Raw genomic sequence first — 57671 nt, 5'->3', positions numbered from 1 at the left:
GTGTATCGGCAAATGGCAACCAAAGTGCGAACCGAGGACGAAACGCCGTTGGATATCAATTTGGTTCGCTTTATTGATGATTTGTTTGGTCGAACGATCTACGATACGTTTTGGATTGCAACGCTGTGGATTTTTCTTCAGTTTTATCTGATTGAAAAAGTCCACCCGAACTCCGAACGCTACTGGAAGAAAATCATTATTGAGCATCAGCGACTTCAGAAGACGTACGATCGCCTGGAAAAAATCGATCGCCTTCTCAAGCAAATTCCCGGCATGAAGCGGTTTGCCTGGAACCTGGCAGTTGTCGCCATTAAGTAAGTGCTATTCAGTTTGCCGTCAAGTAAGTGCTATGGCTCCCAGATACTCCCTGGTTGTGCCGATTTACAACGAGGAAGAAAACATTGCTGAGCTGTATCGCCGCTTGAGCGGTATGGTGCAATCCCTGGACGGGGAAGCCGAGTTTATTTTAATTAATGACGGCAGCCGCGATGGATCGCTCTATTTGCTGCGAGAACTGCACCAGCAAGATTCGCGAGTGTGCTATCTCAGCCTTGCCCGCAATTTTGGGCATCAGATTGCTGTCACTGCCGGACTCAATTTTGCGCGAGGAGAGGCGATCGTGGTGATGGATGCCGATTTGCAAGACCCGCCTGAACTAATCCCGCAGATGGTCGATCGCTGGCAGCAGGGCTATCAGGTTGTATATGCACAGCGTACCCAAAGACGGCGTGAAAACTGGCTGAAGCGGCTGCTGGCATTTGGTTTCTACCGTGTGCTGCGCCACCTTGCCGATGTTGAAATTCCGACGGATACAGGCGATTTTTGCCTGATGGATCGTCAGGTCGTTGCTCTACTGAATGCTATGCCCGAACGCAATCGCTATATTCGCGGCTTACGCGCCTGGACAGGATTTCGCCAAACGGCAATTTTATTTGAGCGCGACCCACGCTACGCCGGAAAGGAAAAATACACCTTTGGCAAATCGCTGGCACTGGCAATCAACGGCTTGGTGTCTTTCTCCAGGGTGCCATTGCGGATTGCCACCTATTTGGGATTAGCGGCGGCGGCAGTGTCCCTGCTGATGGCAGTGCTAGTGCTGTACTGGCGACTATTTGCGCCAAACTCACCCCTGACAGGATTTGCTGCCATTACCGTGGTCATATTTTTCCTGGGAGCGGTTCAGCTTATTTGTATCGGTATTCTGGGCGAATATATCGGGCGAATCTATGAAGAAGTAAAAGGCAGACCGCTTTATACGCTGGCAGAAATTGGAGGATTTCAGCAGAAATAACAAGGCTTGATCGAGTAAGTCAAACGACCTAAACCTTTGCTTCGGTTAGCGACTTCAGATATTCGGTGTTAACGCCCGATTCGCGCACCAGAGCAATTTTTCCAGTCCGCGCAATTTCGCGAATGCCAAAACGACTCAGCGTTTGCTGAATTGCCACAATCTTGCCCGGATCGCCTACCACTTCCAGAGTCAGCGCGTCTTCACCCACATCCACAACCCGTGCCCGGAAGATCTGCGATAGCTCAATGATTTCCGATCGATTTGAGCTGGTTGCATTTACCTTTAGCAGCATGAGTTCTCGCTCTACGCAGGGATCTTCAGTAATATCCTGCACCTTGATCACATTAATTAAGCGATAAAGCTGCTTTGTCACCTGCTCAATAATATTGTCATCGCCCGGAACGACCATCGTGATCCGAGAAATTCCATCTTGCCCGGCAGGACCAACTGCCAGACTTTCGATATTGAAACCGCGACGGGCAAACAGTCCGGCAATTCGGGTTAACACGCCCGCTTCATCTTCAACCAGTACGGATAAGGTGTGCTTCATAACGTTGAAATTTTGTTGAAAGTTTGGCTTGCAGAGATCGTTTCTGGAGGGAAAACCGTTTGACAGTTGTAGGGCGGCATTCTAAAACAATCTCTGATCATAGCCTGATCCCACAACTTTTTCCCGACAAGATTGGGTATCCGTAAAACTGACGGAAAGTATGTTGTTTCTGCAACTGTAACAGCCTGCGTGGGTAGTCTCTGGGAAGGGGAAATCTAGTTGTGAGCGAGACACGATTATGCAGGTTAATGCAGGTGCAGAATTTCCAGTTAATAACACTACCGACGGGTATCAAAGCACCTATCCCAGTGAAGGGGTGTTTGACAACACCAGCACCGAGCTCGCTCGCTCAACGCGATCGATCGCCATGGCGGCAGACGGCACGTTTGTTGTGGTTTGGTCGAGTACAGGTCAGGATGATGCGACGAGTTTCCTCGAAACAGGGGTGTATGGTCGTCGCTACAACGCAGACGGTACCCCAATAGGAAATGAATTTCTAGTCAATACGATTACCAAAGGGGATCAGACTGCGCCTTCGGTTGCGATTGATGCGTTAGGCGGCTTTATTGTCACTTGGTCTAGCAACGCAGGCAGCTTTCAGGATGACAATTCGGGCTTTGGTGTGTATGCTCAACGCTATACCAGCAACGGTGAAAAGAGCGGTTCTCAGTTTCGCGTCAACTCAGAACCCTTTAATCAGCAGCTCAGCTCGGTTGTTGCCAGCGATCGGGATGACGATGCTAGCGATGCCAACGACGGCGGATTCGTCATCACCTGGACAAGTGTCGGACAGGACGGCGACGGCTTGGGAGTCTTTGCCCGACGTTATAACAGAGATGGGGTGGCGCAGGGTAGTGACATTGCGGTTACATCCGTTAACCCAGCCAATTTACAAACTACAGGCAGTCAGCTCAACTCTACGGTCGCCATGGCAGACGACGGCAGCTTTGTCGTGGTTTGGGAGAGCAGTCAGAGAAATAACAGCGACACGAGCAACACGACAGGCTACAACATTTTTGCTCAGCGGTTTAACGCACAGGGCATCGCGCAGGGCGATCGGATTCAAGTTAACTCCTTGGCTGCGGGAGACCAGCGCAAACCGTCAGTTGCAATGGCAGCAGACGGCTCATTTGTGGTGGGATGGTCGAGCCTGGATCCCCAATCGTTTAGCGGTTTGGATGTGTATTACCGTCGGTTTGACCGAAATGGAACAGCGTTAACCGCTACAGAGCAGCAGGCAAATACAAACCTGTTGGGCAGCCAGCAGGACGTTATGGTGGCGATGGCGGCAGACGGGAAGTTTATCCTTTCCTGGTCATCCGCTTCAGGGGATCAGGGAGCGGGTATCTATGCCCGTCGCTTTGATGCTAACGGTAACCCGCTCATCAGTAGCCCGGTCAATTCTACAAGCAGTGAGTTTCGCCTTGATGCAGGCGCACCGGCTGGAAGCTATAGCTCGATCGCTGCGTCAAACAACAATTTTGCAGCCGTTTGGACACGCAATGATGGCAGTGAGGACGGCGTATTTGGACGTGCTTATTCGATCATAACCCCCACAGACAACACCCCCCCGACCAATATCACCCTGACTCCTGCTCCGCCTCAGGTTGCAGAAAATAGCATTGGCGCCGTCATCGGCACACTCTCAGCAACCGACCCAGAAGGAAACAGCATTTCCTACACCGTCAGTGGGGACGATCGCTTTGAAGTCTTTGGCACTCAACTCAGGCTCAAAGCAGGGCAATCGCTGAATTTTGAGAATGATAACGATAAAGAGATCGTCCTGACCGTCACGGCGAGAGATGACGGCAACCCCAACCTGGAGGCGACACAAGAGTTCACGATCCGAACGACTGATGTTAACGAAGCCCCGACGAACATCACGCTTAGCAACGACAAGCTAAACGAAAATACTCCGGGCGGAACGGTCGTGGGGACGCTCAGCGCGACTGATCCAGACACAAATCAGAATCAGACGATTCGTTTTTCGATCGCCGAGAACGAATTCTATGCACTCAGCGGCAACCAAATTGTTGTCAAAAACGGAGCAAACCTCAACTTTGAAAACCCGCTGAGCCGATCATTCAAAATTAGCGTTACCGCTACCGATAACGGCACACCAGAGCAGTCTACAACGCAGGAACTCACAATCACGCTCAATGATGTCAACGAAGTTCCAGTTGACCTTCAGCTTGAGGGGAGCCGGACGGTTGCAGAGAATGCCCCAGGAGCGGTTATTGGCACAGTAAAAGTAACTGATCCCGATGGCACGACGCCAGTTTTAACCGTCTCGGACGATCGGTTTGAGATTGACCCTTCCACCAAAAACCTGAAGCTCAAAGCCGGTCGCAGTCTGGACTATGAGGCACTGGGAACCCAAAAGGAAATTACCTTCGACATTATTGCCACCGATAGCCAGGATCCAAGCCTGGAGTCGCGGCAAGCAGTGACGATTACGGTTACAAACGTTAACGAAGCTCCAATCAACCTCAGCCTCAGTAATAACAAAGTTGTAGAGAATAAGCCGGGGGAGATCGTCGGTCAATTGTCTGCGAATGATCCAGAAGGTGATCCGCAGAATTTCTCGCTCGTGGGTGACAGCCCGTTTGAAATCGACCCTCTGACAAATAACCTGAAGCTTAAACCGGGGGTTAAACTCGATCGCGAAGCGACTCCAACAATCAGTGTCATAGTTCGTGCCAGCGATCAAAACAATGGCAGTTTGTATTCTGATCAAACGCTGACGATCGACGTTCTGAATGAAAACGAGCCGCCAACCGACATTCAGCTAGAGAACGCACAGCCGATTGACGAAGAGGTGAAGGGCGCAGTCGTCGGCACGGTGAAGGCAACCGATCCCGATAATCCAACTCTGACGCTTAGCGTGAACGATCCCCGGTTTCAAATCGTCCAAGTTGGTGCCGATTGGCAGTTAAAGCTGAGTGACAATGCAAGCCTTAACTATGAGGAATTGGTCGGCGGTAAACTCAGCCTGACGATTACGGCAACAGACAGCGATGGTAAAACCCTCAATCGCGTCTTTGAAATCAACGTTAATAACGTCAACGAAGCTCCATCGCTGAGTATTACCGAACAACGCAGCGTCGGAAACAAGAAAGCAGGTGAAACCGTTGGTACTGTTATATCGATCGATCCAGAAGGCACAATCCCAAGTTTTGGGGTTAGTGACGCTCGGTTTGAAGTAGTCCAGATCGATGGCGTGTGGAAGTTAAAGCTCAAGAACACTGAAAGCCTCGACTATCAAATTGAGCAACAAGTCACGGTAGAGGTAATTGCCACTGATCAAAGTCCCGAAAAGCTAGAAACTCGCAGGTTGGTAACAGTTCGGGTCGCGGAACCCGGTGCACCAACGAACATTACCCTGACCCCTACAAACCCACACCAGGTCAACGAGGCAACGCCTAATGCGGTTGTGGGAACGGTCACGGTTGACGATGAAGATAGCCAAACTCACACGTTTACCCTGGACGACGATCGATTTGTCATCGTTGAGGTTGAGGGGAAATATCAGCTTCAGCTTGCAGAAGGAAAACTGCTCGATTTTGAAACTGCAACAGGACCAATCCCACTCAAAATTACAGCAACAGATTCTACGAATCGTTCGGTTACGAGCGAGTTCAGCATTTTCATTCAGAATATCAACGAAGCTCCAACCGACATCACGATCACGCCCGATAGTTTATCGGTTGACGAGCAGCAGTTTGGTGCAGAGATTGGCACGATCGCCGTTATTGATCCTGATGAGGGGGATACCTTTTCTTACAAATTCAGCAGCGACGACTTCAGCAGCGACGATCGCTTTGAGGTCAGAAACGGCAAGCTGAAGCTGAAAGACACTGCCCAGCTCGATATCAACGACAGACAGACGATTAATCTCACAATCACTGCGACCGACCCCGGTCAGCTGGAAATTACCAAGACGTTTCAAATTACCGTCGATCCGGTTAACTTTGCGCCTACTGATATCACGCTTGCAACAAACACAATCAATGAAGATGAAGACGGGGCGATCGTTGGCAAAATCTCGGTCGTTGATCCCGATCGTGGTGATCTTCATACGTTTGAATTCCCTAACGATGCCCGCTTTATGGTGGATGGCGAGGGTAATCTCCGCCTCAAGCCCAATGTAAAGGTTGACTTTGAAACCCAGCAGACCGTCACCCTCGATATCACTGCAAAGGACAATGCCAATCCGCAGGGATCGTTCACCAAGCAAATCACGATTAATGTTAACAATCTCAATGATGCGCCCGTTCTAAAAGACTTTACTCCGGCTGCGTCGATCGCTGAAAACAATGAGGGAATCGCGATCGGCACACTAACGGTAAGCGACCCAGAAAACAACCCCTTCACCCTGGAGCTGAGCGACAATCGCTTTCAGATTGACCCTGTCGCCGGAGACGTTTGGCAGATCAGGCTAAAGCCGGGTGAAAAATTCGATTTTGAAACTCTGACGAATGGTGCGGTTTCCCTCGTAGTTACGGCAAGAGACAACGGAACGCCAGAGCGCACCACAACGCTGGATGTCGCTTTTCAAGTCACTGATGTTAACGAAGCCCCTACTAATCTGGGATTGTCGAATCTTACGATTAGCGAGCAGGTCGCTGGCGCGGAAGTGGGTCTGGTGCAAGTCACCGATCCCGATAAGAATGAGCAGTTCCGCTATGAAGTAAGCGACGATCGCTTTTTCGTCGAGAATAGCGGCAAACTCAAGCTGAAGGATGGGGTCAGCCTTGATGCCGATACAACTGAAGAGATTACGCTAACGGTTACTGCCATCGATCGCGGTGATGAACGCATTTCCCGTCAGTTCATCATTCAGGTCGAGCGGCTCAACCTAGCCCCTACTGAGATCGAGCTTGATAACACAACGATCGATGAAGAAACCCTGGGTGCAATCGTTGGCAAACTGAAAGTCACCGATCCCGATCGCTTTGATACGCACACGTTTACCATCAGTGATGCTCGCTTTGTGGTAGACGCAGAGGGCAACCTGAAGTTAACGCCGGATGCGTCGATCGATTATGAAACCGAGAAAAAGCTAACGCTGCAAATCACGGCAACCGACAACGGCAACCCGGCACAGTCGTTTACCAAGTCGTTTGAGATCGAGGTCAACAACCTCAACGACGCGCCAGTTTTAAGCTTTACCCCGGCTCAGGCGATCGCCGAAAACGTTTCAGGAGTCACGATCGGTACGATTAATCTTTCAGATGCCGATCTACAAGATACGGTCACGCTCACGGTTACGGTTAACGGTGTTTTAGACGATCGCTTTGTGGTCGAGGGCGATCAGCTCAAGCTCAAGCCCGGAGTCAGTTTTGACTATGAAACCCTAACAGACGGCAAACTGACGGTCGCACTCATCGCAACTGACAACGGTAATCCATCCAAAAAAACCGAGCTGCCAATCACGATCGACGTTGCGAATGTCAACGAAGCTCCCACTGTCGTTACCCTCGGTTCAGCCCAGATTGACGAAGGCATTCCTGACAATAGTCTTGTTGGTTCACTAGACACGCTCGATCCCGACCTCAACGAAGCGTTCACCTATCAACTCGTAGACGGCTTTGGCGATCATGCTGCTTTCGTGATCGAAAATAATCAGCTTCGCATCCGGAAATCGCCCGACTTTGAAACTAAGTCCAGCTATCAGATTCAAATCATCAGCACCGATCGCGACGGCTTAAGCAGTGCGCCCCAAACCTTCACGATCACGGTGCGAGACCTGAACGAGCCACCAACTAATATCACGCTACAAGGCAATATCGTTGCAGAAAACGCAGCAGGCGCGACGATTGGTGATGTCGCAGTCACCGACCCTGATAGTGATCAGTTCACCTATGAAGTGAGCGACGATCGCTTTGAGGTAAAGGATGGCAAACTCAAACTGAAGCAGGGACAAAGCCTCAACTATGAGGAACTCACAGACGGCAAACTAGACCTGAGCATTACGGCGATCGATAACGGTCAACCTGTCGGCAAACTCACCAAACCTTTCACGATTACCGTTACCAACGTCAACGAAGCTCCCAGCGCAATCAATCTAGAGAACAAAAGCGTTGCCGAAAACAGTGCAGGGGCGATCGTTGGTAAGTTGACCGCGACTGATCCTGATAAAGACGATACGCTAACCCTCAAACTCAGCGGCGACGATCGATTTGAGATTGACAACCAGGGCAATCTGAAGCTGAAAAACGGACTCAGCCTCAATTCTGAAGATTCCGCTCCCATCCAAGTCACGGTCACAGCAACCGACAGTAAAGGACTGACCCGATCGGAAACCTTCACGCTCGAGGTAGCCAACGTCAATGAAGCCCCGACTGGAATTCAGCTATCTCCCAGTACGATGGAAGAAAACCGTGCGGGTGCAACGATCGGTAGATTGACCGCAACTGACGTAGATAGCACAGCATTTACCTTTACGGTTAGCGATTCCGTCCGGTTTGAGGTGGATAGCCAGGGCAATCTCAAGCTGAAGGCAGGACAAAGCCTCAACTATGAAGAACTAACAGACGGCAAACTTAGCCTGAATATTACGGCAACCGACAACGGGAATCCGGCGGAAAGCTTCACACAGCAGATTACGCTGAACGTTACCAATATCAACGAAGCCCCCACCGAAATTCGCCTGCTGAACGATCGAGTTGAAGAAAACAGGGCAGGAGCGATCGTCGGGCAGTTTCAGGTCGTTGATCCAGACAAAAACGATCAGTTCAGCTATCAGGTCAACGACGATCGATTTGAAATCGATAACCAAGGCAACCTGAAGCTAAAAAACGGTATCGGCCTCGACCGCGAAGCCACCCCCACGATCGCGCTCAATATCACAGCAACCGATCTCGGTGGACTGAAGAAGACGCAGCAGCTCATTATTACCGTCACCGATCAGAACGAGGTGCCCACCAGTCTGACCCTTGAAGGAACGACCGTCGATGAAAACGCCTCGCCCAATACGCCGATCGGCACTTTTAAAGCAGTCGATGCGGAAGGCGGCAGTTTTCGTTACAGCCTCGTTCCGAATGTGGCAGACAACAATGCCTTTACCATTGCGGGCGATCGGCTGCTGGTCAAAAATCCGCTAGACTACGAGACTCAGAAAACCTACTCGATTCAGGTTGCCGTTACTGATAGCGAAGGGCTGAGCCTGATCCGCACGTTCCAGATTGAAGTTAACAACGTCAACGAAGCTCCGATCATTACACCTGATACGGGTACGCTTGCTTATCAGGAAGATGCGGGCGCAGTGGTAATCGATTCAACCCTGAGCCTGACCGATGTCGATAGCCAAACCCTGTCCAGTGCGTCGGTAAAAATCGTTAACTACGTGCCGCAGCAGGATCAGCTAAGTTTCACCAATCAAAACGGCATTAGCGGACAGTTCGACGCGGCAACCGGAACGCTCACGCTGCAAGGAACCGCTGCGGTCAGTACATATCAAAATGCCCTGCGATCGATTGCTTACACTAACACGAGCAACGCCCCCAACACCACCAATCGCATCGTTCAGTTCACTGCCAGGGATGGTGCGCTCACCAGCCAGATTGCTACCCGCACCATCCAGATTGCGCCGCGTAACGATGCGCCAATCGTCACCCCTTCGGTTTCATCCGTCGTTTTTTCGGTGGACGACCGGGCGATCAATCTCGATGCCGCAATTGGGATTGCCGATATTGATAGCTCCACGCTCAATGGAGCCACAATCGCGCTGGAAGGCTATATGCCGGGCGAAGACAACCTGCTGTTTAACGACCAAAATGGCATTATTGGCAGCTTCAATGCGGCGATCGGCGTTCTGACTCTGGCGGGCACGGCTGCACTGGACACCTATCAGCAGGTGCTGCGATCGATTATTTATCTCAACAGCAGCCAACAGCCCACGGCTCAGGGTCGATCGGCGCTGATTACGGTGAGCGATGGCACAAGCAGCAACCCGGCAAGAATTAACTTGCAGTTTCAGCAAAGCGTTGCGCCTCCAGTGGTTGATTTGAACGGCGGAGGAGCCGGAAACGACTTTAGCAACACGTTTGTCATTTTGGGTCAGCCTGTTGCCGTTGCTTCTAATGAAACGCAACTCACGGATTCTGATAGTACCGTGTTGACCAGAGCCGAAATCAGAATCTCGAATTTGTTTGATCCCAACAGCGAGATGTTGTCTGTGGATGTTGCCGGAACCGGGCTGAGTGCCAGCTACGATCGCCCTAGGGGAACGCTTAACCTGAGCGGTTCTGCGCCTTTAAGCAGCTATGTTAAAGCGATTCAGCGCATTCGCTATCACAACTCCAGCCCTGCCCCGGATATGACCACGCGGGTGATTCTGTTTCGGGTCAGCGATGGCACTCGCCTGAGTAACGCCGCTCAAACCACAATCCAGATGACGAGCATCCGGCTCAACGACGGTACGGTCATCGGCGATCCGGCACTGGTCACCACTCCTGCGACCGATCGCATCAATGCCCAGGACGGTAACGACACGGTAATTTCCACGCTGGCAAACCTTCAGCAAAACGACCTGATCGACGGCGGCACAGGCATCGACACGCTGACCCTGACCGATGGCACAGGCAACGCCCGCATTGAAATCGCCAATTCCACCAATCAGGTGAGCGGCGTTCTTGTCAACAACACAATAATCACCAACTTCGAGCAGTTTAACTGGAGCGGCTTCAATGGCAGTGTTACCCTGATCGGCAGCAACGCAAACGACGGCGTCATTACTGGATCGGGCGCAGATAGCTTGTCTGGAGGTAACGGCAACGATCGCCTGATTGCTAACGGAGGCAACGATCGCCTAGACGGCGGCGCAGGGGAGGACTACCTGGAAGGCGGCACAGGTGATGATGTTTACGTGATCGATAGTTCGGGCGATCAGGCGATCGAACTCGAGAACGGCGGCTTTGATACCGTCTCTGCCGCAATTAGCTACACGCTTCCTAAGGACATTGAAGATCTGATTTTGACCGGAGGCGCGCTAACGGGAACAGGCAACGCTCTCGATAACGGTCTGGTTGGCAACAGGCTGAACAACTTCCTGAGTGCCGGGCTGGGAGACGATCTCCTGCTGGGCAACGACGGCAACGATACGCTGGTTGGCGAAAGCGGCGAAGATGAACTTACAGGTGGACTGGGGAACGATCGACTCCTTGGCGGTGACAATAACGATCGCTTAGACGGAGGTGTAGGACGCGATCGGCTAACGGGCGGCAAAGGAAAAGATAGGTTCATCCTTACCAGCTCTCAGAAGTCAAACCGCGATGTGATCACGGACTTCAACAGCAAAGACGACACTATTTTGATCAGTCGCCGCAGTTTTGGACGACAGGTGCGTCGAGGTCGAGTGCGTATTAGCCAGTTCGTTTTGGGTAGCCAGGCACAGGATGGGAACGATCGCTTTATCTACAACAAAAATTCCCTGTTCTTCGATGTTGACGGCAGCGGCGAGGCAAATCAAGTGCTGATTGCAAAACTAGGCGGTCGTCCCGTTATTCAGCGATCGAATTTGCGGGTGATTTAGTAGGTTACTTACTTTGCTTTTGTCTTGAGATGAATAGGGGGCGATGCAGGGTCTCAAGTTGTGTCTTCATATTTCGATTCAGCAACGCCCTACGAATTCTTTGTAAAATCTCCGCCATCGGCTCTGTCTATCCCTCCTGAACAGGTTCCTGAACGCTTCTCTGTTTACTGGGCTGGACTGCCTGCTGCAATAGATAAATCACAACTTCATTCAAAGTCAGGACTATTCTCAGCCGCAAGACTTTGAATACGGTCATACAGTTCTTCCGGCAAGTTTTCAGTCTGAATTGAAGCTATTCACTATGCTCCCATGCCCGAATAGCGGCGCAAACCTTTCTGCCACAGCCAGCGATTTAACGCCCAGAAGAGCGCGATCCAGCCCAGCATGATCAGTAACCCCTGCACTACATTTTCCGGCAGACCGATCAATAGACTGGCAGGAAAATTAATCATGTAGGGAAACGGTGTCCACAGCACAATTTGGCGGACGATCGGCGGAAACACTTCCAGCGGCGCGATAATGCCTGACAGAAACAGGTAGAACAGAAAAAAGAAAGACTCCAACGAATTTGCTCGCTCAATCCAGAAAGCCAGCATTGCGAAGGCGTATTGGGTAACAAACCGTAGGATGAACGCCAGAGTAACGGCGAGCAGGAACAGCAGAACTTGCGACAGGCTGGGAATCCAAACGGCTTGCGGATACAGCACAAAAAAGAGAATTACCAGCAGAATTGCAAACGGCAACCGGGCAAATCGCTCGGCAAAGTGAGACATAAAATGATGCCAGCCTGGATCGAGCGGTTGCAGCAGTCGAAATGAGAGCTTTCCTTCCACGACTTCGCGTTCAAACTCCCAAATTACCCAAACGACGGTAAATTGCCGCACCAGAAAAACGGCGAGAAAGTAACGAATAAAGTCGATCGATGAAAGTCCAAACTGCCCACTCTGCGATGCCTGAATCCACACGCCCATCAGGATGAGCGGTAGGCTGCCCGACAGCATCCACAGAATCAGCTCTGCTCGGTACTCCACCATATAAGCGTAGTAAACGGTGAGCAGGGTTTGGGCAATGCGACCTGTCCGCTTGAGCCTCTGATTCATCTTGTGCCTCCAGGCTGACGGTCTTCGATAAATTCACCGTCGGAGACTTTGCCCTGCGGGAGTTGATTGGGCGACACTGCCTGGTCATTCCCGTTTGAGGTTGCATCCACCCGGGTTCCTAACTGAAACACCTGACCGATCACTTCCTCGATCGGCGGGTCTGTCACCTTCAAATCTACGACTTCAAAGTCTGCTAAGAGCTGGGCGATCGTATGCGTCAGCTTTTCCTGCGGCACAATAAACTGCGCGAGTTGTCCATCTACCTGCTTCAGTTCTCCGTAGGGACGTAGTTCGGCAGACGATCGAGGATAACTGAGTTCGATCGACACTTCCCGACAGGGCGCAAACCGTTCGAGCAAGCCTTCTAAACTGCCATCGTAAATCAGGTTTCCGGCATGAATCATCAGCACCCGCTGACACAAAGCCGTAATGTCTGCCATGTAATGGCTTGTTAGCAACACTGTCGCCTGATAACGTTCGTTGTATTCGCGCAAAAACTCGCGCACATTGACCTGAGCATTGACGTCGAGTCCGAGCGTCGGCTCATCAAGAAACAGCACTTTCGGATGGTGCAGCAGCGCAGCTAGCAGTTCCGCCTTCATTCGTTCGCCGAGAGAAAGCTTTCGCACAGGCTGATTCAGCTTGCCTTCCAGGGACAGCATCTCGGTCAATTCGCCAACGCGCTGCCGATAATCGCGATCGTCTATTCCATACACTGCCGCATTAATTCGGAGGGAGTCCAGCGCGGGCAAATCCCAGATCAACTGCTGCTTTTGCCCCATCACCAGCGTAATTTGCTGAAGAAACGCCCGCTGCCGCCGAAAGGGAATATGCCCTGCCACCGTGACTTGTCCTGAGGACGGGTGAATCAGTCCGGTGAGCATTTTAAGCGTGGTTGTTTTGCCTGCCCCGTTTGGTCCCAGAAACCCTACGACCTCACCGGGTTCGATCGCAAAGGAAACCGATTGAACCGCTGTAACCGAGCGATAGGTGCGCTGAAAGAAATGCTTGATGGTTCCCGCAAAACCGGGATCTTTAATCGCAACGGGATAAACCTTCGTCAGGTTTTCAACCGAGATCATGGGCATGGGACTGCTGGGGTGTGGTGTCATGTCTTATCGTTTCCCGTCAATTCCCAGATGTCTTCCTCCTTCCAGGCTATTTCGGAACCGAGCGATCGGTAGCTCTCATCTCCTTTAAGAATTTAGGCTTCACTCCTAACCTCCTCATTTTTGGGGTAGGGAAGGCACGCCTACTACAGTTCTCAAAGTCCCTAGAATTAGGAGATTTAGGGGGCTGCAAAACCCAGAACTTGGACAAAACTTGTGGATACACACCAGCCCTGCATCAAAGAGGGATTGAGGGGGAAGGCATCTGGAATACCGTACATCAGACGATGGCATTGCTGATCCGACAGATGAATTTTGCAAGGGTAGTTTTCAAATCATCCCTAGCGCAGAACTCCCTATCTGATAATCCGATTTCCATTCAGTAATGCCCAGACTATTTCTGTTCGGGGTGGGTGGCTTCAGGAGCATCCATACCTAGTTGATTGATGACGCGAATCATTTGGTAGAGCCGTCCAAAATCGCGCTGGTTGTAGTGCATTACTAAACGGGGCAACTGTGCCGCATCGCCGCCCAACTCCTCCGGCAGTGGCTTGGCTTGCTCGATTTTTCCCGATATCAAAATATCGCTGAAGTTCTGGTTCAGATACTCCATATCGTTGGCAGATAGCTCGGAGTTGAGGCGCAGCACCAGTTTGTCGCCCACATAGCGGCTAGAGTGAAACACGCGATAAAAGCTCGAAATCATCTCGCAGGCAAGATCGACGCGATCGGTAATCGTGTACAAATCCAAATCGTCCGGGCTAATCAAGCCATCCTTCAGCAAATGGTCACGCACATAAGCTTCCCAGCCGCGCCAGTAATTGCTTCCCGGCGGCTCTACCAGCACGAGCGGCAGCAGGTCAGACTTTCCAGTTTGCATCAAAGTCAGGCATTCATACGCCTCGTCCTGCGTACCAAACCCGCCCGGAAACAAAGCGAGCGCATCGGTCTCCCGCAGAAAAAACAGCTTGCGTGTAAAGAAATACTTGAAATTGACCAGCTTGTCGCTGCCTTCGAGAAACGGATTTGACCCCTGCTCAAACGGCAGCCGAATGTTCAGCCCAAAGGAGTTCTCTGATCCGGCTCCCTCATTGCCCGCCTGCATAATACCGGGACCACCGCCCGTCATCACCATAAAGCCTTGCAGCGTAACGCATTTTGCAAAGTCAACCGCCATTTGATACGCCGGAGTTCCAGGCTTGATGCGAGCAGAACCAAAAATCGTAATTTTGCGAATGTGGCGATGGGGATAGAATACGCGAAACGCCTGTTCCATATCCTGCAATGAAGCGTTCAGGATTTTCCAATCGAGGCGATCGGTATCGACTTCTGCCATCCGCGCCAGGGTCATGAGTGCCTGTTGAATCAGTGCGCCATGCTTCATCTTGGGCAACTGATCGAGCAATTCGCGAATTTCTGCCTGAAGGGATTCTAAGCTGGACGATGAAGGAGATAGGGTCATGTATTCCTGTGACAGCAGTACCCTATTCTACCGGATCAAAAAACGCGCTGTCTAAATCGCCTTTACGGCAATTCTTTATAGGACTGAAGCGGGATACCAGGGCAAAACCGGGCTAATCCAGATGAAGTTTGCTTCCTTGTGTTAAGCCGTTGGGATGCTACAGCAGCGCAGTCCCCAAATCCACGTAAAATGCCCCAGCCAGAAAGACCAGGGCACTTAAGACAAAAGAGATGGCGTACTAGAAATCTCGTACTCTCAATCTCACAAACAAATCTCACAAACCGCAAAGTAGCCAGAACCGAATAGACATAAAACGAGGGGTAGAATGCCTGTGACGGCTGATCGATCGAGCAACTTAGAGATATTTTTCGAGCGTGGTCGCCAGCGTGGTTTTGGGAACAGCCCCAACCACCATATCCACCCGCTGTCCGCCCTTGAAGATCATCAGGGTAGGGATGCTGCGAATCCCATACTTGCTGGCAACGCTGGGATTTTCATCGGTATTGACTTTGACAACTTTAATCTGACCAGCGTACTGTTCGGAGATCTCATCAACCACGGGTGCGACCATCCGACAAGGACCACACCAGGGTGCCCAAAAATCAACCAGAACAGGAACGTTGCTCTCAATTACTTCTTGTTCAAAAGTTGCGTCTGTAACTGCGGCTGCTGACATGCCTGAAATCCTTAGCCTATATTATCGTTCAAAATCTTACCATAGCGAAAACAAGCAGCTTGCGCTATGGGTCTATACAAACAGATATAAATTTGGGATTCAGCTCTCTCGTCCGATCGAATGATTTGAACCTCATCGATGTATGTTTTTAGACAGCATTTTCGACCCTTTTTTGAGACCGTCCTGAGCAGCAGAGGTTTGAGCAGAGAACTTCTTCTCCTGTGACAGTTTCTTAGAAACAGGCCAATTAAATGCCTGTTTAAACGAGGAACCGCCTGAACAGTGTCCAGGCGGAGTGTGGTGTGAGGAGTGAACGGAAACATACGTCTCCGCTTCCTTCTATTGTAAGCGACTGTTATGGATTTTCACTATGGTTTCCCGTGAAGCCGCAGATAAACTTATATAAATCCGGTTGACAAGGTGAAGTTTATTTACCCATGCCGAGCTGCTGTGCCTTCTGGTAAACCTTGCCTTCAGTCAACAGCGAGGGAGCAATCACGACTTCAACTTGCTGCATCTCCCGAATATCCTTTGCGCCCAGCGTGCCCATACTGGTTTGCAGTGCCCCCAGGAAGTTGTGAGTTCCATCATCGAGCTGAGCCGGACCGCGCAGAATTTGCTCTAGTGTTCCGGTCGTGCCCACACGAATGCGAGTACCACGCGGCAAAACCGGACTGGGTGTTGCCATGCCCCAGTGATAGCCCCTGCCTGGAGCTTCTGCGGCTCTAGCGAACGGAGAGCCAATCATCACGCCATCCGCACCGCAGGCAATACATTTGCAGATGTCTCCTCCGGTAATTAAGCCACCGTCTGCAATCACCGGAACGTATTTGCCCGTTTCCCGATAAAAGTCTTCACGCGCTGCTGCACAGTCTGCTACAGCAGTCGCCTGGGGCACGCCCACGCCTAACACTCCGCGAGAGGTACAGGCAGCACCGGGACCAATGCCTACTAACACCGCCGCCGCGCCTGCTTTCATCAGGTTGAGTGCTACGTCATAGGTTACGCAGTTACCTAGCACGACGGGAATCGGCATTTCCTGACAGAACTTTGCCAGATCCAGCGGGGTGATCGACTCTGGAGAGAGGTGAGCCGTTGAAACCACGGTTGCCTGAATAAAGAATAAATCTGCGCCTGCTTTTGCAACTGTTGCGCCAAACTTGGCAGCTCCCGCAGGGGTAGCACTCACCGCTGCAATCCCGCCCTGGGATTTAATTTCCTGGATGCGCTGCTCGATCAGTTCTGGCTTGATTGGCTCGGCGTATAGCTCCTGCATCAGGGGCACAAATTCGTGCTTATCGACAGAGGCAATGCGATCGAGAATTGGCTCAGGATCAGCATAGCGCGTTTGAATGCCTTCCAGGTTTAGCACTCCTAATGCCCCGAGTTGGCTCAGCCGCACTGCCATTTTGATATCGACAACTCCATCCATTGCGCTGGCAATGATCGGAATCTGTCGCTGAATGCCGCCGATCGTCCAGCTTGTATCGGCAAGCGAGGGATCGAGGGTTCTGTTTCCGGGAGATAGTGCAATTTCATCGATCCCGTATGCTCGACGGGCAGCTTTGCCTCTACCAATTTGAATGTCCACGCTTCTATTCCTTAAGACTTATTCAAACTAGACTATCAAATCTAGAGAGATTCAGGGGACAACCCGATCGGGATCCGGACAAAACATCTGTATGCTTTGTTACAGCATTTTGATGAATCTCCGATAACTTTGAAAAATGAGAATTGAGCTTGAAGCAATAGCAATAAAGCAATAGCAATAAAGCAATAGCAACAAAGCAATGGCAAAAGTATCGAAGATCGATCGACTTGCAAAAGCTTTCATCCTGGTTGCTCAAGCTTGAATTTTGTAGGCTGGAACGGCAAAAGAATAAGGAATATTACTGTCTTCAGTCGGGCTAGAACCTGTAAAAAAGGAATCCAAAAAAAGGAATCGCTCTCTGGATTCACAGATCGAGTCGCGTTTGCAGCGGGATCTGCTCATTCAGAAAGCGATTGCCTGATCAGCTAATTTGCTTAGTCAATCTGCTGTGGATGCACCTAGCGGTAAATTCCGTTGTTAAATCGATCGCCACCTTCTACAAAGGTATCTTCTGGCGGAGAAACAGTGAAGTTGTTCATGTTAGAACGCAGGATGTCTTTTTGCTGCTCGGTTAGCCCCGGCAGATCCAGCACGTCTTCAACCTGCTCAAACGGAGCATTCCCCACAATCAAACGCGCCAAAGTTGGATACATTCCGCGATATTGCAGAAATGCCCGCACGTTTGTGTTGTTCAAATCGATCTTTTTGCCAAACTCAGTTGCCAGCTTATCATCAGCTCGATTTCGGAAGGATGCTTCGGCAACAACAGGAGCCATCGCCATTCCATTCCAGAACAAGCCATTTTCGCCCAATGCGGTTGCTTGACCTGCAAAGCCCAACAGGCTCCCCAACATCAGCCCAACCGCCAACACTACTCCCACAAATCGTTTCATTAGGACGCTCCCTCCCAATCTCAACCAATTAAACGTCATATCAAGATGCTTAGGACACAGCTTTTCTTAGAGCCTATCATTAATCAGAAACCTTTTATGCCCCATCCTGATGTGCGAGTTTCACAAGGAACGTTCTGCCTTGTAGCGTGACCCGATCGCCTGCAGCGAGTTTGCGTCCTCGGCGGGTTTCTACCTCATCATTGACCTGCACCTCACCATTCTGGATGAGCAACTTTGCTTCACCCCCGGTTTCAACCATGCCAATCAACTTAAGAAACTGATCGAGTTTGATCACTTCGTCGGTCATTGCGCGTTATCCAGCACCAGAACAGAGCCATTCTAGCGAAGGCAGGCGCTCGTGAAGATGCACTGGAACAGAGAGGCGAGGGGAGCGAATTGGGACTCTGACCGCTTAGCCTTCTGCTGGAACGATCTGCGGAGCGGCAATCTCAGCAGGCTCAGCTTTGGTAAGGGGCTCAACCACTTCGCTGGACTGCTTGATAAAGCTCAGCTTGTGGTCAACCACATCGACCACGATCGTATCCCCTTCCATAAAAGCGGTTTCCAAAAGCTTGGTGGCGATCGGGTTTTCTAGCTCTTTCTGGATGGCTCGCTTGAGCGGACGGGCGCCATACGCGGGGTCATAGCCGACATCAGCAATGTAGTTTTGGGCGGCAACGGTGACTTCGAGATCGATTTTTTGCTCTGCCAGCAAACGACGCATGCGCTGAAGCTGAATCCCGACGATTTTTCGCAGTTCCTTCAGGCTAAGGGCGTGGAACAGGATGATATCGTCTACACGGTTCAGGAACTCTGGGCGGAAGTGCGATCGTAGTGCCCCAACTGCCCGTTTCCGCATTTCCTCGTACTTTGAGTCATCGCCTGCCACATCGAGGATGTATTCACTGCCGATATTGCTGGTCATGACAACAATCGTGTTGCGACAGTCTGCGAGTCTGCCCTGGGAGTCAGTAATGCGCCCATCGTCGAGCAATTGCAGCAGGATGTTAAATACATCTGGGTGTGCCTTTTCCACCTCGTCCAACAGCAGCACCGAATAGGGATGACGGCGAATTGCTTCCGATAACTGACCGCCTTCCTCGTAGCCTACATAGCCTGGGGGCGCACCGATCAGCCGTGCAACCGAGTTTTTCTCCATGTACTCGGACATATCCAGCCGCACTAGGGAATCACCGCTGTCAAACAGGGCTTCAGCAAGGGCGCGGGCAAGCTCGGTTTTACCTACTCCGGTTGGTCCCAGAAACAGGAAAGAGCCGATCGGACGACCGGGATCTTTCATGCCTGCACGGGCACGACGGATTGCGGCGGCAACGGCTTCGACCGCTTCGTTTTGTCCAATTACCCGCTTGTGCAGATAGCTCTCAAGCTGCAAGAGTTTTTGCCGCTCGGATTCCATGAGGCGATTGATCGGAATCCCCGTCCACTTGGCAACAATTTCGGCAATGTCTGCTTCGGTTACTTGTTCACGGAGCAGAGTTTCGCCGTCTGCCTGGATGTCAATCAACTGGGTTTCTTTGGCTTCGAGTTCGCGATGCACTGCCTCCAGCCTGCCGTACTTGAGCTGGGCGGCGGTGTTGAGGTCATAGCTGCGCTCGGCTTTTTCAATTTGCCGCCGCAGAGATTCCTCTTCTTCCTTTAGCCCATTGATCGCGGCTAAGAGCTGCTTTTCCGATTCCCACTGCGAGCTGAGCTGGTTTTGCTGCGTTTTCAGATCGTTAATTTCCTGGTTGATTCGCTCCAACCGATCTTTCGCGCTGCGATACACGCCGATCGCCACAGCACTTTGCCCTTCACCCTCTAGCGACAGCTTTTCCATCTCTAGCTGAATTAATCGCCGATCGATCGTCTCTAGCTCAACAGGCTTTGAGGTAATTTCCATTTTGAGCTGGGCAGCCGCTTCATCCACCAAATCGATCGCCTTGTCTGGTAAACAGCGATCGGAAATATAGCGATCGGACAAGGTCGCGGCGGCAACTAGGGCAGAATCGGCAATCTTCACCCCGTGATGCACTTCGTAGCGTTCCTTAAGCCCGCGCAAAATCGAGATTGTGTCCTCGACGGTGGGCTGCCCGACATAAACCTGCTGAAATCGCCGTTCCAGAGCCGCATCTTTTTCGATGTGCTTGCGGTATTCGTCCAGCGTGGTCGCACCAATGCAGCGGAGTTCGCCCCGTGCCAGCATCGGCTTCAGCAAATTACTGGCATCCATCGTGCCTTGCGGTGAGCCTGCCCCAACCACGGTATGCAGTTCATCGATAAACAGAACAACTTGCCCCTCGGAACTGGTCACTTCCCGCAGCACTGCCCGCAAACGGTCCTCAAACTCGCCCCGGTACTTGGCTCCAGCAATCAGGGAACCCATATCAAGGCTGATCAGGCGGCGGTTTTTCAGCGATTCCGGTACGTCTCCGTTCACGATTCGCTGAGCTAGGGCTTCGGCGATCGCCGTCTTACCCACCCCGGGTTCACCAATTAGCACCGGATTATTCTTCGTCCGGCGAGAGAGAACCTGCACCACGCGCCGAATTTCATCGTCCCGTCCAATTACCGGATCGAGCTTGCCCGCTTTGGCAGATTCAGTCAAATCCTGCCCAAATTTCTCCAGGGCAGCATAGGTTGATTCGGGGTTCTGATCTTTGACTTTTTGATTGCCCCGCACGGTTTTGATTGCGGCTTCAAGCTGCCGAGTTTCGATGCTTAGAGCACGAAAGGCTCGTTTCCCAACGCGATCGTCTTCTGCAAGTGCCAGCAGCAGGTGTTCGACCGAAACAAAGTCGTCCTGCATTGCTTTGCGGTTTGTTTCTGCTTTGTCCAGCAGCAGATCAAGTCCTTGACCAAGATAAAGCTGACCGTCTGAAACAACTTTGGGTTGGCGCTGCGTAAAGGCTTCGATCTGCTGCTTAAGCCGCGCTACATCGACATTTGCCTTTGCCAACATCGTATCGCCTGCTCCTTCGAGCTCCAGCATCGATAGGGCAACGTGTTCAACTTCAAGCTGCTGATGGCGGAATCGACGGGCAACATCCTGAGACTTGACGATCGCTTCCCAGGCTTTCTCGGTGAATTTGCTGGGGTCAGTGGGCTGCATAGGAAACTAAAAATTATTGATAAAGCTTAAAGTATATCGCGACTCAACTCTAACAAATTTCACAGGCTCCCTTTGAACTTCCCCCAGACGGGAAGCAGGCGTTGCTAGGTTGCCTGATCTCACACAGGGGAGATTTCGGGGGAGATTTTAAGGAGCGACCAAGCCTCAAACCCAAACCAAAAAACCGGGGTAGATATGCTAGCCAGAACTAACAGACCCGGAAGCAGTTTGAGAGGTTACGCGATCGTTCAAGACTGCTTCAGGCGATTGAAGATTCAGAAAGAGGATTTTTTCGAAAGAGCTAATTTTTTCGAAAGATTTAGATTTAACAGATCTGATCTTCTGAATCTATCGGACAGAAATATGATTGGGGTGAAATGTCGAGTTCTGAGGACAATTTACCCATCGTGAATCCAAAAATTGAGATAAGGTGTTAATGAAGTGTACTTTTATGAAGTTTCTCTGAGAAATTAAGTCATGGCTACGGCAATTTCAGCAGCACCCCAGCAAATGGCAACGTCGCCAACGGTGACTCCTGAGCGGACGAGTCAGACCGTTCGTAAGCCTTACCCCAACTTTAACGTGATTGTGCTGAATGACGACTTTAATACGTTTCAGCACGTTGCTGACTGTTTGATGAAATACATTCCCGGCATGACGGGCGATCGAGCCTGGGATCTGACCAATCAGATTCACTTCGAGGGTCAAGCGATCGTCTGGACGGGTCCGCTAGAGCAGGCAGAGCTGCATCATCAGCAGTTGAGCCGTGCGGGATTAACAATGGCTCCCCTAGAGGCTGCCTAAGGGCTAAATTAATATGGCAGAAGCAAGCGGTCGGCTCGTGTGGAACCACTCAACTCATTTGCCCGGACTCATCCCAGTTTTAGAACGGCTAACGCAGCAAGACGGCATCGGGACCGTTACTCCTGCCCGAATTGGGACAACGCGATCGAACATTCCCACCCTGACGCTGAAAGTATCCGTTCCCATTCGGGGCGGCTTTAAGCTGATCGCCCGTAAAGGCAAAACGTTTCAGGAAGTTTTTGTATTAACCCAGTTGAGTCAGGCAGCACTGGAAGAGGCAGTAGGCAGAATATTGCGGAAGGGGTAAGTGAGCGGGTGTGGGATTGGGCGACGAGGCGATGGGGCGATCGGGGGCAGGTCAATCGGTGGCTGGCTTGTTAGGCAATCGGGTTAGGCAATCGCGTTTTTGACAGAGTATAGCCAGAGCAGTTCTGTAAATCATAGAACACTACAACTCGCGCACCTCAATACCCCACCCCCTTATCTTCCCACTCACCCATCCAGCCATCCACTTCTCCACTCCTTCAGGGAGCCATCACCGTCAACCCACCCGGCACACAATTAATCTCAACCGGAGTTGTGCCAATGATTTCGCCGTCCAGCACTACTTTCTGCGGCGGATTGGTGGTGACTCGTAGTTTCTTTGCGCCCATATGAACAATATCAGGACTCTCAGAGGGCTTCAGCAGAGCTGATCCAATCAAACGAGCGATCGTACGAATGGCTTCAAGCTTGGTTTTTGCACTGGCGATCGTCACGTCTAGCAAGCCATCGTCGAATACCACCTGTCCGATGCCCTGCGCTAGAACAGAAGTAATCGGGGCAGCGTTAGCGATCGTGATCGCGCCTGCCTGAAAACACTCAACATGACCATCAACTTCGATCTCGGTGTCAAACAATTGCTGCTCGTCGAGCTGTTGCCAACCTGCCATCAAATATGCCAGCGCACCCCAGCGGTCTTTCGCAGCGCGATCGGCACGGTCGACGGTTTCTGCTTCCAGCCCGATGCCTGCCAGCAGGATCATGGGCAACCCATTACAAAAGGCAGCATCGACAACTCGGCGGTGTCCGGTAAGAATCGTTTGGCAAGCTCCACGAATCGGATTGAGGGCAGTGGGAATTCCCAGTGCGGAGGCAAAGGCATTGGCAGTACCTCTGGGAATGATGCCGAGCGGAATATTAGTGCCAATTAGTTTACCTGCAACGGCTGAAACAGTCCCGTCGCCACCAGATGCCAGTACGAGATCGGCTTTGGCATCGATCGCTTCTTGCGCCAGTTTTTCTGCGCTAAGTTCCACGGTAGTTTCATGTACGACAAGCTGCATGGCGGGTTCCAGCAGATCGCGAATAAGCTGCAACTCCTGTTCTGAATTGCCCTGTCCCGATACGGGGTTAAAGACTAGATGGGCAACCTGTGTTCTTGCCAGAGCTTGGATAATTGCTTGAGCCGTGGCAACGTTAGTTGCAAACGGAATGTTGTGGATATTGCAAATTCTGGTAATCAGATCGATGCCTGGCTCGTGCCGCTGCGCGTAGAGCGTGTCTTCTAAAAAAATAACCGCGCTAACATGACCTGCGGTAATTTCTGCGGCAACCTGTGCGTCTCCTCCGATCGCCCCAGGCCTCAGAATCTCGATCGGCAATCCCAGCGTATCTTGAATCCGATGACCTGTGCCTCCGGTTGCGATCAGGTGGTAGCGGGAGAACACCGGCAATCGATCGCGCAGCAGGGCTAGTAGATCGTCTTTACGGCTATCGTGAGCGATCAGAGCAATGGTGGCAGGCATAGAAAAACCAGATTTGTAAAGTTTTCTTCAGAAGGAAGAAGGGGTCATTAAATTGTAGAAATGCTCCAGTGCAGTCGTGTCATACCTGCGGCAGGATTTTGCTAGCAATTCGTGACGATCGGTGAAGGCGTTGAGGAAACAGCGTTTTGTAGAATGTTCTTATGAAAACATTTTAGGATTCCAAAAAACACAACGATCGAAATAATCAGGAATCTTCTGGGCTAAAGGGTGTTTGAATTCAGGTTGAGGGTCAGTGGAAAGGTTTGAGCTTCTCTTGGATTTTTTATAAAAACCCTAAGCCATGAGAGTCTGAGCCGGCTGAGTGGATTTCGTTTTCCCCTTTAAGATCACTGCTTGAGACCACTGCTGCAATTGATTCTGAACGATACTTAAGCAAAATCAAAATCAGTAAAAACTGAGCTGAATTAATATGCAAGAACTGACTCGTCCGACCTTACCTGAGACAGCTTCCCACACCGCCGCTCCTTCACGGGCTGAGCTTGAAGCTTTCTGGATGCCCTTCACTTCCAATCGGCAATTTAAAGACAGTCCACGCCTGTTTACTGCCGCGAAGGATATGCATTACACCACCGTCGACGGGCGACAGGTACTAGACGGCACGGCGGGACTCTGGTGTGTGAATGCGGGTCACTGTCGATCGCAGATTGTTGAAGCAGTCTCGAAGCAGGTGGCAACGCTCGATTTTGGTCCAACGTTTCAAATGGGGCATCCGGGACCGTTTCAGCTTGCCGATCGCCTGATAAAAATGACTCCCGGCTTTGATCACGTCTTTTTTGCCAACTCCGGTTCAGAAGCAGTCGATACTGCGCTGAAGATTGCGATCGCCTATCACCGGGCACGAGGTGAAGGCACGCGGCAGCGATTAATTGGACGAGAGCGTGGCTACCACGGCGTCGGGTTTGGTGGCATCTCGGTGGGCGGCATTGGTCCGAACCGCAAGTTTTTTGGCGGTTTGCTGACGGGCGTGGATCATCTGCCTCATACACACAATCTCGAACACAATGCCTTTAGCCACGGTCAGCCGGAATGGGGTGCACACCTGGCAGATGAGCTCGAGAAAATTGTCGCGCTGCACGATGCCTCGAATATTGCGGCGGTGATTGTGGAACCCGTGGCAGGTTCGACCGGAGTACTGATTCCGCCAAAAGGCTACCTGGAGCGGCTGCGGGCAATTTGCGATAAGCACGGCATTCTGCTGATTTTTGATGAGGTCATCACCGGATTTGGACGACTGGGAGCTAGCTTTGCTACAGAGTATTTTGGCGTTAAACCCGATATGATGACGGTTGCTAAAGGCATTACCAACGGTACTGTGCCAATGGGAGCCGTCTTTGTGCGTGAAGGAATCTATGATGCCTTTATGAATGCGCCAGACAACGCGATCGAGCTATTCCACGGCTACACCTACTCCGGGCATCCGGTGGCTTGTGCGGCAGGACTGGCAACGCTAGAGATTTACGAGCAGGAAGGCTTGTTCGATCGCGCCCGTGAAATGTCTGCTTACTGGGAGTCGGCAGTGCATTCGCTGAAAGGACAGCCCCATGTGATCGATGTGCGTAACCTGGGACTGGTTGCCGGAATCGAGCTGGAGCCGATCGCCGGAAAACCCTCGGCTCGTGCTTTTGAGTGCTTTTTGCGCTGCTACGAGAAGGGCCTGCTAATTCGCACCACAGGCGATATCATTGCCCTGTCGCCGCCTCTCATCATCGAGAAGCACCACATCGATCAGTTGGTTGAGATGCTAAGCGAGGTTTTGCGCGATTTGCCGTAGCCTCTAAGAATGGGTGAAAGAATCGTCGTTATCACCCGGCCGGCCTGCTAGCGGGTCAATTCTGAGAGAAACTTAGCCTCTTCTCCGTTTCTAAGTTCCCCAAAGTTGGGAACTAAAGGGAAAATCAAGGGGGCGATCGGCAGATTTACAACTCCTCACGTTCTCTCTGCACAGCAATTACGAATCAGGACGCATAATTCAGAGCGTTCAAAGTCCAAAGTCTTGTGAAACAATGAACAGGGGGAGAATATCCCCCATTTTCTTTATCTCTTTCCTATTCCTCCCAATCGATTGCATGGCTCTTCAACTGCGTGTCTACGTTCCCCCCCACCCGCTAATCAAACACTGGCTGGCAGTGTCTCGTGATGAAGCAACGCCCTCGGTGCTGTTTCGTAGTGCGATGACTGAGCTAGGCAGATGGCTGACTTATGAAGCAATCCGCGACTGGTTACCCACGATCGAAACCGAAGTGAGCACGCCTCTGGCAACTTGTCCGGCGACGTTTATCAACCCAGAAGTTCCGGTAGCAGTGGTTCCCATTCTGCGGGCAGGGCTGGCGTTGCTAGATGGCGCACAGGCACTCTTGCCGCTTGCCTCGGTTTATCACATTGGCGTGGTGCGAAACGAAGAAACACTCGAACCCAGTGTCTACCTGAACAAGTTTCCTGAGAAATTCGACCCGCAGACGCGAATTCTAATTACCGATCCCATGCTGGCGACAGGTGGCTCGATGATGACGGTCATGCAAGAATTAACGCGACGAGGCGCTGATCCAAGCCTGGTAAGAATTATTGCCGTTGTTACGGCTCCGCCTGCCCTACAGCAGCTTAGCAATGCCTTTCCGGGTCTGGTCGTGTATGCGGCGACGATCGATGAAGGTTTAAACGAAAAAGGCTACATTGTTCCTGGATTGGGCGATGCAGGCGATCGAACGTTTGGCACTTAAGATTGGCACGAAACCTTAGCGTCATAAAAGGAGAATTGCATGAGCCAGCAGGGAAATTTTATTGGTGGCTTTTTGTTGGGAACGGTGGTCGGTGGTGTGGTTGGTGGCGTGATCGGTGCGCTGGCAGCGTCCCGGCTCAATCAGGAATCTGCGGGATCTGAAAAATCGTTCTCCAAGCTGGATAAAGCCGAAAGCAAGCCCACAAAGCGACGACAGCTTAAAGCCCCGACCGAGCAAAATATGGAAATTGCGCGGCGAGGCTTAGAAGACAAAATCGCTCAGCTGAATGATGCGATCGACGATGTGCGACAGCAGCTTGGAACGGTGAACGGTACATCAGTTCAGGGAAACGGCGAACAGGTCGTCTCTCAAGATCCGTAGATGCTCTCTGGCTGCTGGACGATTTGCTGACGATTAATGATCAAGATGCTCAGTTCATACCCAGTTCATGAGCAGTTCAGCATGATCAGCACTATCGGCTGCGAAGAGTTTGGGTGAGCGTGTCGATCGAGGCTTTCAGGTCTTGCTGTGAGGCGATGATTGGATCAACGAGGTCTTCTGCAACTTCCTCTTCGCGCAAAAATCGTCTTTTGGCAGCTTCAAACGATTGGATAACCAAAAAGAGAACGAACGAGATAATCAGAAAATTAAGCACCGCAGCGAGAAATACTCCATATTTAATTCCATTGATTTGAAGCTGGTTAATGTCTTGTAAGTTGGCAGCTTGCAGTGCCGGATTGAGGAGCAACGGAGTAATGATATCTTTCACAAACGAATCGACAATCTGGCTGAAAGCAGCTCCAACCACGACTGCAACGGCAAGATCAAGGACATTGCCCCGCATGACAAATTCACGAAAATCTGCCAAAAACCCTGTTGCAGCGCGTCGTCCTCTTCTGACTGCCATTGTTTCTATCCTTTGTTTTTATACACGAATGTTTTTACACACGAATGCTTCTACACGCGAATTTAGTTCTGGGTGAACAACTGCCGCTAATCTCCTGTTTCTAAAGAAAAAAGTCAACCCGTTTTTCACAAATTTCTTACCTTTGAGGGAGATGTCTGCTGACGCGATCGAACCCAACGTGCTGCAATCCGCTCTGCTTGCTCATTTGAATCACCTCATTCGCGATCGCGATCCCTATTTTGCCAGCCAGGGACATTTTTACGTGCGGGAGTATGTGCGGGAGCAGTTGATTCAGTGGGGCACGATCGAAACCCATGAATTCACAGTGCGGGGCGGCCTGCATCAAAATTTGATTCTCGATTTGCCCGGTAAAGCGACTCGTCCGCCGATTTTGATTGGCGCACATTATGATGCTGTTCCGGGTACGCCAGGGGCAGATGATAATGCTTCAGGCGTTGCAGTGCTGCTGGAACTGGCGCAAATTTTTGCAGCGGAGCCTGCCCGTTATCCCCTGCGGCTGGTTGCCTTTGATATGGAAGAGTACGGCTTACTAGGCAGTGCAGCCTATGCGCGCGAGCTGAGACAGCAGAACCAACTCCTGCGGCTCATGATTTCGCTAGAAATGCTGGGCTACTGCGATCGCGCTCCTCAATCCCAGAAATATCCGGCTTTTCTCAAGTATTTCTATCCCGACCGCGGCGATTTCATTGCCCTGGTGGGAAACGTGCAGACCACGCTGGATCTGATCCGACTTCAGCGACAAATTCGTACTGTGGGCAGGGTCGGCTGTGAATGGCTGCCTGCCGGAAAGCGAGGCATGATTGTTCCCGTAACACGCAGCAGCGACCATGCTCCTTTTTGGGACGAAGGCTATCCGGCAATGATGATCACCGATACCGCGTTTCTGCGGAATCCGCACTATCACAAAAGCAGCGATCGGCTAGACACCCTCGATCTGGAGTTTTTAGCACGGGTTTGTTCAGGGCTGGTTGCGGGAATTCGATCGCTTTAAGCGACGAGGAAAATTTGCGCTGCTCCGGTCGATTTGCGCTAATCTAATACGCACTTTCCACTTGTTTCTGCACGTTAAAGGCTCCGATCGCTGTGAAGCTCCGACATTTCATTCCTTTTTTTGATTCCTCAGCTCAGGACTGGGGACAGGAAAGCCGTCTGCTGCGCTGGCTTACCTTTTTGTGGCTATTGGTCGGTTTAGTGGTGATGTATTCTGCGTCCTTTGCGGTGGCAGATGCGAAGACGGGCGACGGGCTGTATTACTTCAAAATTCAGTTGTTGTGGATTTGTTTGGGCATGATGGGGTTTAATGTCCTGGTGCATTCGCCCCTGCGCTTTATTCTCGGATTGGCAAACTGGGTTTTGCTGCTGCTGCTGGGGCTAGTGCTGATGACGCTGCTGCCAGGCGTCGGAACCGAGGTCAATGGAGCAACGCGCTGGCTGGTCATTGGTCCCGTCGGCATTCAGCCGTCTGAGCTAATCAAACCGTTTCTGGTATTGCAGAGTGCGCGGATTTTTGGGCAGTGGGAGCGGCTAGACTGGGGAACTCGTCTGCTCTGGGTGGGAATCTTTGGAATGACGATCGCCGCAATTCTCTTGCAGCCCAACCTGAGTACAGCAGCCCTTTGCGGCATGATGATTTGGTTAATTGCCTTGGCGGCAGGCTTGCCTTACTTATACCTGGGCAGTGCGGCAGGGTTAGGCGTTCTGGCGGCTATCGTCAGCGTTAGCCTCAAATCCTATCAGCGACGGCGATTGATTTCGTTTCTCAATCCCTGGGCAGATCCCAAGGGGGACGGCTATCAGTTGATTCAGAGCTTGCTGGCGATCGGCTCAGGCGGCATGTTTGGCAGTGGCTTCGGGCTGTCGCAGCAAAAGCTGTTTTTCCTGCCAATTCAGGATACTGATTTTATTTTTGCGGTCTTTGCCGAAGAGTTTGGTTTGGTCGGCTGCTTTTTACTGTTTCTGATGTTGGCAGGCTATGCAACGCTAGCAATCCGGGTTGCGCTCAAGGCAAAAAATCAGGTGCATCAGTTGGTTGCAGTTGGCGTCATGATTTTGATGGTGGGGCAATCGCTGCTCAATATCGGCGTTGCAAGCGGGGCACTGCCCACCACAGGGCTACCCTTCCCGCTGTTCAGCTATGGTGGCAGCTCGATGATTGCCAGTTTGCTAGCGGCAGGATTGCTGATTCGGGTTGCTAGGGAAAGCACCAGCGCAGAAGTCATTGCGATCGATCCTCGCTGGGCAAAATCTGATTCATGATGGAATTAACCCAGCCGATCGCTCAACTCATTAACCTGTCGTTATTGACCTGGCGTTAAAGAACTTGAGCTAGCGTGAGAACTGTGACTTACTGTTTTTTGAGTGACTTATGGTTGAGTCGATCGATTTAAGTCAACTTTTTTTGAGCCTATTGTTTTTTGAGCCTATTGTTTTATAGCGAACTCCGCCATGCCGCAAAAAATTCTTGTTGCTGTTGATGAATCTCCCTTTGCCGAAATCGTTTTCGATCAAGCCTTAAAAATGGCAAATGCCTTTCAGTCTTCTCTGATGGTGCTGCACGTTTTATCGCTGGATGAGGAAAGTAGCCCCCAAATGCCTCTTGCCGCATCGGGTCCAGGATCTTACGTAGTGCTGGAAACGGCAGTGATGGATGCTTATCAGGAGCGGTGGCAGGAGTACGAGGAAAAAGGCGTCACTCAGCTTCAGAGCTTTACCGATCGCGCTACTCAAGCGGGAATTGCCACTGAATTCAGCCAGTTATCCGGTCGTCCAGGCAAAGTGATTTGCAACCTGGCGAAAAATTGGCAGGCAGATTTGATCGTAGTAGGACGCAGAGGGCGATCGGGCTTTGGCGAGTTCTTTTTGGGTAGCGTTAGCACTTATGTGGTGCATCATGCGCCCTGCCCAGTGATGGTCGTACCTGCCAAGACCTCGACTTGAGCCATTCGGTCTGCTGCCCCTTGCCTTTCCTCGGCTTCCCTTGTCTACCTAAGACTGCATCTTTAAAACCTGCGAGTCCTGCAATTTGTCCATCCAGCCTTCCAGATACGTGAGATTCTCCTGCTGGTGCTGTGGGTTTGTAGTATCGATCGGGTGAGGCATCAAACCTCTTATGGCTGCTGTCGTGACGCAAAACATTGCTTTCTGGAAGCTCAGACAAATCTTCACCCGCAGGTCGTCTTCGCCCCGTAGCTCCTGGAGATACACCTGCCGCAGGGCATCGGGCAAAAAATGGGTCATGTCCTGCATCAGCAGCGTTGGCGGAATCCCGCCTCCTCCAACAGGCAGCGGATCGGCAAACAGTGCCCCGTAGTTAAAATCTGCCTGATTGGAAGAAATTTGACCCGCCTGCGCATTGTAGGAAATCGTGCCAAAGAAGGGAAACGATCGAAAGAAGACCGCTTCTACATAAGGCACGGCCGTATCCTTCAAAAACGTCAGCCCTGCCGATTTGGGAATAATTTCGTAGCGTTGATCGCCAATTTCAACGGCATAAGTGATCGGGTCAGCAGCAGCTGCTACCAGTCCATCCTGAACATGTTGCACCACTTGAGGAATCGTTTCGATTTCGCCTCGATCGTAGCGATCGGATAGCTCCAAAAACATTCGGCTCATCACATCCCAGAACTGCCCCAGCGCACTGTAGTAGCACAGCAACCGCACCTGCTCCGGCAAAAATTCGGGAAACAGGCGATCGAGTCCCTGCATCATGGCGTTGCCCCGCAGTTTGGCTCGAATCGCTGCCCCTGCCCCCTGGCTAAACTCTTCGCTGTCTAGATAAGCATCCAGCCCTTCTGCCCCATGCCAGAACATCGCTTTCATGCAATATTCGGCAAACTCATAGTTAATGCGATCGTGCCACCAGTGCTTCAGCAGTTTGGCGAAGGTCACTTCACCATTGAAATACTTAAAGAAAGGAAACAGCATCAAAAACTGATGCTCTGCAATAAAGGTGAGGTTGCGATGATAAGCATCCAGCACGACGCCGTAGCTCTTGAGAATGCCAACCACTTCCAGCACATTCCCAGGAGAGTCGGGCAGCAGTGCACCGCCTGCCTGAATTCTTTCGATCAAATCAGCAAGGGGATGAGAGCGATGGGGCGGAACGAGAGTTACCATGTGCGAATTGTTTCAGGAGTGAAGGAAACGAGGAAATTGAAAACGTAACCTTGAGGAATAAAGGGACTATGGGCGAATTAGCTCATGGAGGGCATCCTGCCAGAGACAGAGGCAGCGTCAATTGCAGGCACAGCAGGAGCCGGAGTAAAATCTTCGATCGCTTCTGCGGAAAACTGGGAAGCAACCGGGGGATCTGCGGCAGGTGCGCTCGGTATTGACCAGCTCATTGCCGTGCGGCTCGGACTGTCAATTCCTAGAGTCTTGGAAATCGACACGCTCCAGCGAGTTATCCAGCCAGGCTGAAGCCCCAGCAAAATCACCAGAACCGCGACAATTACTGAAGGAATGCGATCGTGCCAGCGGACACGCGGTAGGTTCGCTAGCGTCTCTGGCAATCGACCAAAGAAGACTTTGTTGATCAAAATTAGAAAGTAAACCGCAGTCAGTGCGGTTCCCACCATGCAGAGCAGCGTTTGCACCGGAAACACAGGCAGACTGCCGCGATACACAATAAATTCGGCAATAAAGCCCACCATACCGGGAATTCCTGCGCTTGCCATTGCGCCGACCACCATCAAGCTCCCAACCAGCGGCAGCCCTCGCTCGGGGTTGAGCAATCCACGCAGCACGTTAATATCGCGGGTTCCAGTTTTGGTATACACCACACCCACTAGCAAAAACAGCAGCGCAGAGATTAAACCGTGGCTCACCATCTGGGCGATCGCTCCAATCAAACTCAGCGGGGTCGCCGCCGCTGCCGCCAGAATTACATAGCCCATGTGCCCTACCGAGCTATAGGCCACGATTTTCTTCATGTCGGTTTGAGCGATCGCCGCAAATGAACCGTACAGAACGCTCACCACTGCAACACCTGCAATCCATGGCGACAGGACTTCCCAGGCATCGGGAAATAGCCCCAGTCCAAACCGCAGCATTCCGTAAGTACCCAGCTTCAGCAAAACCCCAGCCAGCAGCACCGATGCCGGAGTCGGAGCTTCAACGTGCGCGTCGGGCAGCCAGGTATGCAGGGGAACAATCGGAATTTTGATGCCAAAGCCAATCAGCAGCGTGACCAGCAAAGCAATCTGAGGTGTTGTAGACAAATCGTGATCGCGTACAATCCCATAGTCAAAGCTGCCCGAGCCGCTCAGGAGCGACAAGCCAAAGAAGGCTGCCAAAATCACCACGCCCGAAATTGCCGTGTAAATCAGAAACTTGGTTGCCGCATAGCCGCGCTTTGCCCCACCCCAAATCGCAATAATCAAATAGAGCGGAATCAGCTCAAACTCATAGAACAGGAAAAACAGCAGCAGATTTTGCGAGAGAAAAGCCCCAGCAACAGCTCCGTTCAGCAGCAGGATTAGGCTGTAAAACAGCTTCGGACGGTGGATTTGAGCATCACCGCTATAGAGCGCAACCCAGGTTAGCACCCCATTCATCACCAGCAGCGGCAGCGACAGTCCATCCACCCCAAGCTGATAGCTCAAGCCCAAATTCTTAATCCAGGGCAGCGATTCCTGAAATTGCAGTGCCGCGTCGCCGAGGCTAAATTGGCTAGCGACAACAAGCGACCAGACTACAACCAAACTACAAAGCGCAAGGGCAATCTGCCGCGATCGGTTCACTTGAGACGGCGGCAGCACACTAATCAGCAGAACCCCAAGAAACGGAACCCAAATAAAAAGACTCAGCATCGCAAGGAATTGCAGGATGAACAGCAGACGATCGAAAAATAAGGCGAGAACCGCTCAATTAGCGAAAACAGTCACTAAAACAGCGGACTCCAGATCAGCCATCCGGTTAGGCTTAGAGCCAGCAGTAGCCCCACAAACAAATTCAGCAAATAGCTGCGCGACTGCCCGGAAATCGTATATTTCAGGCTTTCTCCGCTAAAGATTGAAGCCACTCCAACAAAGTTCACCAGCCCATCCACCACATAGCGATCGAACCAAGCAGTCAAGCGCGAACCCTGCACCACTCCAAACACCACACTGAGCTTGTAGAGGCGATCAATAAAAAAGTCATACGCCAGTACATCGCGCAGCACAGACCCCACAAGCGGAGTTGGCTTTCGTACTGCTGGGTTAAGGTAAATGATGCCTGCAAGGGCTGCTCCACCTATGCCCGAAGCGAGCAAACTGGCGAGTAGACTCAGATTGACTTCGCTTAGCGCGGGCAAAAGCTGCCACTGTTTCAGTAGCAAAGGCAGCAGCAGCGCAAAAATCGAGAGCGTCACCATCGGCACCGCCATTAGCCAGGGTACTTCCGGCGCGCGGCGCGTTTTTGGCTGCGGGTGACCCCAAAAGACCAAGCCAAAAACTCGTACCAAGTTAAATGCCGTGAGTCCATTGACCAGCAGCAGCACTGCAACCAGCCAGGGAGAAACCGCCCAAACGCCCTCCATCCACTGCACCATTGCCCAGAAGCCGCCAAGCGGCAGCAGTGCCACCGAAGCCAGCCCACCCACGACATAGGCAAACGTTGTAGCAGGCATTCGCTTTGCAAGTCCGCCCATCTCGGTAAGGTCCTGGGTGCTAGTCGTCAAAATAATTGACCCGACACTCATAAACAGCAGTGCCTTAGCAACACCATGGGCAAACAAAAACATCAGTGCCAGATCATCTTGCTGAGTTCCCACCGCCAAAAATACTAGCCCCAGATAGGCACTGGTCGAGTGAGACAAGGTTCGCTTGATATCAATTTGAGCGATCGACACTAGCGAAGCTCCGATCGCCGTTAGCGACCCCAGCACCATAATTGTTGTCAGCGTCACGGGCGAGAGTGCCAGCACAGGCTGAAGCTTGATCAGCACATAGGCTCCGCAGGCAACAACCACAGAATTTCGCAGAATCGAAGCCGGATTTGGACCCTCCATCGCTTCATCTAGCCATAGGTTCAGCGGAAACTGGGCACACTTCCCTGTTGGACCTGCTAAGAGCGACAGTCCCAGCAGCGTTGCAACCACCGAGGGAAGCTGAACGTTTTCTGCCCACAGCGCAAGATGGGTGAAGTCCATGCTGCCAGCCAGCGTGGATAAGGTGACCACACCCATCAACAAGAGCAAGTCTCCAACTCGTTTAGTCAAGAAAGCATCACGGGCAGCCGTTACCACCAGGGGCTGAGCATACCAAAAGCCCACTAACAAGTAGGTAGAAAGGGTCAACATTTCCAGCAGGGCATAGCTTAGAAACAGGGAATCGCTTAGGGCGATGCCGCTCATTGCCGCCTCAAAGAAACCCATCAGCGCATAGAATCTTGCCAGTGCCCAGTCTTTTTCCAAATAGCCCAGCGCGAAAATCTGTGCCAACAAACTTAAGCCAGTGATAAACAGCGCAGCCGCAACGCTTGTGCGAGAGGTCTCCAGGGTTAGCCAGATATCTAAGTCAGGAACACTCAGCCAGGGAATCAGCGATCGAACGGGTTCTTGATCCCAAACTGCCTTTAGCATCAGGGCACTGTGAACCAGAGCCAGAACAGTCATCAGGATATTAAAGTAGGCGGCTGGTCTTGGTCCAGTGCGGCGAACTAGCCCGATCGACCAGGGCAGCGTCAGAATTGCGCCAATCAAACCGTACAGGGGAACCCACCAGCTCGTCTGAACGAGAAGCTGATTCATTACTGATCTTTCCTTATTGAGATGAAATAAATGCTGCAACCAAACTCCCTGCCAAACCAAAATCAAGACAATAATTTTGAATAGCAGAATAATTTAGCAAAAATTAAGGGTTATCTAATCTAGCATAGAGCTTTCACCGTTGTTCTCAGTCAGGCATTGCTGAAGCTTTCTACTCTAAAGTCATCTCAATCGTGCAAAAAATGCTTCGCAACTAACAGAGATGAGCGATTCTAATCAATTCATTATTTATTAGGGGAATACTAGCATCTTATAGCGTGATCCCCAGGCGCAGCACATCTTAATAAATTGATATACCCTGCCTTCCACCGCATCAGTCCTAGGAGCCAGAGGAATCGAATAAGTTCATAAGTTTTTTCTTATCAATGGTATAATTTTTTCTACAGGTTAGGGCATAAAAAACATCAATCAACCGTCTTCAAATCGATCGCTTTATCAGCCTGCTTCAATACAATTTTCCGGTTCCATCAATTTCTTAAGCGAAATCAGGTGGGTTTGCGTTATTCACTGGAGAACGATTACTGAAAGGGTGAGCCCGCGATCGAAGCCAAGATACGCTATAAAAACAAGTTATGTTTAGTATAAAAATAATCATCTCAGTTTATATTGCGTAAGGTTGTCCATCACCTGTATTCTTAATTCTGGGAATTCTAAGGTGTTTCCTGAAAATTTAACAATCGGTCATCCCGTGAAAATTTTCAGAGGCAGTTTTTAGAAATAGTTAGTGCCATTCTCGTTTTGCTGTACGGGAGACCAAGAATGCCGATTGCGGTTGGAATGATTGAGACGAAGGGCTTTCCTGCGGTCGTAGAAGCGGCAGACGCTATGGTGAAAGCGGCGCGGGTAACCCTAGTAGGCTATGAAAAGATTGGCAGTGGTCTTGTCACAGTGATTGTGCGAGGCGATGTCTCAGAAGTTCAAGCATCGCTTGCAGCTGGGATTGAGAGTGTCAACCGGGTGAACGGCGGACAAGTTGTTTCCACCCACATCATTGCTCGTCCTCACGAAAATCTGGAATATGTTTTGCCCATTCGCTATACCGAGGCGGTAGAGCAGTTCCGCTCCTAGCAGTTCGTTCAGCCTGATTTGCTGAGTTTGATTTGCTAGGTTCGATCGACGGCTGATCTCGGTCAGCGATCGTGTTTAACAAGGTTACGAAGACTCATTAACTGGAAGGGAGAAAGACTCATGGCTATTGCAGTAGGAATGGTAGAAACCCTCGGTTTTCCGGCGGTTGTCGAAGCAGCAGACGCAATGGTGAAAGCAGCTCGCGTCACGCTGGTGGGTTATGAAAAAATTGGCAGCGGTCGCGTCACAGTAATCGTTCGGGGTGATGTCTCCGAGGTTCAAGCTTCGGTCTCTGCCGGAATTGAGAACGTGAAGCGGGTGAACGGCGGGCAGGTTCTCTCTACCCACATCATTGCTCGTCCCCACGAAAACCTGGAGTACGTACTGCCGATTCGCTATACCGAAGCAGTCGAAGCGTTCCGCGAAAGCGTGAGCGGTATCCGTCCTATCAGCCGTTCCTAAGCGATTCGTTCCTGATACCGAATGCAAATTGCTAAAGTCTGCGGTACGGTGGTTAGCACCCAAAAAGAGCAAAGCCTGACTGGTGTGAAATTTCTGCTCGTGCAGTTTATCGACAAGGAAGGGCAGCTTTTGCCAGAGTATGAAGTGGCTGCTGACAGCGTTGGGGCAGGAAATGATGAGTGGGTGCTTGTGAGTCGCGGTAGTGCAGCCCGACAAACCGAGCGGGGCGAATCGCGTCCCCTAGATGCGCTGGTTATCGGCATTATTGACACGGTGAGCGTCGATAATTTGCGCCTCTACAGCAAGCGAGACCAAGATCGATAAGTTGCCTTAAATCAGAGCCGTCTGTAAAAATGTGTCTCTGGTTTAAGGTGGCTTTCCGATCGATAGCTCAAGCCTTTGTCTTAAGTGATTCTTGGAAGTGTGGATTCAATTGGTAGTAAGCAAAGCATCCTACCTGTCTGGTTTGTGAAATAGATCTTTTGTTGAGCCGGACAGGCAAGGGTAACTGCTTTACAGAAGCTACAGCACGTTGAATCCTAAGTCTCCTCGATTCTCTGAACCAATCGTTTAAAGCAGCTATTCAGGCTTGTTTTGCTGACTGAATCTTGTCTTACACAACGCTGTTTTTAATTCTCTGGCAACGGCTTTCGCTGTTGTTTCAGATGGGAGAAATTTAATTTATGGTAGTCCGTGGCTCTGCCCCTCTCCCTACCCCTTGGTCGGAGAGTTTGGCACAACCCAGGATTGACGAGACTGCCTCTGTCCATTCCTTTTCCAATGTCATTGGAAATGTGGCGATCGGTGCAGACGCGCTGATTGCTCCTGGGACTTCTATTCGCGCTGACGAAGGGAGTCCTTTTTCCATCGGCGCGGGAAGCCATGTTCAGGATGGCGTGATTATTCATGGACTGAAGCAGGGGCGAGTTATCGGAGACGATGGGCAGGAGTATTCAGTCTGGATTGGCAGGAATACTTCGATCGCTCACATGGCTCTTGTTCATGGTCCGGTATATGTGGGTGACAACTGCTTCATCGGCTTTCGGTCAACACTTTTCAATGCGCGAATTGGGGCAGGCTGTGTCGTCATGATGCACGCACTGATTCAGGATGTTGAAATTCCTCCCGGCAAGTTTGTGCCTTCAGGGTCAATTATTACTCAGCAGCAGCAAGCCGATCGGTTGCCCAATGTCCAAACGGCTGACCTAGCGTTTGCCGCTCATTTGATGGGCATGAACCGTGCCCAACGATCGGGGCATCACGGTGCAAACACATTGACTCACTTTGCTCCGATTCGGCAGCAGTTAGAGCGGGTCTATCACAGTGATACCCACAGTGACCCCGGCGATCGTTCACGCGAATTCAGTTCTTCTAGCGATTCACAGGATCAAATGCAACATACTCGTTTAGCTCCGGCAGTGGTGGAGCAGGTTCGTCGGCTTCTCTCTCAAGGTCTTCGGATTGGCATGGAACATGCCGATGCGCGTCGATTTCAAACTAGCTCGTGGAGTAGCTGTACCCCAATTCAGTCTAATCACGAACAGGATGTGCTATCTGCGCTAGAAAGCTGCATGGCTGAGCATGGCGGCGAGTATGTGCGGGTCTTTGGCATTGATACTAAAACGAAGCAGCGAGTCTCTGAAATGACCGTGCAGCGTCCGGGCGATAAGCCTGCTCCGGTTAGTTCGCCTTCTAGCAGCTACAGCTCTAGTTCTTCCAGCTACAGCTCTGCTCCTTCTAGCAGCTACGGCTCTAGTTCTTCCAGCTACGGCTCTGCTCCTTCTGGCAGCTACGGATCGTCGGGAAGTAGTCATCTGAGTGCTGAAGTGGTGGAGAAAGTGCGTCAGCTCGTGGCACAGGGCTTCAAGATTGGCACAGAGCACGCCGATGCACGCCGATTCCGAACAAGCTCCTGGTATAGCTGCGTGCCTATTCAGGCATCACGGGAGTCTGAGGCGATCGCTGCCCTCGAAAGCTGCCTGGCTGAGCATAGCGGCGAGTATGTGCGGGTCTTTGGCATTGATACCCGGTCAAAGCAGCGCATTTCTGAAATGATCGTGCAGCGTCCGGGCGACACCGGGAACGGCAAAACCAGTGCGCCTGCACCCAGCAACTACCAGGCTCCCGTCAGCAACAACGGATACAGTACGCCTGCACCCAGTCAGCCTGCATCGGGAAGCGGCAAATTGAGCCGTGAAGTGGTGGATCAGGTCAGACAACTGCTAGCGCAGGGATATCGGGTTGCAGCAGAACACGCGGATACCCGTCGATTCCAGACCAGTTCCTGGAAAACCTGTGCGCCGATTCAGTCAAACCGTGAACAGGATGTGCTGTCGGCAATCGAAGGCTGTATGACAGAAAACGCAGGCGAGTATGTGCGGCTATTTGGCGTAGATATGAAGTCGAAGCGTCGCGTTGCGGAGGTCATCGTTCAGCGTCCATAGTGCCTTGATAAGGACACGATAGAACCTGGATGACGGTAACACTATGCCTCGCCCTCGCCCTGTCATTGACGACACCCATTTGTTCGTCAGTGGTGACGTTGTGATTCATCCGACTGCGACGATCGCGCCTGATGTGCTGCTGCAAGCCGATCCAGGTTGTGCGCTTGTAGTGGCTGCTGGAGCTTGTATTGGCACGGGTTCAGTTCTTCATGCTTATCAGGGACAACTGACGATCGAATCAGGCGCAACGCTGGGCAGCGGGGTGCTAGTGGTGGGGCAGGGAACGATCGGGGCAGAAGCCTGTATCGGCTCGATGAGTACGATCATTGATAGCTCGATCGAAGCGAATCAATCAGTCCCTCCAGGTTCTCTGATTGGGGACGGGAGCCGTCAGGTTGACCTGGCAGCGGTTCCTTCATCTAGCCCTCAGGCAAATTCCCCCATTCGCCCCCCAGCCAGCCCCCCAACCCCGCAAGTTGCCCCCAATTTTTCGCAGTCTACGCTTTTTGGAACGAATGGTGCAGTGCCGCCTGTGCCTTCTCCAAAAGCGAACGGGGCTGTCTCACCTGCGCCTCCGAACGCTTCATCCGCTCCGCCTATCGCTTCTACAATCCAGCCTGTGCCTCCATCTAAGAAGGCAATGACGCAGATTTACGGTCAGGCGTATTTGGAGCGTATCATGGTCACCATGTTTCCTCATCGGCAACTGTTTGAGCCGCCCCCCAATCCACCCGAAAACTCGCCGGACTCCCCAGCAGGATAGGTGCGCTCTCTGAAAGACAAGCTATGCTTGGGGTGGAGATAGATTGCATTTCAGGTTTCACCATCCGCCTCCCAAGACTGCTATGACTTATTCAACCGGATCGTCCATGTACAGCGAGAGTGCCTTGGGGCTGGTTTCAACCCGCAGTTTTCCGGCGATCGTTGGCACTGCTGATATGATGCTCAAGTCCGCAGGTGTGCGGCTAGTAGGCTACGAAAAGATTGGGAGCGGCTACTGCACGGCGATTGTGCGGGGACGCATCTCTGATGTGCGGCTGGCGGTTGAGCAGGGAGCCGATATCGCAGAGCAGTTTGGTGAGCTCGTAGCAAAAGCAATTATTCCCCGTCCAATGCCGAATCTGGAAATGATTCTGCCGATTAGCGGTCAGCTTTCCCGCTTTGCTTCGGAGCAGGGAACCAGTCGGCTCAGCAATCTGGCGATCGGCTTATTGGAAACACGCGGTTTTCCGGCAATGGTGGGCGCGGCGGACGCGATGCTGAAATCGGCAGACGTGCTGCTGTCTTCCTACGAGGTAATTGGCGACGGGCTCTGCACCGTGATTGTTCGCGGACGGACGGCAGATGTGGCAGTCGCAGTCGAAGCCGGAATGCACGAAGCGGAGCGAATTGGTGAACTTCATGCGGTAATGGTCATTCCGCGTCCGCTGGAAGACCTGGAGGATACGCTGCCTGTCGCCAGCTGCTGGGTCGAGAAGAAGCAGCCGATCGCCCTTCCGATCAATCTCCGCCAAACTCAAAAAGAATTGGTAGAACAGCAGGTAGAACTGCCCGATCTTCAGCAAATGGTGGTGCCGGAGGAAGTCGAACGCGACGGATAAAAAATTATGACTTCTCAGCAAGGACGCTGGCAGTTTTGGATCGATCGAGGCGGCACGTTTACCGATGTTGTAGCGCAGCGTCCAGACGGTTCTCTGACGATTCACAAGCTGCTGTCTGAGAATCCCGATCGCTACAGCGACGCGCCTCTTCAAGGCATCCGCGAGGTAATGGGTCTTCCTGTAAACGTGCCGCTCCCTACGGCCCAAATTGCGGCAATTAAGATGGGAACCACCGTTGCGACCAACGCGCTGCTGGAACGCAAAGGCGATCGAACCGTGCTGCTGATCACGCAGGGATTTCGCGACGCGCTACGGATTGGCTATCAGAATCGCCCCAACATTTTTGCGCGGCAAATTGTTTTACCGGAAATGCTTTATGAGCGCGTGATCGAAGTCGAGGAACGCTGTACAGCTCAAGGCGAAATTCTCGCGCCGCTTCATCCTACTCGTTTGACTGCCGATCTCCAAACTGCATACAACGCAGGAATTCGCGCCTGTGCAATCGTCTTAATGCATGGCTATCGCTATCCCGCCCATGAACAGCAGGTTGCTGACCTTGCAAAGGCGATCGGATTCACTCAAATTTCCGTTTCTCACCGAGTCAGTCCGCTGATGAAGCTAGTGAGCCGGGGAGATACCACGGTTGTTGATGCCTATTTGTCGCCGATTCTGAGGCGATATGTCGATCGCATTGCTGCTGAACTTCAGCAATCGGACACTGGCTACAAGCCCGCGCTGATGTTTATGCAGTCAAATGGCGGGCTTACCGATGCTAGCCTGTTTCAGGGCAAAGACAGCATTCTCTCTGGTCCGGCAGGCGGCATTGTGGGAGCGGTGCAAACCAGTGCGAGAGCAGGATTTGACAAAATTATCGGCTTTGACATGGGTGGCACTTCAACCGATGTATCCCACTTCAACGGCGAGTATGAGCGGGTGTTTGAAACCGAGGTCGCAGGAGTCAGACTGCGTGCGCCGATGATGTCAATTCATACGGTTGCGGCAGGAGGCGGTTCGATTTTGCAGTTTGACGGTGCGCGCTATCGAGTCGGACCCCAATCGGCGGGAGCACATCCTGGACCTGCCTGCTATCGCAAAGGCGGACCCCTGACAGTGACAGACTGTAATGTAATGCTGGGTAGAATCCAGCCGCAGTTTTTCCCACAGGTTTTTGGGCAGGAGGGCAATCAGCCGATCGACTTCCAGATTGTGCAGCAACAATTCACTCATTTAGCGGCAGAAATTGCGGCAAAGACAGGGAGTGCTCAAACTCCTCAGCAAGTTGCCGAAGGATTTCTAACGATCGCGATTGACAAAATGGCAACCGCGATCAAAAAAATCTCGATCCAGCGCGGCTACGATGTGGCTCAATACACCCTTTGCTGTTTTGGGGGCGCAGGCGGACAGCACGCTTGTCGCATTGCAGACGCACTGGGCATACGTCAGGTGTTTCTCCATCCCTATGCTGGTGTACTCTCGGCTTACGGTATGGGCTTGGCAGATATCAGCACGATTCGCGAACAGGCGATCGAAGCCCGTCTTACCGATGAAGTACTATCGACCCTGACCGAAATTCTGAATAACCTCACCGCAGAAGCTCACACCGCCGTTCAGCAGCAGGGCATTTTGCCGGAGAATATTCGATCGCTTTCCAGAGTTCATCTGCGCTATGAAGGCACGGATTCTGCATTGGTTATTGACTTTGGCGATCGTCCAGCCATGCTGCGCCAGTACGAGTCGGCATATCAGCAACGATACGGGTTTGTGATGAAGAACAAACCCCTAATTGTAGAAGCAGTTTCAGTTGAAGCGATCGGTAAAACGACTACCCCGACCGAGCGGGTAACCGCTCCCCCACGGACTCAACCCCTTTACCCCACCTCAACGGTGCAGATGTACACTGGGGGCCAGGAACACAATACGCCCGTCTACCTGCGTGAGCAGCTTTGTGCCCACGATCGTCTCCTGGGACCAGCTCTGCTGATCGAAGCAACCAGTACGAACGTAATTGAACCCGGCTGGCTGGCAGTTCTAACCGAGAACAATCATTTGCTGCTGCAAAAGCAAACGGGTGTCAATGCTCAGCGCGAATCCCAAATCGACCTACCGCTCGCCAAGCCCGACCCGGTACTGCTGGAAATTTTTAATAATTTGGTGCGATCGATCGCTGAAGAAATGGGTGTGACGCTGCAAAACACCAGCTACTCTGTGAACATCAAGGAACGGCTGGATTTTTCCTGTGCCATATTCGATCGCAGTGGACAGTTAGTTGCTAACGCACCCCATATCCCAGTGCATTTGGGTTCGATGAGCGAAAGTGTCCAGAGCTTGATGACCGCAAAGGGCAACCGCTTGAAACCGGGCGATGTCTATGTACAAAATAATCCCTACAACGGCGGTACTCACTTGCCTGACATCACGGTGATCACACCCGTTTTTTTAGAAACTAATACACCGCAGTTTTACGTTGCCTCACGCGGACATCATGCTGATATCGGGGGAATCACACCTGGCTCAATGCCGCCGCATAGTCAAACGATCGAGCAGGAAGGCATTTTGATCGATAATTTTCTGTTGGTCGAACAGGGACAGTTTCGTGAAGCGGAGATGCGGCAATTGTTAAATACCGAAGCTTATCCGGCACGTAATCCCGACCAAAATATTGCCGACCTTCAGGCACAGGTGGCAGCGAACGAACGCGGTGTGCAAGAACTCCGGCGCATGGTGAGTCACTACGGGCTAGAAACGGTGCAAACCTATATGCAGTTCGTTCAGGATAATGCAGCCGAAGCAGTGCGGCGAGTCCTCAGTGTCCTTCAAGACGGCAGTTTTACTTACCCGATGGATGATGGCACTCAAATTCAGGTCAAAGTTACGATCGATCGCCCTCACCGTACAGCAACCGTTGACTTTACAGGGACTTCTCCGCAGCAGCCCAACAACCTCAATGCACCCCTCGCAATCTGCAAAGCGGTCGTTCTTTATGTGTTTAGAACGCTTGTTGAGGATGATATTCCCTTGAACGCAGGCTGTCTTCAGCCGCTCACGATCGTTGTCCCGGAAGGCAGCTTGCTGAATCCGCACTACCCCGCTGCCGTGGTTGCAGGCAATGTAGAAACTTCCCAGGCAATCGCCAATGCCCTTTATGGTGCGCTCGGAGTCATGGCAGCCGCACAGGGCACGATGAACAATTTCACGTTTGGCAACGATCGCTATCAGTATTACGAAACGATTTGCGGCGGGTCAGGAGCAGGCAAAACGTTCGATGGCACAGACGCAGTGCAAACCCACATGACCAATTCGCGCCTCACCGACCCAGAAGTGCTGGAATGGCGGTTTCCGGTGCTGCTCGAAAATTTTGCGATTCGTACCGGAAGCGGCGGAACGGGAACTCATCAGGGTGGCAATGGAGTAATTCGCTGTCTCCAGTTCCGGGAATCGATGACGGCAGCAATTCTGTCCAGCCATCGTGTGGTTTCTCCCTTTGGGTTAGCAGGCGGTCAGCCAGGGGCGATCGGACGCAATTCAGTCGTGCGATCGACCGGTGAAACGGAACTTTTAAGCGGTAGAGCCGAAGTCACGATGAATCCAGGCGATCAGTTTAGGATTGAAACGCCCGGTGGCGGAGGATATGGCAATCCCTCAAATTAAACTCTGGCTTACCCAGATTGAACCCTGGCTCAGCAGTTAAAGAACGCGCAGTACACTTGCGATCGTCTGCACTGACTCCATCGATCGAATTTCCGCCAGTGCCTCCCGGAAGTTGGCTTCTCGAACATAGTGCGTGATTACCACGATTTCTGCGGAATCATCGCGCATTCCGGTTTGCACCACCGATTCCAGGCTCACCTCGTGGTTGCCAAAACAGGTTCCGAGCTTCCCAATCACGCCCGGACTATCCTGGGTTAAAACCCGTGCATAAAATCGTGTTACCAGTTCATCGATCGGCGTGATTTTGCTGTAATGCTGATGGGAGCAGGCAAGCAACGGATCAAGCAAAGGTTTGCCATTGGGCTGCACAACCGTTTCGCGTCCTACTTTCAGAATGGCAGCAATATTAAGAATATCGGCGACGACTGCGCTGGCGGTTGGTCCTGACCCTGCCCCAGGACCGAAAAACATCACCTGCCCCACAGGTTCACCTTCGATCAAAATCGCGTTATAGACGCCATTTACGCTGGCAAGCGGGTGGCTCTTGGGAACCAGTGTCGGGTGAACCCGCACCTGCAACTGCTCTAGTTCATCTGTTTTAACAGCATCTTTAACAGCATCCCGCTTCGCCGTTGCCAGTAGCTTGATCACAAAGCCAAGCTTTTCTGCGTAGGCAATATCCGCTGCACTGACCGATCGAATTCCTTCGCAGTAGACTTCGGGTAGCTTGATTCGCCCCCCAAACGCCAGCGATGCCAGAATTGCCACTTTATCGGCTGCGTCGAGTCCATCAACGTCTGCTGTTGGATCAGCTTCGGCATACCCTAATCGCTGAGCGTCTGCCAGTACATCATGAAAATCACTGCCTTCCGCTTGCATCCGGCTCAAAATATAGTTTGTGGTGCCGTTCACAATCCCAATGACTGTCTGAATTCGGTTGGCACAAAGCGATTGTTTTAACGGCTCAATCACCGGAATGCCGCCCGCAACCGCCGCCTCAATCAACACATAAACCCCAGCCGCATTTGCTGCCGTAAAAATCTCATCCCCATAACGAGCGATCGCCGCCTTATTGGCAGTGACAACGTGCTTGCCGTGGGCAATTGCCTTCAACATTAAGGAACGCGCAGGCTCTAAGCCCCCCATCACCTCAACGACAATATCAATTTCTGGATCGGTGACGATCGATTCTAAATCAGTCGTGAGTTGCTCTGCGGGCAGATCGACCGACCTGGCTCTATCGAGCGATCGAACACCTACACGATGGATTTGCAGCTCTTGCAGCAAGGGATGTCGCTGCGCCGGATCAAGCAGAATCGCGGCTGTGCCTGAACCGACTGTTCCTAATCCCAATAAGCCAACCTTAAATGCCACGGGCAATCACTCACTCAAACAGGTCTACCTGACAATTGTAGGCGGGTGCGGCATCAGAAGCAGCACCTTAATCTCATCCTCAGTCGTCAAGATGCTGCTTTAGAGAAGCGATTGCAGATCTCCTGCAGAATCTCCGTAACCTCCACCCCTCTCACAAGTAAAAACCTCTTGTTGTCAGGCAATCTTCATATCTCCTTAAAAATCTCTTGATGATCACCCATGCCCAGCCGAAGTTGAATGCAATAAGATGGAGGTATCATCGAATCGATAAGGCAGCGATTTTGCCGCAGATGCTGTCTAGGGCAGCAGTTGTTTTAGGCAATCGGTAACTTCAGGCGATCGGTAAGGTGTTCCTGCAAAATCTGTCCGGTAAACGTCCGGTAAAAGGGTGTTCCAAGAGGGTGTTGCAAAAGTGTATTGCATGAATTGCCTGCCTCAGGCAAGCCACGGGAGCTGATTGAGATGGACAGCGAAACTCGGCAGTATTATCAGGTTCCCTCACGAGAGAGTCCTTTCTATGCTGTCTCAACCAACCGAACAATGAACAGCTGCAATCCGCCTCACGGCAGCGCGATCGATTTCATGCCAGAACTCGACTACCCGCCCCAGCTTGAAGATGAGGCAGCAGAGCAAATTTTAGAGCGGTTGCGTCAGGGTCAACTCTGGATTGTAAACAGTCGGCGACGCAACGGACTCATTTTATGTAAAGAGTTTCATGCCGAGTTTGCAGGACCAGGGGCAGCGATCGGCAGCATTTTCGATCAAGACTGTCAGCGCGTTATTCCCGTTGGAAACCTCTCTTTGCTGCGTCCTGAACATCACAAGGATCGCCAGAATGCCTACTTGATCCGGCGACAGTGGATCAAGCTTACCCAGCAGTCTACTGACCAGTCGGAGCCGGATAAGCGCGCCCAGATGGTCTTAACCCAATTTGAAACCTACTTTGATCAAGAAACGATCGCCCGCATCCCGGATGAGATTTTTGCTCTGCTAGTTGGGGTACTGCCTTACTCGATTCGTAAGACTCGTCGTACTCCGGGCAAGCTTAACATAAAGGTCAAAACCTGAGCAGCATTCGGTTTGCGGTAGATTTGGTCAACTTCCGTTGGAATTGAGCAAGCGAAAAATAGCTTTTGCTCAGTCAACTTTGCTTAGTCAACTAAGTGATGCTCCATTGCATAGCGCACCAGTTCTGCTCGATTGTTCGCTTCAGTTTTTCTCAGTAGGCTGCTCACATATTTCTCGATCGTACGCGGGCTCAGGTGGAGCTGCTCTCCGATCTGGTTATTCGACAATCCCTCGGATAGCAGGGAAAGAACTTCGATTTCGCGGCCTGTAAAATCTAATAGCTGCTGACGCGAAGCAGGCGGTTGAATTACAGGCTGCACAGCCGTATCTGTTTCTGATCTTCCCACCGTTGCCTGAGATCGCCACTCGGTTGCAATGAGCTGCGATCGTTCCAGCAAATTGCGAACAACGGCTCCCAGTTCTTCTAGCTCAAATGGTTTAGCAAGATAGGCATCACCCCCTAGCTGATAGCCACGAATTCGCTCCTGGGTATCGCTTCTGGCGGTCAGGAAAATCACAGGCAGCAGCCGGAATTCTGGCTTGAGACGCACCTGACGAACGAGTTCGTAGCCGTCCATTTGCGGCATTGTTACGTCTGTGACGAGCAAGTGCGGTCTGTAGTGACCGACCAAATCTAGTGCCTTTGCCCCATTGTCTGCTGCAATTACCGAATAGCCCTTGAGCTCAAGATAATCACTGACCGCAAGACAAGTTCCTGGATCGTCGTCGGCAACAAGAATTGTCAGGGGCATGAAGAATAACCTCTTGACATGACTTCTGACCTGGATAGAGTCAGAGATGAACTATATTTCATTGTGACTGCTGGAACTGTATCGTTTCTTCAGTTCTATGATGTATTTTGCCACGCCCTTTTGACTAGAAATGGCACTCAATCATCGGCTGCTGCGTCCTACAAGCAGATTGAGATCTTTCCATCTATGCAGTTTCATGCTGAGAATGGAATACTACCTGGGAGAGGAGTTTAAAAAAGCTATGAGTTCATCCTTGTTGTCGGGCAATGCGAAGGAACGGGTTGTGTTACCCAGTCAGCCGCTGGACGTCTCTGCGGTCGTGCCGCTCTACAACGAGGTGGAAAGCCTACCTGTGCTGATGGAGACGATCGCCCGAACGCTGCAAGACAATCAGCTCTCCTATGAAATTATCTGTGTTGATGATGGCTCAAAGGATGGCTCGACCGAGCTGCTAAAGCAAATGGCTCAGGAGCGGACGGACCTAAAAGCAGTGCTGCTGCGTCGCAACTACGGTCAAACTGCAGCAATGGCAGCCGGGTTCAACCAGGCGCGGGGTCGAGTAATTATTACGTTAGATGCTGATTTGCAAAACGATCCGGCTGATATCCCCAATCTTCTAGCAAAGCTGGCAGAAGGATATGACTTGGTGAGCGGTTGGCGCAAGCAGCGGCAGGATGCCATGATGACTCGCCTGATTCCTTCTCGCATTGCGAACTGGCTGATTGGTCGAGTGACAGGCGTGCAGATTCACGACTATGGCTGTTCACTGAAGGCTTATCGATCGGAACTCGTGATCGATATGAATCTGTATGGTGAGTTGCACCGCTTTCTACCCGCTCTAGCATTTATTGAGGGAGCCAGAATCGCTGAGATTCCGGTTCGGCATCATGCCCGCCGCTTTGGACAGAGTAAATACGGCTTGGGGCGCACATTTCGCGTTTTGATGGATTTGCTCACCATCTTTTTTATGAAGCGATTTCTCACCCGGCCCATGCACGTTTTTGGCTGGTTTGGCTTGATCTCAATGCTGCTAGGCATAGCAACCGGACTCTACCTGACCTTTGTCAAGTTTGCACTGGGGCAAAGTATTGGCGATCGCCCTTTGCTGTTTCTGGCAGTCGTGTTGTTCTTAACGGGAGTACAGCTTTTTAGCTTTGGGCTTTTGGCAGAGCTGCTGATGCGAACCTATCATGAGTCTCAAAAGCGTCCGATCTACCGAATTCGAGAAATCGTCGGGACATCGGGGTCTCTGCCATAGCGATGTCGCTTGGGTGGAATACTCTAAACGCCTTGCAGAGGCTTGTGCCAGTCCTTGGATACGTCCGATCGCGCACGCGGAACTTCACGAATTTTGATAGAGTCTTTAGGTGAATTAAGACTTGCTAACATTCCTGGCAATGTAGCTGTAAATCATTCCTAACCTATGAAACGCCAAACTTCTCCAATGCTTCGTCTTTTTGCCGCTCTAGCAGCAAGTAGCTGTCTCCTGACCGGGCTAGCTGCAACCGCTCTGGCTCAGGGAGGTCCGGGGTTAACGATTTTTAGTGGCGTAAGCCGGGAAAATCAGCTCAGCTATCGGCAGGACTACTATGGTAGACCGGGAACTCGCGATCGGTACTATCTCAATATTCCAGCCACCAAAATGACGTTTGCGGTATCTGAATTTGCCGTCACTTACCCCGAAACTTATGGGGGCAGATTTGACCCAGAGCGGGTCGAAGTCACGTCAAACGGCGAGAAAATTGCGATCGAGGATGTGGTATGGGATCAGGATAACCGGGTGCTGGAAATTTACCCTCAGGAACCTGTTCCGGCAGATACCCGGGTGCAAATCATTTTGTCTAACGTACGGAACCCCAACCGTCCGGGAACTCACTATTTCAATGCAATGGTGCGCTCTCCGGGCGATCTGCCGATGATGCGCTATGTGGGAACCTGGATTCTTAGCATCAACAACCAGGGCAGTGCATCTCGCTAGCCTTCTTGCTTCCCGGCAACGGGGTGGTATGATTAGAAATCGTGGCTTTTTAGATCTTTAGAATTGCTGGGAGCAAAGCGGTATGACTAAGCGCACCCTGGAAGGAACTCGCCGGAAGCGCAGACGGGTTTCTGGTTTTCGGACAAGAATGCGAACCAAGAATGGACAGCGTGTGATTAAGGCGCGGCGGCAGAAAGGTCGGGAAAAACTTTCTGTTAGTTAGACGCGATCGTCAATGGATGGGCTGACGTGGCTCTGCCTGGATGCCATCGGCTTAAACATCGTGATGACTTTAGCAGAGTCTATCAGTCGGGTCTACGGCGATCGACTGCTAATTTGACGTTGAGAGCTTTGCGTTTGCCGGCTGCGCTAAATTCAGAGGCAGTTCGCTGTGCCCGGATTGGGATTTCGATCAGCCAAAAAGTGAGTAAGCGGGCAGTAGTGCGAAACCGGATTAAGCGGCAAATTCATGCTGTATTCCGGCAGTTTCTTCCCGCTTTGGTTCCAGGCTGGATGCTGGTTATTGTGGTAAAACCCAGCGCAACTCAGTGCGGTTATGAACAATTTCTGCAAGAATTAAAGCAGCTATTGACAAGTGCTGAGGTATGGCATGGCGATTAAGGAAGAAGTCTATTACGAGGGCGGTCCTCATATCGGCGAGCTAATTACGAATATTCTGCTAGGCTTCACAGTGATATGCCTGCCGCTTACGGTTGGCGCGATCGTTCGTGCCCTCTGGCTTCGCTATCGCATTACCGATCGCCGAATCTCGGTAACAGGCGGCTGGATGGGTCGCGATCGAGCTGATTTTATCTACTCGGAAGTCGCCAAAATTGTGACTGTACCGCGAGGATTGGGAGCCTGGGGCGATATGGTGATTACGCTCAAGGACGGCAGCCGGATTGAGCTGCGAGCAGTGCCCAAGTTCCGAGAAGTGTATGGCTACATTAGTGAAAAAATTCCAGCAAGAGCGCGGAACATCAGCGGCGGGCTAGGTACGTCGAAGTAATTGCTCCGAGGGCAGGAGATGCTTTGAGTCTGAGACTCTGCGGGAAAATCCCGACCCTGTTGCTCAGATAATAGCTCCTTGCCTCTTCGGTTTTCTCTACTCATAATCGCTCACAATTTCGGTACGCTAGACTTGGACTCACTCGAAGGACGCAGGTAGACAAAGCGCATGGACTTTGGTGTCGGATTTTTATCAAACAATGTAATGCTGCCGATCCTGGATTTCTTTTACGGGATTGTGCCTAGCTATGGTCTGGCGATCGTCGCCCTGACCCTGGTAATTCGTTTTGCGCTCTATCCTTTGAGTGCAGGTTCAATTCGCAGTATGCGTCGGATGCGAGTTGCTCAACCTGCCATGCAAAAGCGGGTCAAAGAAATCCAGGAACGCTACAAGGACGACCCTGCAAAGCAGCAGGAGGAAATGAGCAAAACCTATAAGGAATTTGGCAATCCGCTGGCGGGATGTTTTCCCGTTCTGGTGCAGATGCCTGTCCTGTTTGCGCTGTTTGCCACCTTGCGTGGGTCGCCATTCTCTGACGTGAACTACAACGTTAACGTGCAGATTTTGCCGCGTGAGCAGATCGAGCAGATTCAGCCCCAAGCTTTTACCACGAATCCTCAAAATATTTATATTGCGGACGGAGTTCACGTTCCGGTCGCGGCACTGCTTGCAGGTGGAAATAAGCTTGCAATCGGTGAGAAAACGCCAATTCTGTTTCAAACTTCTGAGGGTAAATCGCTGAAAGAAGTGCTGGCGGAGTATCCTGAAACCGAGCTGAAGCCAAGCTGGAAGATTACCAAAGGCGAAGATCTGGTTCGCATTGATGAAAATGGTAGCCTGGAAGCACTCCAGCCCGGTGAAGCTACACTGCAAGGAATAATGCCCGGACTGGCAGCCAACAAAGGCTTCTTGTTTATCAAAGCTCTGGGACGAGTTGGCGCAACCGATCCAGATGGCAGCATTAATTGGGATATTGTCGGCATGGTGGTGTTCTTCGGACTCAGCCTGTACGTCAACCAGCTCATCTCAGGACAGGGACCGAACTCGAATCCGCAGCAGCAGACGGTCAACCGGATTACACCTGTGATATTCTCCGGGATGTTTCTGTTCTTCCCGCTGCCTGCCGGGGTACTGATGTATATGGTGATTGCCAACATTTTCCAAACCCTGCAAACTTGGATTCTTTCCAGAGAACCCCTGCCGGAAAATTTGCAAAAGCTGGTGGAGGCTGAAGAAAAAGCGCAGGGCAACGGTCGAGAAGCTTTACCGTTTGAGCCAGTTCGTTCTAAAAAAGAACTGGAGGAACCTAAGAAAGAAACGGCTAAGAAGGATGCGCCTAAATCCGAAAACAAGTCTGTGAATAAGACTGCAAAGAAAGACACTGGGCGCACCGACAAGAAAAAAGGTTAGGGGCTGCTATGGATGACACCTCAGTTCAGCACGGCAAACAATGGCTGGAAGAATTGCTGACCATGGCGGGACTGCCCGCCTCTGTTGAAGTGAATGCAGATAAGCTTAGCACGGAGGGGAGTTGCTGGCTGACGATCGACGATCGCACCCTGTCTCCTGCCCAGGTTGAGTCGCTGCTAGGAACGGATGGGGCTGTTCTAGACGCAATTCAGTATCTTGCGAATACTACGCTGAACTTAGGGCATCCAGAAGAGCAGCAAACCGCGTTTACAGTGGAGCTGGGAGGATATCGGGTACGACGGCAAACTGAGCTTCAGGCTCTTGCCGATCGTGCGATAGAGCAGGTGCGCGAAAGCGGTGAGGAATACGAGTTGACTGCCCTTTCATCCGCAGAACGCCGACAGGTACATACCTATCTGAAAGAATTCACTGACCTGGAAACCTTTAGCCGGGGGCGAGAACCCGATCGCCGCTTAGTGATTCGTCTGCACCAGATTGAAGCGGAGCCTGCTGAAGAGTAACCCTCATTCTGGGTAAACCCGAATCGCCCCGGTCGGAAAATACTCAACGTTTTTGATAAACAGTGCTTGTTAAACTGATGAAAAGAGCTGAGGCAGGATTGCTGTTTCTGTCGTGGCTCTAATTCGTGTTAAAGGGACTGATTATGGAACGGATCTACATCCCGCAGCTTCTAAAGGCAGTTGAACAAACCGAAACGATTTCTGTACGCGAGCACCTGCGCGAGCTGGAAACGCTGACTCCGGTGCAGGGCTTTGTTAAAGTGAGCCATCGGTCAGGCTATCTGGAAGTGCGTGCCCAGGCAGAAGCGATCGTAACGCTGACCTGCGATCGCTGCCTTCAGCAGTACAATCATCGGCTTGTGGTAGATGCTTCTGAGGTGATCTGGCTTCAAGAGCGAATTGAGCCTGAAGAAGAGGGCGCAGAGGTCGAAGTTGCCTTTGACGATCTGGTCGAAACGCTGCCGCCCAACGGATTTTTTGCGCCTGAAACCTGGCTGTATGAGCAGTTTTGTCTGGCTCTGCCACAGCGTCAGCTTTGTGATCAGCAGTGTCAGGGTATTCAAATTCAGGAGAACAGTGAGACGTCGGGGACAGTCGATCGGCGTTGGGCATCGCTGGAAGCCTTACGCAACCATCTACCCTAGTAGCAGCCGTCCTGTGCGGCAGGAAAATCAGCAGTTAGAACCGGAAGCGGATTGATTTCTAAGAGTGAATTGGTAGAGTGAAGTGGAGACTTTTCGTATAGCGATTTGCCTCAACTGTGAATCACTTCATCTGAACCGCTCACTAGGCTCTGACTGCTGATGGCTTTTAATGACGAGTTTGAACTGCTGCTGCGTGCCCGCTATTCCATCATTTACATCCCGACACGCGAAGAAGAACGGGTTGAAGCTGCCATTGTCGAATCTGCAAAACGGCAGGGCAACCGGGGTGTTTATTTCTGGGATTTTGTAGACGGCTATCAAGGTAATCCCAACGATACGGGCTTTGGAAAACGCAATCCTGTTCAGGCACTAGAATTTGTAGAAAAGCTGCCTGTGACGGTTCCTGCCGTTTTTGTGCTAAGAGATTTTCATCGGTTTCTCGAAGATGTTTCAGTGGCGCGGAAGCTGCGAAACTTGTCGCGTTTGCTGAAGTCTCAGCCGAAGAATATTGTGCTGCTGTCGCCCCAGCTCTCAATTCCTGAAGACTTAGGCGAAGTGCTGACCGTCCAGGAATTTCCCCTGCCGGAAACCGAGGAGATTCGAACAGAACTCAATCGCCTTTTACCTGCAACCGGGCAAACGCTGGACGCAAAAATGCTGGATGAACTGGTGCGTTCCTGTCAGGGACTTTCAATGGAGCGAATTCGCCGCGTTTTGGCAAAAGCGATCGCCAGTCGAGGAACCCTTCAGGAGGAAGATGTCGAGCTGGTGCTGGAAGAAAAGCGGCAAACCATTCGCCAGACCCAGATCCTTGACTTTTATCCAGCAACCGAGCGAATTTCTGACATTGGTGGACTGGATAACCTGAAGGACTGGCTATTACGGCGGGGCGGAGCCTTTACCGAGCGGGCGCGTCAGTATGGCTTACCCCATCCCAGAGGGCTGCTGCTGGTCGGCATCCAAGGAACTGGGAAGTCCCTGACGGCAAAGGCGATCGCCCATCACTGGCATTTGCCTCTGCTGCGACTGGATGTGGGTCGTTTGTTTGGAGGTTTGGTGGGAGAGTCGGAACTGCGAACCCGACAGATGATTCAGCTTTCGGAGGCTCTGGCTCCCTGCATTCTCTGGATTGACGAAATCGATAAAGCGTTTGCCGGTGTTGATGGTAGAGGCGATTCGGGAACCACGAGCCGTGTTTTTGGTACGTTTATTACCTGGTTAGCCGAAAAGAAATCTCCAGTGTTTGTTGTCGCGACGGCGAATAATATTCAGGCTTTGCCGCCCGAAATGCTGCGGCGCGGACGGTTTGACGAAATTTTCTTTGTGGGGCTTCCCAGCCAGGAAGAGCGAAAATCCATCTTTGCCGTGCATCTTTCGCGCCTGCGTCCCCACAACTTGAAGAGTTATGACCTCGATCGCCTTGCCTATGAAACCCCTGACTTTTCTGGGGCAGAAATTGAGCAAATTTTAATCGAAGCTATGCACCTGGGCTTTAGCCAGAACCGAGACTTCACGACAGAAGATATTTTAGAAGCTGCTAGTCAGCTCATTCCCCTGGCGCGTACTGCTCAAGACCAGATTCGGATTTTGCAAGACTGGGCAGAAAACGGCAGAGTGCGGCTTGCCTCTCGCCTTAATAGTTTAGGTAGCAGAATTCAGCAACAGTCCATACAATAGGGTGTCGTTGAGTTCACCTTTGAGATTGGGGATTGCACGATGAGTTTGACCAATATCAGTCAGTTTGTGTTGGGAGTTACGCTGGCGATCGGGCTACTGTTTGCTTCGGGCATGGCGGCTACTCGATATCTGCTCACTCGCGTCGCGACTCCGCCGCCCAGACCGACGTTTCCTAATGATCCGTCTCCGTCTCCGATTGCTCCGCCTGCTGTTCCGTCTGCGGCTGCCAGTCCTGCTGCCCCTGCTGCTTCTCCTGCCGCGAGTCCCAGTCCGGCAACGGAGGGATTTGCTGCCCGGGTTAATCAGCCGATCGGTTTAATTTTGCGGCAGGAAGCCAGTGCAGATGCAGCTCAAATTGGCGGAGTTGACTTTAATCAACAGGTCACGGTTTTGCAGGACAGCCCGGATGGCGGATGGCAAAAAATTCGGCTGACGGATGGCAGTGAAGGCTGGGTCAAAGGCGGCAATACAGAGCGCATCAACTAATTTGATCCCCCTTCCTAGCCTTGAGGGTGTCTTACTATTTAATCATTCGTCCAGACAGCAGCAGTTCCATTTGAATTGGGCTTTCTAGGGCGATGGCTTCCTCCTGTTTTCAGAGCTTTTGGTAGCGCGTGAGCAGGGGCACTGCCTGAGTTACATCTTGGAGAATCCGATCGCGAATCGTTCTAACTAAAATATTCCTAACTAAAATATTCGAGTTTGCCGTTGAATTCCCAGTTGCTTTACTCTCTACGCCCCGCCCCCTAAGCCGTACTCGATCGCACCATCCGACTCAGCACATTAAAATTACTGTCCAGCCAGCTAATCAAACTCAAGTCACTCGAAATTGATTTGGGCGGATTAGAAATTAGCGTATCCAGCTCGATCAGGCGATCGAAATCAATCTCAACTTTGCCCTGTCGGGGCGTGCCGTTGGGCTGATTAAACTGCACTCCAGTAAGCTGCATGATCTGAATAATTTCCTGCGCCATGATGCCATAGCCGATCGTTGTGGGATGGATGCCATCCAACGAAAACAAACCGCCCTGCTTGCGACCCAGGCGATCGGACACGAAAAAGCGCGAGTCAGGAACCGGATCAAGGGCTTGCAGCGGCGCAGGCAGCTTGTAGGCTCCACCTACGTCTTCCCACCAAGAGGGACGCGCAGTGGGGTCGAGGACATAGCGGCGTACGGCAGACCGATCGAGCAAGCTCACCAGCTCAAACAAATACCAGTTTCGCCCTTCCTGTCGTGCCTGCCTGACCGAGTTGGCAATGACATCGTTATATTGATCGATCGCGCTATCAATTGCCCTGGCCTGCTGCTCGGTAATGTGGGGATGTTTTTGAGGATTAAACTGGTCATCGTTGATCCAGGGCAGCGTGTAGTACGGGTAATAGCGGGAACCGGGCGCAACTTTGCGGTCTACACCTCGAGCAAAGGGGGCGATCGTCACATGGGGAACCGTGCCGATAATGACATGACGGGCGCGAATTTGCTTAAGCTGCGCGACGACCTGGTTCCATTCGGCTTCAAAGTGAATCGGTCGCCAAACGGTGTAGCGATCGTTTCGGTTAACGTCGTCGTAACCCTCGCCGCTCCAGACCACGTTGAACTGAAGGATGCTGCCCAACGCGTTGTTTGATCCGATCAGGACAATCAGCGTTTCGATACCATCGCCTTCTCCGGTTTCCAGCGTGCCTTCTGCGCCGAGTGCCTGGGCTGCGTCGAGCGGGGAAAGTGCCCGTCCCTCAGCATCTCTGGCGGAATTCAGAACTCGAACGGCAGCAATTTCATTGGCATTCTGCACAATTTGACGCACCAGGTTATCCCTGGACGGGTGTTGCCGAATTTTATCCAGACACCAATCGGCGGTTTTAGAAATAATGTTTCGCAAATCCCAGCCGTAAACTGCCAGGTTGTGATTGATCCTGCCATAAGGGTCAGGCGGAATCGAACCCGCTTCCCGCTCCCAGTAGTCTTCGCTGCGATCGAGTAAATCCCGCACTGTAAGCAGAGCCGGAGCAAATTCCCACCAGTTGATTTCTTCGCCGTATCGCCGCTCTAGCCGTCGGGCCAGCCACTCTAGATTAATCGGCAAACCATCGCCCGGTCCAGCAAAGATGGGATAGCGGAACTCTGCCCAGCCCAGCTCAGCCGCAATCAAACGCGGATAAGAAAGACTTGTATTAAAAATTGCGCCGCTCTGAAAGCCCTGCGTCAGCGAGTCACCGATCGCCACCAGTCGATGTCGGGGGGTGCCCTGCTGTGCGACCTGCCGAGGCATATTCGCCGAAATCCCCAAGGTTGGATCGGTTTCCGGGCGGCGTGCCTCTGATTGAATGATCACATCGGGCGGGGTATTGGGATCGCGCATTGCAGGGGTGACTTCTCGCAGCATTGAGATTCCTTCGGGGGTCAAGGGAGATCAGGGGTCAGGGGAGAAAATGGATCGCTTGTTGTCATTATGGGCGATCGGGTATCCATCCTTACCCCTGGTGAGGAATTTAATGCAATGCGCCCCATGGGCCAACTGCTCTTATGCTAAGAGCTAGAGAAACACAGTGAAGTCTTCGCTCAAAAAGAGTGCCCGTTCTGCCCGGCGGCGGCGTGTCAGTCCCGGTAGCTCAACGCCATCGCCTAGATTCCACCGCTGAAATTGCTCAGCGGCCCCACGATAGTCGCGCTGATTCAGCAGGCGCAGCAGGG

General features: G+C 51.8%; 47 protein-coding genes (2 of these 47 only partly in view). 29 read left to right on the top strand and 18 right to left on the bottom strand.

Features of this window, described 5'->3' with window-relative positions:
* On the top strand, window positions 1-318 hold the 3' portion of the coding sequence (locus NDI45_RS00985; protein WP_348245978.1) for a class I SAM-dependent methyltransferase. It extends 483 nt beyond the left edge of the window; only the last 318 of its 801 coding nucleotides appear in the window; its start codon lies beyond the left edge, outside the window; it ends in the stop codon at window positions 316-318.
* A 31-nt stretch (window positions 319-349) separates the two neighbouring features.
* Entirely contained in the window at window positions 350-1291 is a 942-nt protein-coding gene (locus tag NDI45_RS00980; RefSeq protein ID WP_190794117.1) for a glycosyltransferase family 2 protein, read from the top strand.
* A gap of 28 nt (window positions 1292-1319) precedes the next feature.
* Here the strand turns inward: NDI45_RS00980 and ilvN are convergent, their stop codons facing one another.
* Window positions 1320-1841, bottom strand: coding sequence for an acetolactate synthase small subunit (gene ilvN, locus NDI45_RS00975; protein WP_190794116.1), 522 nt, complete (start codon window positions 1839-1841; stop codon window positions 1320-1322).
* A gap of 238 nt (window positions 1842-2079) precedes the next feature.
* Between ilvN and NDI45_RS00970 the strand changes: the two genes are divergently transcribed.
* Window positions 2080-11376, top strand: coding sequence for a cadherin domain-containing protein (locus tag NDI45_RS00970; protein WP_348245793.1), 9297 nt, complete (start codon window positions 2080-2082; stop codon window positions 11374-11376).
* Between the two features lie 299 nt (window positions 11377-11675).
* Here the strand turns inward: NDI45_RS00970 and NDI45_RS00965 are convergent, their stop codons facing one another.
* From NDI45_RS00965 to clpB, 8 genes are all read right to left on the bottom strand, one after another.
* Window positions 11676-12476, bottom strand: coding sequence for an ABC-2 family transporter protein (locus NDI45_RS00965; protein ID WP_348245792.1), 801 nt, complete (start codon window positions 12474-12476; stop codon window positions 11676-11678).
* Complete coding sequence (locus NDI45_RS00960; protein ID WP_348245976.1) at window positions 12473-13564, bottom strand: ATP-binding cassette domain-containing protein; 1092 nt, start codon at window positions 13562-13564, stop codon at window positions 12473-12475. The genes NDI45_RS00965 and NDI45_RS00960 overlap by 4 nt, the downstream gene beginning before the upstream one ends.
* A 415-nt stretch (window positions 13565-13979) precedes the next feature.
* Window positions 13980-15047 (bottom strand): LOG family protein, encoded by a 1068-nt coding sequence (locus NDI45_RS00955; protein ID WP_348245791.1) that lies wholly within the window; start codon window positions 15045-15047, stop codon window positions 13980-13982.
* A 355-nt stretch (window positions 15048-15402) separates the two neighbouring features.
* Complete coding sequence (trxA, locus tag NDI45_RS00950; protein ID WP_190789904.1) at window positions 15403-15723, bottom strand: thioredoxin; 321 nt, start codon at window positions 15721-15723, stop codon at window positions 15403-15405.
* A gap of 427 nt (window positions 15724-16150) precedes the next feature.
* Window positions 16151-17314 (bottom strand): GuaB3 family IMP dehydrogenase-related protein, encoded by a 1164-nt coding sequence (locus tag NDI45_RS00945; protein ID WP_190789903.1) that lies wholly within the window; start codon window positions 17312-17314, stop codon window positions 16151-16153.
* Between the two features lie 458 nt (window positions 17315-17772).
* Complete coding sequence (gene psbU, locus NDI45_RS00940; protein WP_190789786.1) at window positions 17773-18207, bottom strand: photosystem II complex extrinsic protein PsbU; 435 nt, start codon at window positions 18205-18207, stop codon at window positions 17773-17775.
* 94 nt (window positions 18208-18301) lie between these two features.
* Window positions 18302-18514 carry an RNA-binding S4 domain-containing protein gene (locus NDI45_RS00935; protein ID WP_190789787.1) on the bottom strand — a complete coding sequence of 71 codons (213 nt, stop codon included), beginning with the start codon at window positions 18512-18514 and terminating at the stop codon, window positions 18302-18304.
* A gap of 105 nt (window positions 18515-18619) precedes the next feature.
* Window positions 18620-21316: an ATP-dependent chaperone ClpB gene (gene clpB, locus NDI45_RS00930; protein ID WP_190789788.1), complete on the bottom strand. Its 2697-nt coding sequence runs from the start codon at window positions 21314-21316 to the stop codon at window positions 18620-18622.
* A 477-nt stretch (window positions 21317-21793) separates the two neighbouring features.
* On the opposite strand from clpB, the gene clpS reads away from it, so the two are divergent.
* Together clpS and NDI45_RS00920 are read left to right on the top strand one after the other, a co-directional pair.
* The gene (clpS, locus tag NDI45_RS00925; protein ID WP_190789789.1) at window positions 21794-22120 is read left to right on the top strand and encodes an ATP-dependent Clp protease adapter ClpS; all 327 of its coding nucleotides are present in this window, start codon (window positions 21794-21796) and stop codon (window positions 22118-22120) included.
* 13 nt (window positions 22121-22133) lie between these two features.
* Window positions 22134-22427, top strand: a complete 294-nt coding sequence (locus NDI45_RS00920; RefSeq protein ID WP_348245790.1) for a DUF2103 domain-containing protein — start codon at window positions 22134-22136, stop codon at window positions 22425-22427.
* A gap of 217 nt (window positions 22428-22644) precedes the next feature.
* On the opposite strand, the gene NDI45_RS00915 is transcribed toward NDI45_RS00920, so the two are convergent.
* Window positions 22645-23907, bottom strand: coding sequence for a methylglyoxal synthase (locus tag NDI45_RS00915; protein WP_190794325.1), 1263 nt, complete (start codon window positions 23905-23907; stop codon window positions 22645-22647).
* A 514-nt stretch (window positions 23908-24421) separates the two neighbouring features.
* Between NDI45_RS00915 and NDI45_RS00910 the strand changes: the two genes are divergently transcribed.
* The 3 genes from NDI45_RS00910 to NDI45_RS00900 all read left to right on the top strand — a co-directional run bounded on the left by NDI45_RS00910 (window position 24422) and on the right by NDI45_RS00900 (window position 27026).
* A complete protein-coding gene (locus NDI45_RS00910; protein ID WP_347277927.1) occupies window positions 24422-25699 on the top strand; it encodes an aspartate aminotransferase family protein in 1278 nt (425 codons plus the stop codon).
* Between the two features lie 295 nt (window positions 25700-25994).
* A complete protein-coding gene (upp, locus tag NDI45_RS00905; protein ID WP_190794323.1) occupies window positions 25995-26645 on the top strand; it encodes a uracil phosphoribosyltransferase in 651 nt (216 codons plus the stop codon).
* A gap of 39 nt (window positions 26646-26684) precedes the next feature.
* Complete coding sequence (locus NDI45_RS00900; RefSeq protein WP_190794322.1) at window positions 26685-27026, top strand: hypothetical protein; 342 nt, start codon at window positions 26685-26687, stop codon at window positions 27024-27026.
* Between the two features lie 91 nt (window positions 27027-27117).
* Here NDI45_RS00900 and mscL read toward each other — a convergent pair whose 3' ends face one another.
* A complete protein-coding gene (gene mscL / locus NDI45_RS00895; RefSeq protein WP_190794321.1) occupies window positions 27118-27552 on the bottom strand; it encodes a large conductance mechanosensitive channel protein MscL in 435 nt (144 codons plus the stop codon).
* A 151-nt stretch (window positions 27553-27703) separates the two neighbouring features.
* Here mscL and NDI45_RS00890 point away from each other — a divergent pair, with 151 nt between their 5' ends.
* The 3 genes from NDI45_RS00890 to NDI45_RS00880 all read left to right on the top strand — a co-directional run bounded on the left by NDI45_RS00890 (window position 27704) and on the right by NDI45_RS00880 (window position 30510).
* Complete coding sequence (locus NDI45_RS00890) at window positions 27704-28564, top strand: M28 family peptidase (protein WP_190794320.1); 861 nt, start codon at window positions 27704-27706, stop codon at window positions 28562-28564.
* Window positions 28565-28656: 92 nt separating this feature from the next.
* On the top strand, window positions 28657-29829 hold the full coding sequence (locus NDI45_RS00885; protein WP_190794319.1) for an FtsW/RodA/SpoVE family cell cycle protein: 1173 nt from the start codon (window positions 28657-28659) through the stop codon (window positions 29827-29829).
* Between the two features lie 189 nt (window positions 29830-30018).
* Window positions 30019-30510, top strand: a complete 492-nt coding sequence (locus NDI45_RS00880; protein ID WP_348245789.1) for a universal stress protein — start codon at window positions 30019-30021, stop codon at window positions 30508-30510.
* A 48-nt stretch (window positions 30511-30558) separates the two neighbouring features.
* Here NDI45_RS00880 and NDI45_RS00875 read toward each other — a convergent pair whose 3' ends face one another.
* From NDI45_RS00875 to NDI45_RS00865, 3 genes are all read right to left on the bottom strand, one after another.
* Entirely contained in the window at window positions 30559-31689 is a 1131-nt protein-coding gene (locus NDI45_RS00875; protein ID WP_190794317.1) for a CO2 hydration protein, read from the bottom strand.
* Between the two features lie 77 nt (window positions 31690-31766).
* Window positions 31767-33383 carry an NADH-quinone oxidoreductase subunit M gene (locus tag NDI45_RS00870; protein WP_348245788.1) on the bottom strand — a complete coding sequence of 539 codons (1617 nt, stop codon included), beginning with the start codon at window positions 33381-33383 and terminating at the stop codon, window positions 31767-31769.
* Window positions 33384-33457: 74 nt separating this feature from the next.
* The gene (locus tag NDI45_RS00865) at window positions 33458-35305 is read right to left on the bottom strand and encodes an NAD(P)H-quinone oxidoreductase subunit F (RefSeq protein ID WP_190794315.1); all 1848 of its coding nucleotides are present in this window, start codon (window positions 35303-35305) and stop codon (window positions 33458-33460) included.
* Between the two features lie 777 nt (window positions 35306-36082).
* Here NDI45_RS00865 and NDI45_RS00860 point away from each other — a divergent pair.
* From NDI45_RS00860 to NDI45_RS00830, 7 genes are all read left to right on the top strand, one after another.
* Window positions 36083-36391 carry a BMC domain-containing protein gene (locus NDI45_RS00860; RefSeq protein WP_190790180.1) on the top strand — a complete coding sequence of 103 codons (309 nt, stop codon included), beginning with the start codon at window positions 36083-36085 and terminating at the stop codon, window positions 36389-36391.
* 120 nt (window positions 36392-36511) lie between these two features.
* A complete protein-coding gene (locus NDI45_RS00855; protein ID WP_106173690.1) occupies window positions 36512-36853 on the top strand; it encodes a carbon dioxide-concentrating mechanism protein CcmK in 342 nt (113 codons plus the stop codon).
* Window positions 36854-36874: 21 nt separating this feature from the next.
* A complete protein-coding gene (locus NDI45_RS00850; RefSeq protein ID WP_190790179.1) occupies window positions 36875-37177 on the top strand; it encodes a EutN/CcmL family microcompartment protein in 303 nt (100 codons plus the stop codon).
* A gap of 359 nt (window positions 37178-37536) precedes the next feature.
* A complete protein-coding gene (locus NDI45_RS00845; protein ID WP_348245787.1) occupies window positions 37537-39297 on the top strand; it encodes a ribulose bisphosphate carboxylase small subunit in 1761 nt (586 codons plus the stop codon).
* A 43-nt stretch (window positions 39298-39340) separates the two neighbouring features.
* Complete coding sequence (locus NDI45_RS00840) at window positions 39341-40060, top strand: hypothetical protein (RefSeq protein ID WP_348245786.1); 720 nt, start codon at window positions 39341-39343, stop codon at window positions 40058-40060.
* 82 nt (window positions 40061-40142) lie between these two features.
* Window positions 40143-40898: a BMC domain-containing protein gene (locus NDI45_RS00835; protein ID WP_199296341.1), complete on the top strand. Its 756-nt coding sequence runs from the start codon at window positions 40143-40145 to the stop codon at window positions 40896-40898.
* A 6-nt stretch (window positions 40899-40904) separates the two neighbouring features.
* Complete coding sequence (locus NDI45_RS00830; protein ID WP_348245785.1) at window positions 40905-44546, top strand: hydantoinase B/oxoprolinase family protein; 3642 nt, start codon at window positions 40905-40907, stop codon at window positions 44544-44546.
* A 36-nt stretch (window positions 44547-44582) separates the two neighbouring features.
* Here NDI45_RS00830 and NDI45_RS00825 read toward each other — a convergent pair whose 3' ends face one another.
* Window positions 44583-45920, bottom strand: a complete 1338-nt coding sequence (locus tag NDI45_RS00825; RefSeq protein WP_190790175.1) for a homoserine dehydrogenase — start codon at window positions 45918-45920, stop codon at window positions 44583-44585.
* Between the two features lie 462 nt (window positions 45921-46382).
* Between NDI45_RS00825 and NDI45_RS00820 the strand changes: the two genes are divergently transcribed.
* Entirely contained in the window at window positions 46383-46988 is a 606-nt protein-coding gene (locus NDI45_RS00820) for a hypothetical protein (protein WP_190790174.1), read from the top strand.
* Window positions 46989-47071: 83 nt separating this feature from the next.
* Here NDI45_RS00820 and NDI45_RS00815 read toward each other — a convergent pair whose 3' ends face one another.
* Window positions 47072-47740 carry a response regulator transcription factor gene (locus tag NDI45_RS00815; RefSeq protein WP_190790173.1) on the bottom strand — a complete coding sequence of 223 codons (669 nt, stop codon included), beginning with the start codon at window positions 47738-47740 and terminating at the stop codon, window positions 47072-47074.
* 241 nt (window positions 47741-47981) lie between these two features.
* On the opposite strand from NDI45_RS00815, the gene NDI45_RS00810 reads away from it, so the two are divergent.
* The 10 genes from NDI45_RS00810 to NDI45_RS00765 all read left to right on the top strand — a co-directional run bounded on the left by NDI45_RS00810 (window position 47982) and on the right by NDI45_RS00765 (window position 55465).
* Window positions 47982-48998 (top strand): glycosyltransferase family 2 protein, encoded by a 1017-nt coding sequence (locus NDI45_RS00810; protein WP_190790172.1) that lies wholly within the window; start codon window positions 47982-47984, stop codon window positions 48996-48998.
* 165 nt (window positions 48999-49163) lie between these two features.
* Complete coding sequence (locus NDI45_RS00805) at window positions 49164-49718, top strand: DUF2808 domain-containing protein (protein WP_199296339.1); 555 nt, start codon at window positions 49164-49166, stop codon at window positions 49716-49718.
* Window positions 49719-49800: 82 nt separating this feature from the next.
* A complete protein-coding gene (gene rpmH / locus NDI45_RS00800; protein WP_190790171.1) occupies window positions 49801-49941 on the top strand; it encodes a 50S ribosomal protein L34 in 141 nt (46 codons plus the stop codon).
* Window positions 49942-49967: 26 nt separating this feature from the next.
* Window positions 49968-50339: a ribonuclease P protein component gene (gene rnpA / locus NDI45_RS00795; RefSeq protein ID WP_190790170.1), complete on the top strand. Its 372-nt coding sequence runs from the start codon at window positions 49968-49970 to the stop codon at window positions 50337-50339.
* Window positions 50329-50727, top strand: coding sequence for a PH domain-containing protein (locus NDI45_RS00790; RefSeq protein WP_190790169.1), 399 nt, complete (start codon window positions 50329-50331; stop codon window positions 50725-50727). Before rnpA ends, NDI45_RS00790 begins: the two co-directional genes overlap by 11 nt.
* A 168-nt stretch (window positions 50728-50895) precedes the next feature.
* Window positions 50896-52137, top strand: a complete 1242-nt coding sequence (gene yidC, locus NDI45_RS00785) for a membrane protein insertase YidC (RefSeq protein WP_190790168.1) — start codon at window positions 50896-50898, stop codon at window positions 52135-52137.
* Between the two features lie 8 nt (window positions 52138-52145).
* Complete coding sequence (locus tag NDI45_RS00780; protein ID WP_348245784.1) at window positions 52146-52658, top strand: R3H domain-containing nucleic acid-binding protein; 513 nt, start codon at window positions 52146-52148, stop codon at window positions 52656-52658.
* A 143-nt stretch (window positions 52659-52801) separates the two neighbouring features.
* A complete protein-coding gene (locus tag NDI45_RS00775) occupies window positions 52802-53302 on the top strand; it encodes a YceD family protein (RefSeq protein ID WP_190790166.1) in 501 nt (166 codons plus the stop codon).
* A 159-nt stretch (window positions 53303-53461) separates the two neighbouring features.
* A complete protein-coding gene (locus NDI45_RS00770) occupies window positions 53462-54979 on the top strand; it encodes an AAA family ATPase (protein ID WP_348245783.1) in 1518 nt (505 codons plus the stop codon).
* A gap of 39 nt (window positions 54980-55018) precedes the next feature.
* Window positions 55019-55465 carry an SH3 domain-containing protein gene (locus NDI45_RS00765; protein WP_190790164.1) on the top strand — a complete coding sequence of 149 codons (447 nt, stop codon included), beginning with the start codon at window positions 55019-55021 and terminating at the stop codon, window positions 55463-55465.
* A 260-nt stretch (window positions 55466-55725) separates the two neighbouring features.
* Here NDI45_RS00765 and NDI45_RS00760 read toward each other — a convergent pair whose 3' ends face one another.
* Together NDI45_RS00760 and NDI45_RS00755 are read right to left on the bottom strand one after the other, a co-directional pair.
* Window positions 55726-57363 (bottom strand): hypothetical protein, encoded by a 1638-nt coding sequence (locus NDI45_RS00760; RefSeq protein WP_348245974.1) that lies wholly within the window; start codon window positions 57361-57363, stop codon window positions 55726-55728.
* A 150-nt stretch (window positions 57364-57513) separates the two neighbouring features.
* Window positions 57514-57671, bottom strand: partial view of a lysozyme gene (locus NDI45_RS00755; RefSeq protein WP_348245782.1) — the end only. 1204 nt of this gene lie beyond the right edge of the window; 158 of the gene's 1362 nt are visible here — the last part of the coding sequence; the start codon falls outside the window, past its right edge; the stop codon is at window positions 57514-57516.

It is taken from the genome of Leptolyngbya sp. GB1-A1 (genome assembly GCF_039962475.1).
GTDB lineage: Bacteria > Cyanobacteriota > Cyanobacteriia > Elainellales > Elainellaceae > Leptolyngbya_A.
The sequence above is the reverse complement of the archived record's forward strand: the minus strand, read 5'-3'. Positions and strand labels throughout refer to the sequence as shown.

Excerpts from the sequence above, each read along its gene's own strand:
- NDI45_RS00980 (WP_190794117.1), top strand. The coding sequence starts at position 350 with ATGGCTCCCAGATACTCCCTGGTTGTGCCGATTTACAACGAGGAAGAA.
- ilvN (WP_190794116.1), bottom strand. The coding sequence starts at position 1,841 with ATGAAGCACACCTTATCCGTACTGGTTGAAGATGAAGCGGGCGTGTTA.
- NDI45_RS00970 (WP_348245793.1), top strand. The coding sequence starts at position 2,080 with ATGCAGGTTAATGCAGGTGCAGAATTTCCAGTTAATAACACTACCGAC.
- NDI45_RS00965 (WP_348245792.1), bottom strand. The coding sequence starts at position 12,476 with ATGAATCAGAGGCTCAAGCGGACAGGTCGCATTGCCCAAACCCTGCTC.
- NDI45_RS00960 (WP_348245976.1), bottom strand. The coding sequence starts at position 13,564 with ATGCCCATGATCTCGGTTGAAAACCTGACGAAGGTTTATCCCGTTGCG.
- NDI45_RS00955 (WP_348245791.1), bottom strand. The coding sequence starts at position 15,047 with ATGACCCTATCTCCTTCATCGTCCAGCTTAGAATCCCTTCAGGCAGAA.
- trxA (WP_190789904.1), bottom strand. The coding sequence starts at position 15,723 with ATGTCAGCAGCCGCAGTTACAGACGCAACTTTTGAACAAGAAGTAATT.
- psbU (WP_190789786.1), bottom strand. The coding sequence starts at position 18,207 with ATGAAACGATTTGTGGGAGTAGTGTTGGCGGTTGGGCTGATGTTGGGG.
- NDI45_RS00935 (WP_190789787.1), bottom strand. The coding sequence starts at position 18,514 with ATGACCGACGAAGTGATCAAACTCGATCAGTTTCTTAAGTTGATTGGC.
- clpB (WP_190789788.1), bottom strand. The coding sequence starts at position 21,316 with ATGCAGCCCACTGACCCCAGCAAATTCACCGAGAAAGCCTGGGAAGCG.
- clpS (WP_190789789.1), top strand. The coding sequence starts at position 21,794 with ATGGCTACGGCAATTTCAGCAGCACCCCAGCAAATGGCAACGTCGCCA.
- NDI45_RS00920 (WP_348245790.1), top strand. The coding sequence starts at position 22,134 with ATGGCAGAAGCAAGCGGTCGGCTCGTGTGGAACCACTCAACTCATTTG.
- NDI45_RS00915 (WP_190794325.1), bottom strand. The coding sequence starts at position 23,907 with ATGCCTGCCACCATTGCTCTGATCGCTCACGATAGCCGTAAAGACGAT.
- NDI45_RS00910 (WP_347277927.1), top strand. The coding sequence starts at position 24,422 with ATGCCCTTCACTTCCAATCGGCAATTTAAAGACAGTCCACGCCTGTTT.
- upp (WP_190794323.1), top strand. The coding sequence starts at position 25,995 with ATGGCTCTTCAACTGCGTGTCTACGTTCCCCCCCACCCGCTAATCAAA.
- NDI45_RS00900 (WP_190794322.1), top strand. The coding sequence starts at position 26,685 with ATGAGCCAGCAGGGAAATTTTATTGGTGGCTTTTTGTTGGGAACGGTG.
- mscL (WP_190794321.1), bottom strand. The coding sequence starts at position 27,552 with ATGGCAGTCAGAAGAGGACGACGCGCTGCAACAGGGTTTTTGGCAGAT.
- NDI45_RS00890 (WP_190794320.1), top strand. The coding sequence starts at position 27,704 with ATGTCTGCTGACGCGATCGAACCCAACGTGCTGCAATCCGCTCTGCTT.
- NDI45_RS00880 (WP_348245789.1), top strand. The coding sequence starts at position 30,019 with ATGCCGCAAAAAATTCTTGTTGCTGTTGATGAATCTCCCTTTGCCGAA.
- NDI45_RS00875 (WP_190794317.1), bottom strand. The coding sequence starts at position 31,689 with ATGGTAACTCTCGTTCCGCCCCATCGCTCTCATCCCCTTGCTGATTTG.
- NDI45_RS00870 (WP_348245788.1), bottom strand. The coding sequence starts at position 33,383 with ATGCTGAGTCTTTTTATTTGGGTTCCGTTTCTTGGGGTTCTGCTGATT.
- NDI45_RS00865 (WP_190794315.1), bottom strand. The coding sequence starts at position 35,305 with ATGAATCAGCTTCTCGTTCAGACGAGCTGGTGGGTTCCCCTGTACGGT.
- NDI45_RS00860 (WP_190790180.1), top strand. The coding sequence starts at position 36,083 with ATGCCGATTGCGGTTGGAATGATTGAGACGAAGGGCTTTCCTGCGGTC.
- NDI45_RS00855 (WP_106173690.1), top strand. The coding sequence starts at position 36,512 with ATGGCTATTGCAGTAGGAATGGTAGAAACCCTCGGTTTTCCGGCGGTT.
- NDI45_RS00850 (WP_190790179.1), top strand. The coding sequence starts at position 36,875 with ATGCAAATTGCTAAAGTCTGCGGTACGGTGGTTAGCACCCAAAAAGAG.
- NDI45_RS00845 (WP_348245787.1), top strand. The coding sequence starts at position 37,537 with ATGGTAGTCCGTGGCTCTGCCCCTCTCCCTACCCCTTGGTCGGAGAGT.
- NDI45_RS00840 (WP_348245786.1), top strand. The coding sequence starts at position 39,341 with ATGCCTCGCCCTCGCCCTGTCATTGACGACACCCATTTGTTCGTCAGT.
- NDI45_RS00835 (WP_199296341.1), top strand. The coding sequence starts at position 40,143 with ATGACTTATTCAACCGGATCGTCCATGTACAGCGAGAGTGCCTTGGGG.
- NDI45_RS00830 (WP_348245785.1), top strand. The coding sequence starts at position 40,905 with ATGACTTCTCAGCAAGGACGCTGGCAGTTTTGGATCGATCGAGGCGGC.
- NDI45_RS00820 (WP_190790174.1), top strand. The coding sequence starts at position 46,383 with ATGGACAGCGAAACTCGGCAGTATTATCAGGTTCCCTCACGAGAGAGT.
- NDI45_RS00815 (WP_190790173.1), bottom strand. The coding sequence starts at position 47,740 with ATGCCCCTGACAATTCTTGTTGCCGACGACGATCCAGGAACTTGTCTT.
- NDI45_RS00810 (WP_190790172.1), top strand. The coding sequence starts at position 47,982 with ATGAGTTCATCCTTGTTGTCGGGCAATGCGAAGGAACGGGTTGTGTTA.
- NDI45_RS00805 (WP_199296339.1), top strand. The coding sequence starts at position 49,164 with ATGAAACGCCAAACTTCTCCAATGCTTCGTCTTTTTGCCGCTCTAGCA.
- rpmH (WP_190790171.1), top strand. The coding sequence starts at position 49,801 with ATGACTAAGCGCACCCTGGAAGGAACTCGCCGGAAGCGCAGACGGGTT.
- NDI45_RS00790 (WP_190790169.1), top strand. The coding sequence starts at position 50,329 with ATGGCGATTAAGGAAGAAGTCTATTACGAGGGCGGTCCTCATATCGGC.
- yidC (WP_190790168.1), top strand. The coding sequence starts at position 50,896 with ATGGACTTTGGTGTCGGATTTTTATCAAACAATGTAATGCTGCCGATC.
- NDI45_RS00780 (WP_348245784.1), top strand. The coding sequence starts at position 52,146 with ATGGATGACACCTCAGTTCAGCACGGCAAACAATGGCTGGAAGAATTG.
- NDI45_RS00775 (WP_190790166.1), top strand. The coding sequence starts at position 52,802 with ATGGAACGGATCTACATCCCGCAGCTTCTAAAGGCAGTTGAACAAACC.
- NDI45_RS00770 (WP_348245783.1), top strand. The coding sequence starts at position 53,462 with ATGGCTTTTAATGACGAGTTTGAACTGCTGCTGCGTGCCCGCTATTCC.
- NDI45_RS00765 (WP_190790164.1), top strand. The coding sequence starts at position 55,019 with ATGAGTTTGACCAATATCAGTCAGTTTGTGTTGGGAGTTACGCTGGCG.
- NDI45_RS00760 (WP_348245974.1), bottom strand. The coding sequence starts at position 57,363 with ATGCTGCGAGAAGTCACCCCTGCAATGCGCGATCCCAATACCCCGCCC.